This is a genomic window from Pseudogemmobacter faecipullorum (genome assembly GCF_020539525.1).
GTDB classification, from domain to species: domain Bacteria; phylum Pseudomonadota; class Alphaproteobacteria; order Rhodobacterales; family Rhodobacteraceae; genus Pseudogemmobacter; species Pseudogemmobacter faecipullorum.
In genome coordinates this window covers 1-55,778 of record NZ_JACDXX010000018.1, presented here as the reverse complement: position 1 = coordinate 55,778, position 55,778 = coordinate 1, and the positions used below count along the sequence as shown (strand labels likewise).

The 55,778-nt window shown below is 61.0% G+C and carries 57 protein-coding genes and 1 pseudogene (1 of these 58 running past the window's edge); 30 read left to right on the top strand and 28 right to left on the bottom strand.

Annotated elements, in window-relative coordinates; genetic code table 11:
* On the top strand, positions 1-917 hold the 3' portion of the coding sequence (locus H0485_RS16830) for a DUF7146 domain-containing protein (RefSeq protein ID WP_226937109.1). 127 nt of this gene lie to the left of the window's left edge; only the last 917 of its 1,044 coding nucleotides appear in the window; the start codon falls outside the window, past its left edge; it ends in the stop codon at positions 915-917.
* Between the two features lie 317 nt (positions 918-1,234).
* On the top strand, positions 1,235-2,161 hold the full coding sequence (locus H0485_RS16825; RefSeq protein ID WP_226937108.1) for a DUF2493 domain-containing protein: 927 nt from the start codon (positions 1,235-1,237) through the stop codon (positions 2,159-2,161).
* A gap of 158 nt (positions 2,162-2,319) precedes the next feature.
* On the opposite strand, the gene H0485_RS16820 is transcribed toward H0485_RS16825, so the two are convergent.
* Together H0485_RS16820 and H0485_RS16815 are read right to left on the bottom strand one after the other, a co-directional pair.
* Positions 2,320-3,054: a pseudouridine synthase gene (locus tag H0485_RS16820; protein WP_226937107.1), complete on the bottom strand. Its 735-nt coding sequence runs from the start codon at positions 3,052-3,054 to the stop codon at positions 2,320-2,322.
* 46 nt (positions 3,055-3,100) lie between these two features.
* Positions 3,101-3,973, bottom strand: coding sequence for a mechanosensitive ion channel family protein (locus tag H0485_RS16815; protein WP_226937106.1), 873 nt, complete (start codon positions 3,971-3,973; stop codon positions 3,101-3,103).
* A gap of 566 nt (positions 3,974-4,539) precedes the next feature.
* Here H0485_RS16815 and H0485_RS16810 point away from each other — a divergent pair.
* On the top strand, positions 4,540-5,250 hold the full coding sequence (locus H0485_RS16810) for a UPF0149 family protein (RefSeq protein ID WP_226937105.1): 711 nt from the start codon (positions 4,540-4,542) through the stop codon (positions 5,248-5,250).
* 2 nt (positions 5,251-5,252) lie between these two features.
* Here H0485_RS16810 and H0485_RS16805 read toward each other — a convergent pair whose 3' ends face one another.
* Complete coding sequence (locus H0485_RS16805; RefSeq protein ID WP_128490995.1) at positions 5,253-5,552, bottom strand: type II toxin-antitoxin system RelE/ParE family toxin; 300 nt, start codon at positions 5,550-5,552, stop codon at positions 5,253-5,255.
* Positions 5,549-5,806, bottom strand: coding sequence for a type II toxin-antitoxin system ParD family antitoxin (locus tag H0485_RS16800; protein ID WP_128490998.1), 258 nt, complete (start codon positions 5,804-5,806; stop codon positions 5,549-5,551). Before H0485_RS16800 ends, H0485_RS16805 begins: the two co-directional genes overlap by 4 nt.
* 700 nt (positions 5,807-6,506) lie before the next feature.
* Here H0485_RS16800 and H0485_RS16795 point away from each other — a divergent pair.
* Entirely contained in the window at positions 6,507-6,830 is a 324-nt protein-coding gene (locus H0485_RS16795) for a DUF736 domain-containing protein (protein WP_124088753.1), read from the top strand.
* 64 nt (positions 6,831-6,894) lie between these two features.
* Here the strand turns inward: H0485_RS16795 and H0485_RS16790 are convergent, their stop codons facing one another.
* Positions 6,895-7,089, bottom strand: coding sequence for a hypothetical protein (locus H0485_RS16790; RefSeq protein WP_226937104.1), 195 nt, complete (start codon positions 7,087-7,089; stop codon positions 6,895-6,897).
* Between the two features lie 187 nt (positions 7,090-7,276).
* On the opposite strand from H0485_RS16790, the gene H0485_RS16785 reads away from it, so the two are divergent.
* Positions 7,277-7,942: a helix-turn-helix transcriptional regulator gene (locus H0485_RS16785; protein ID WP_198838478.1), complete on the top strand. Its 666-nt coding sequence runs from the start codon at positions 7,277-7,279 to the stop codon at positions 7,940-7,942.
* A gap of 16 nt (positions 7,943-7,958) precedes the next feature.
* Here H0485_RS16785 and H0485_RS16780 read toward each other — a convergent pair whose 3' ends face one another.
* Both H0485_RS16780 and H0485_RS16775 read right to left on the bottom strand, forming a co-directional pair.
* A complete protein-coding gene (locus H0485_RS16780; RefSeq protein WP_226937103.1) occupies positions 7,959-8,516 on the bottom strand; it encodes a hypothetical protein in 558 nt (185 codons plus the stop codon).
* Positions 8,517-8,523: 7 nt separating this feature from the next.
* Entirely contained in the window at positions 8,524-9,276 is a 753-nt protein-coding gene (locus H0485_RS16775) for a nucleotide-binding protein (protein ID WP_226937102.1), read from the bottom strand.
* 404 nt (positions 9,277-9,680) lie between these two features.
* Here H0485_RS16775 and mobC point away from each other — a divergent pair, with 404 nt between their 5' ends.
* Genes mobC through H0485_RS16760 form a run of 3 tightly spaced genes read left to right on the top strand, consistent with a single transcriptional unit; the run spans position 9,681 to position 14,566 of the window.
* Complete coding sequence (gene mobC / locus H0485_RS16770) at positions 9,681-10,268, top strand: plasmid mobilization relaxosome protein MobC (RefSeq protein WP_112312947.1); 588 nt, start codon at positions 9,681-9,683, stop codon at positions 10,266-10,268.
* Complete coding sequence (locus tag H0485_RS16765; protein ID WP_226937101.1) at positions 10,255-12,627, top strand: relaxase/mobilization nuclease domain-containing protein; 2,373 nt, start codon at positions 10,255-10,257, stop codon at positions 12,625-12,627. Before mobC ends, H0485_RS16765 begins: the two co-directional genes overlap by 14 nt.
* The gene (locus tag H0485_RS16760) at positions 12,620-14,566 is read left to right on the top strand and encodes a type IV secretory system conjugative DNA transfer family protein (protein WP_226937100.1); all 1,947 of its coding nucleotides are present in this window, start codon (positions 12,620-12,622) and stop codon (positions 14,564-14,566) included. The genes H0485_RS16765 and H0485_RS16760 overlap by 8 nt, the downstream gene beginning before the upstream one ends.
* A 45-nt stretch (positions 14,567-14,611) precedes the next feature.
* Here H0485_RS16760 and H0485_RS16755 read toward each other — a convergent pair whose 3' ends face one another.
* Positions 14,612-15,058, bottom strand: coding sequence for a hypothetical protein (locus H0485_RS16755; RefSeq protein ID WP_226937099.1), 447 nt, complete (start codon positions 15,056-15,058; stop codon positions 14,612-14,614).
* Between the two features lie 35 nt (positions 15,059-15,093).
* On the opposite strand from H0485_RS16755, the gene H0485_RS16750 reads away from it, so the two are divergent.
* Together H0485_RS16750 and H0485_RS16745 are read left to right on the top strand one after the other, a co-directional pair.
* A complete protein-coding gene (locus H0485_RS16750) occupies positions 15,094-16,122 on the top strand; it encodes an IS110 family RNA-guided transposase (RefSeq protein ID WP_226937098.1) in 1,029 nt (342 codons plus the stop codon).
* A 293-nt stretch (positions 16,123-16,415) separates the two neighbouring features.
* A complete protein-coding gene (locus H0485_RS16745; RefSeq protein ID WP_226937097.1) occupies positions 16,416-16,613 on the top strand; it encodes a hypothetical protein in 198 nt (65 codons plus the stop codon).
* A 72-nt stretch (positions 16,614-16,685) separates the two neighbouring features.
* Here H0485_RS16745 and H0485_RS16740 read toward each other — a convergent pair whose 3' ends face one another.
* Together H0485_RS16740 and H0485_RS16735 are read right to left on the bottom strand one after the other, a co-directional pair.
* Positions 16,686-18,197: a catalase gene (locus H0485_RS16740; RefSeq protein ID WP_226937129.1), complete on the bottom strand. Its 1,512-nt coding sequence runs from the start codon at positions 18,195-18,197 to the stop codon at positions 16,686-16,688.
* A 260-nt stretch (positions 18,198-18,457) separates the two neighbouring features.
* A protein-coding gene (locus H0485_RS16735) for an IS3 family transposase (protein WP_226937096.1) occupies positions 18,458-19,683 on the bottom strand; the annotation gives its coding sequence in 2 pieces (ribosomal slippage) (positions 18,458-19,341 and positions 19,341-19,683; 1,227 coding nt in all).
* A 373-nt stretch (positions 19,684-20,056) separates the two neighbouring features.
* On the opposite strand from H0485_RS16735, the gene H0485_RS16730 reads away from it, so the two are divergent.
* The gene (locus tag H0485_RS16730) at positions 20,057-20,458 is read left to right on the top strand and encodes a DUF2177 family protein (protein WP_226937128.1); all 402 of its coding nucleotides are present in this window, start codon (positions 20,057-20,059) and stop codon (positions 20,456-20,458) included.
* On the opposite strand, the gene H0485_RS16725 is transcribed toward H0485_RS16730, so the two are convergent.
* The 3 genes from H0485_RS16725 to H0485_RS16715 are packed head-to-tail and all read right to left on the bottom strand — an operon-like array spanning position 20,439 to position 22,493.
* A complete protein-coding gene (locus tag H0485_RS16725; protein ID WP_226937095.1) occupies positions 20,439-21,188 on the bottom strand; it encodes an SDR family NAD(P)-dependent oxidoreductase in 750 nt (249 codons plus the stop codon). The two genes, H0485_RS16730 and H0485_RS16725, sit on opposite strands and share 20 nt — an antisense overlap.
* Positions 21,189-21,192: 4 nt before the next feature.
* Positions 21,193-21,828 carry a ChrR family anti-sigma-E factor gene (locus H0485_RS16720; protein WP_226937094.1) on the bottom strand — a complete coding sequence of 212 codons (636 nt, stop codon included), beginning with the start codon at positions 21,826-21,828 and terminating at the stop codon, positions 21,193-21,195.
* Entirely contained in the window at positions 21,825-22,493 is a 669-nt protein-coding gene (locus H0485_RS16715) for a sigma-70 family RNA polymerase sigma factor (protein WP_226937093.1), read from the bottom strand. The genes H0485_RS16720 and H0485_RS16715 overlap by 4 nt, the downstream gene beginning before the upstream one ends.
* Positions 22,494-22,630: 137 nt before the next feature.
* On the opposite strand from H0485_RS16715, the gene H0485_RS16710 reads away from it, so the two are divergent.
* From H0485_RS16710 to H0485_RS16690, 5 genes are read left to right on the top strand one after another with little or no spacing between them, the layout of a single operon-like run.
* Positions 22,631-23,911, top strand: coding sequence for an NAD(P)/FAD-dependent oxidoreductase (locus tag H0485_RS16710; protein WP_226937092.1), 1,281 nt, complete (start codon positions 22,631-22,633; stop codon positions 23,909-23,911).
* Positions 23,912-23,914: 3 nt separating this feature from the next.
* Complete coding sequence (locus H0485_RS16705) at positions 23,915-24,694, top strand: DUF1365 domain-containing protein (RefSeq protein WP_226937091.1); 780 nt, start codon at positions 23,915-23,917, stop codon at positions 24,692-24,694.
* Positions 24,694-25,854, top strand: coding sequence for an SAM-dependent methyltransferase (locus H0485_RS16700; RefSeq protein WP_226937090.1), 1,161 nt, complete (start codon positions 24,694-24,696; stop codon positions 25,852-25,854). Before H0485_RS16705 ends, H0485_RS16700 begins: the two co-directional genes overlap by 1 nt.
* Entirely contained in the window at positions 25,851-27,278 is a 1,428-nt protein-coding gene (locus tag H0485_RS16695; protein WP_226937089.1) for a cryptochrome/photolyase family protein, read from the top strand. The genes H0485_RS16700 and H0485_RS16695 overlap by 4 nt, the downstream gene beginning before the upstream one ends.
* A 4-nt stretch (positions 27,279-27,282) precedes the next feature.
* Positions 27,283-27,993 (top strand): TspO-related membrane protein, encoded by a 711-nt coding sequence (locus tag H0485_RS16690; protein WP_226937088.1) that lies wholly within the window; start codon positions 27,283-27,285, stop codon positions 27,991-27,993.
* Here H0485_RS16690 and H0485_RS16685 read toward each other — a convergent pair.
* The 15 genes from H0485_RS16685 to H0485_RS16615 all read right to left on the bottom strand — a co-directional run bounded on the left by H0485_RS16685 (position 27,986) and on the right by H0485_RS16615 (position 40,327).
* Positions 27,986-28,258, bottom strand: coding sequence for a hypothetical protein (locus H0485_RS16685; protein ID WP_226937087.1), 273 nt, complete (start codon positions 28,256-28,258; stop codon positions 27,986-27,988). The genes H0485_RS16690 and H0485_RS16685 overlap by 8 nt on opposite strands.
* A gap of 433 nt (positions 28,259-28,691) precedes the next feature.
* The gene (locus tag H0485_RS16680; RefSeq protein ID WP_020952590.1) at positions 28,692-29,033 is read right to left on the bottom strand and encodes a single-stranded DNA-binding protein; all 342 of its coding nucleotides are present in this window, start codon (positions 29,031-29,033) and stop codon (positions 28,692-28,694) included.
* Positions 29,034-29,087: 54 nt separating this feature from the next.
* Positions 29,088-30,113: a TrbL/VirB6 family protein gene (locus H0485_RS16675; protein ID WP_226937086.1), complete on the bottom strand. Its 1,026-nt coding sequence runs from the start codon at positions 30,111-30,113 to the stop codon at positions 29,088-29,090.
* On the bottom strand, positions 30,113-30,526 hold the full coding sequence (locus tag H0485_RS16670) for a hypothetical protein (protein ID WP_226937085.1): 414 nt from the start codon (positions 30,524-30,526) through the stop codon (positions 30,113-30,115). Before H0485_RS16670 ends, H0485_RS16675 begins: the two co-directional genes overlap by 1 nt.
* 14 nt (positions 30,527-30,540) lie before the next feature.
* Positions 30,541-31,545: an ATPase, T2SS/T4P/T4SS family gene (locus H0485_RS16665; protein WP_226937084.1), complete on the bottom strand. Its 1,005-nt coding sequence runs from the start codon at positions 31,543-31,545 to the stop codon at positions 30,541-30,543.
* Positions 31,545-32,858 (bottom strand): TraB/TrbI/VirB10 family type IV secretion system protein, encoded by a 1,314-nt coding sequence (locus tag H0485_RS16660; protein ID WP_226937083.1) that lies wholly within the window; start codon positions 32,856-32,858, stop codon positions 31,545-31,547. Before H0485_RS16660 ends, H0485_RS16665 begins: the two co-directional genes overlap by 1 nt.
* Entirely contained in the window at positions 32,855-33,580 is a 726-nt protein-coding gene (locus H0485_RS16655; protein WP_226937082.1) for a TrbG/VirB9 family P-type conjugative transfer protein, read from the bottom strand. The genes H0485_RS16660 and H0485_RS16655 overlap by 4 nt, the downstream gene beginning before the upstream one ends.
* Positions 33,577-34,242, bottom strand: coding sequence for a VirB8 family type IV secretion system protein (locus H0485_RS16650; RefSeq protein WP_226937081.1), 666 nt, complete (start codon positions 34,240-34,242; stop codon positions 33,577-33,579). Before H0485_RS16650 ends, H0485_RS16655 begins: the two co-directional genes overlap by 4 nt.
* Positions 34,239-35,009, bottom strand: a complete 771-nt coding sequence (locus H0485_RS16645) for a type IV secretion system protein (protein ID WP_226937080.1) — start codon at positions 35,007-35,009, stop codon at positions 34,239-34,241. Before H0485_RS16645 ends, H0485_RS16650 begins: the two co-directional genes overlap by 4 nt.
* Positions 35,006-36,151 (bottom strand): lytic transglycosylase domain-containing protein, encoded by a 1,146-nt coding sequence (locus H0485_RS16640; RefSeq protein WP_226937079.1) that lies wholly within the window; start codon positions 36,149-36,151, stop codon positions 35,006-35,008. Before H0485_RS16640 ends, H0485_RS16645 begins: the two co-directional genes overlap by 4 nt.
* 213 nt (positions 36,152-36,364) lie before the next feature.
* A complete protein-coding gene (locus tag H0485_RS16635) occupies positions 36,365-38,761 on the bottom strand; it encodes a VirB4 family type IV secretion/conjugal transfer ATPase (protein WP_435531517.1) in 2,397 nt (798 codons plus the stop codon).
* The gene (locus tag H0485_RS16630; RefSeq protein ID WP_226937078.1) at positions 38,751-39,029 is read right to left on the bottom strand and encodes a VirB3 family type IV secretion system protein; all 279 of its coding nucleotides are present in this window, start codon (positions 39,027-39,029) and stop codon (positions 38,751-38,753) included. Before H0485_RS16630 ends, H0485_RS16635 begins: the two co-directional genes overlap by 11 nt.
* 11 nt (positions 39,030-39,040) lie before the next feature.
* Positions 39,041-39,328 carry a TrbC/VirB2 family protein gene (locus tag H0485_RS16625; protein ID WP_226937077.1) on the bottom strand — a complete coding sequence of 96 codons (288 nt, stop codon included), beginning with the start codon at positions 39,326-39,328 and terminating at the stop codon, positions 39,041-39,043.
* Positions 39,328-39,882 carry a lytic transglycosylase domain-containing protein gene (locus H0485_RS16620; protein ID WP_226937076.1) on the bottom strand — a complete coding sequence of 185 codons (555 nt, stop codon included), beginning with the start codon at positions 39,880-39,882 and terminating at the stop codon, positions 39,328-39,330. Before H0485_RS16620 ends, H0485_RS16625 begins: the two co-directional genes overlap by 1 nt.
* 109 nt (positions 39,883-39,991) lie before the next feature.
* Complete coding sequence (locus H0485_RS16615; RefSeq protein ID WP_226937075.1) at positions 39,992-40,327, bottom strand: hypothetical protein; 336 nt, start codon at positions 40,325-40,327, stop codon at positions 39,992-39,994.
* A 226-nt stretch (positions 40,328-40,553) separates the two neighbouring features.
* Between H0485_RS16615 and H0485_RS16610 the strand changes: the two genes are divergently transcribed.
* The 14 genes and pseudogenes from H0485_RS16610 to H0485_RS16550 form a co-directional block, all read left to right on the top strand.
* Positions 40,554-40,790, top strand: a complete 237-nt coding sequence (locus tag H0485_RS16610; RefSeq protein ID WP_226937126.1) for a hypothetical protein — start codon at positions 40,554-40,556, stop codon at positions 40,788-40,790.
* Positions 40,791-40,892: 102 nt separating this feature from the next.
* Complete coding sequence (locus H0485_RS16605; protein WP_035715006.1) at positions 40,893-41,561, top strand: hypothetical protein; 669 nt, start codon at positions 40,893-40,895, stop codon at positions 41,559-41,561.
* A gap of 228 nt (positions 41,562-41,789) precedes the next feature.
* Positions 41,790-42,626 (top strand): hypothetical protein, encoded by an 837-nt coding sequence (locus H0485_RS16600; protein ID WP_226937074.1) that lies wholly within the window; start codon positions 41,790-41,792, stop codon positions 42,624-42,626.
* Between the two features lie 472 nt (positions 42,627-43,098).
* The gene (locus H0485_RS16595) at positions 43,099-44,907 is read left to right on the top strand and encodes an ATP-dependent nuclease (protein ID WP_226937073.1); all 1,809 of its coding nucleotides are present in this window, start codon (positions 43,099-43,101) and stop codon (positions 44,905-44,907) included.
* The gene (locus tag H0485_RS16590; protein ID WP_226937072.1) at positions 44,904-46,667 is read left to right on the top strand and encodes a UvrD-helicase domain-containing protein; all 1,764 of its coding nucleotides are present in this window, start codon (positions 44,904-44,906) and stop codon (positions 46,665-46,667) included. The genes H0485_RS16595 and H0485_RS16590 overlap by 4 nt, the downstream gene beginning before the upstream one ends.
* 69 nt (positions 46,668-46,736) lie before the next feature.
* Positions 46,737-47,351 carry a competence protein CoiA family protein gene (locus tag H0485_RS22125; RefSeq protein WP_494338140.1) on the top strand — a complete coding sequence of 205 codons (615 nt, stop codon included), beginning with the start codon at positions 46,737-46,739 and terminating at the stop codon, positions 47,349-47,351.
* 99 nt (positions 47,352-47,450) lie between these two features.
* Positions 47,451-47,999, top strand: a complete 549-nt coding sequence (locus H0485_RS16585; protein ID WP_226937071.1) for a hypothetical protein — start codon at positions 47,451-47,453, stop codon at positions 47,997-47,999.
* Between the two features lie 691 nt (positions 48,000-48,690).
* Positions 48,691-49,320, top strand: coding sequence for a tyrosine-type recombinase/integrase (locus H0485_RS16580; protein ID WP_226937070.1), 630 nt, complete (start codon positions 48,691-48,693; stop codon positions 49,318-49,320).
* A gap of 2 nt (positions 49,321-49,322) precedes the next feature.
* The gene (locus H0485_RS16575; protein WP_226937069.1) at positions 49,323-49,574 is read left to right on the top strand and encodes a WGR domain-containing protein; all 252 of its coding nucleotides are present in this window, start codon (positions 49,323-49,325) and stop codon (positions 49,572-49,574) included.
* 46 nt (positions 49,575-49,620) lie between these two features.
* Positions 49,621-49,899, top strand: a complete 279-nt coding sequence (locus H0485_RS16570; RefSeq protein ID WP_226937068.1) for a HigA family addiction module antitoxin — start codon at positions 49,621-49,623, stop codon at positions 49,897-49,899.
* Entirely contained in the window at positions 49,896-52,640 is a 2,745-nt protein-coding gene (locus H0485_RS16565) for a class I SAM-dependent DNA methyltransferase (protein WP_226937067.1), read from the top strand. Before H0485_RS16570 ends, H0485_RS16565 begins: the two co-directional genes overlap by 4 nt.
* Before the next feature lies 1 nt (position 52,641).
* A complete protein-coding gene (locus H0485_RS16560; protein ID WP_226937066.1) occupies positions 52,642-53,055 on the top strand; it encodes a hypothetical protein in 414 nt (137 codons plus the stop codon).
* Positions 53,052-55,094, top strand: coding sequence for a DEAD/DEAH box helicase (locus H0485_RS16555; protein WP_226937065.1), 2,043 nt, complete (start codon positions 53,052-53,054; stop codon positions 55,092-55,094). The genes H0485_RS16560 and H0485_RS16555 overlap by 4 nt, the downstream gene beginning before the upstream one ends.
* Positions 55,087-55,778, top strand: a pseudogene (locus H0485_RS16550) (GIY-YIG nuclease family protein); the annotation flags it as partial. The gene H0485_RS16555 and the pseudogene H0485_RS16550, both read left to right, overlap by 8 nt.

The following is a 55,778-nucleotide window of genomic DNA, read 5'->3' as shown; positions in this document are numbered from 1 at the left end:
AACCGGGGCGGTCGATGTTCGTCCGCCTCACCGGGCCAGCCTCGGGCAAGGGGGCAGCGGGCAAGTGGACTGACGGTCAGAGCGGGGAGCATGGCGATCTGCTCGATGTGATCCGCGAAACCCTTGGCCTCAGCGACTTCGCCGATGTGGCCGAGGAGGCCCGGCGGTTCCTCAGCCTGCCGCAGCTGGAACCGGCACCGGAGCCGAAGAGGCTCAGATCGGCACCGGCACCCTCCGGTTCACCTGACGCTGCAGAACGGCTCTGGCGCATGTCGAGGTCCATCCGGGGCACGCTGGCCGGCACCTATCTGCGCAAACGCGGCCTGACGGATCTGCGCGACACGGACAGCCTCCGCTTCCACCCTGACTGCTATTACCGTCCGGGGGGCGAGGGTCCAACCGAGACCTGGCCCGCGCTGATCGCCAGGATCACCGACCTCGAAGGCAAGCTCACCGGCGTCCACCGCACTTGGCTCACCCGCGATGGCAGCGGGAAAGCGCCTCTCGATCCTCCGCGCAAGGCGATGGGGGACCTGCTCGGCAACGCGGTCAGGTTCGGTCAGGCGCAGGATGTCATGGCGGCAGGGGAGGGCATCGAGACCGTGCTCTCGCTGCGCCAGATCTTACCAAAGATGCCGATGGTCGCGGCTCTCTCGGCGGGACATCTCGCAGCCATCCTGTTCCCGGCAACTCTGCGCAGGCTCTACATCATCCGCGACAATGATCCCGCCGGCGACAGTGCGCGGGACAGCCTGGTCGCCCGGGCACACGAGGCCGGGATCGAACCCATCACGCTCTCGCCCATGCTGGGAGATTTCAACGACGATCTCATGGGACCGGGGCGGGAGGCACTTCGGGCGCAGGTCCGGGGGCAACTCGCCCCCGAGGACGTCAGCCGCTTCATGACCCTTCGCTGATCCGCCGGAACTGGGGGAGGGTGATCGGGCGGGCGCGCTTCTGCCCGGGCAGACAGGGGAAGCAACCCCCTTCGGCAAGAGGACCGCGCCGAGGCCTTCTCAGAGGGCGAGCGGCCCACAAGCGCTCCGGCCCGGCAATGGCGGCGCCCGACTGATTTCCGTCGGCGGGGCAAGCCCCGCCTTTACATCGCGAAGCAAATCAGCCGGGCTTTGCCATCAAGGCCCGCGGGTGCGCGGGCTGCCCGGCCGGATCGCCCGTGGGCTTGTCGTCGCCAGAAGGCCGCGACGGTCGCGGTCCAAGCTGAAGGATGCATCCCATGTATGCCCAGGATCAATTCGAGCTCGATCACACCCTCTCCCCGACCGGCCATATCATCGAAGACATGCAGCTCTATGGCTACCGTCCCGCCGAGGGCGAGGCAGATCCCCGGCCCACCCCCGAAGACCAGGCCATCCAGACCGCGGTTTCCGACATCTTCGACGCCCTCATCTCCACCATGGCCGATACCAGCCTCGATTTCGACCTCGACGAAATCCTTTGGTCGACCGTCAACACTTTCCACCGCGCCGCAGAGCGGATCGAGCGCAAACTGGATGACAACGAGCAGGCGCAGAAACGCCTTCAGCGCGAGCAGGATGGCAGCGAAGTTAAATCCGTCCAGCTCGAGAGCCTGATCGGCATCGGCGGCAATCTGATCGAACGCCGCGAGAGCCTGGAACTCTTCCGCGAAACCGCCGCTGACATCTTCCTGCGCGTGACCGGCACACACTGGGCCCCGCGTTCGGGATCACGCACCAACCATCGCCATCTGACAGCCGCGATGATCGACAGCCGCGATTTCCTCGCCGCCAAAAAGATCGCGGAAACCGAGATGCTGGTGCCGCCGGGGCCGAAGGTTGCCTTCTCGGGTGGGGATACCACCGATCACCGCACGATTTGGGACCGTCTCGATCAGATCCACGCAAAGCATCCGGACATGGTCTTGATGCATGGTGGCAGCCCGAAGGGCGCCGAGCGCATCGCCGCCACCTGGGCCAGCAACCGCAAGGTGCCGCAGGTCGCCTTCAAGCCGGACTGGATCAAACACGCCAAGGCCGCGCCCTTCAAGCGCAATGACCAGATGCTCGACTGCCTGCCGATCGGCGTCATCATCTTCCCCGGCACCGGCATCCAGGAGAACCTCGCCGACAAGGCCCGCAAGATGGGCATCCCGGTTTACCGTATGGCGAAGGGTGGCGCGTAAGCGCCACCCCAACCTGTCCACAATCTCAACACGGTGCGCCAGATTTTTGAAAATTCCGCCGGAAACAGCGGCGACCGTGAACCGGGTCTGTGGAAACCATAAACCTTGTCCAGGTCTCGCTATACCCGCTAGGCAGCAAGTATTTCGCATCCATTTCGCTATAGAAAGATCAATTGCCGCTCTTCTCCCGCAAGCTGTCTCCATGCGCCGGCAATCAGATCCTCGGGCAAGTGTAATTGCCCCAATCTTTCGCGATGTAGCGCCTCAACATGGTTCCCGCAGGCTGCAAACATGCGGCGCACCTGATGGTATCGTCCCTCGGTAATCGTCAGATATGCTTCAGTCGGTGAGACGACCTTCAGCACTGCGGGGTCCAGCGGTTTCGTCTCACCCTTCAGCATCAGGGTACCAGAGGCGAACAGCTCCACCTCATCCCCATTCAGGGGGCGGGAAAGGGTCGCGCGATAGGTCTTGCTGACCTTCCGTTTCGGGCTTGTGACGCGGTGCAGGAACTCGCCGTCGTCGGTCAGCAGCAACAGGCCAGATGTTTCCTTGTCGAGCCTGCCGACCGTCGAAATCGCCGGATCCCGCCGCCGCCAGCGGGTCGGGAGCAGATCGTAAACCAGTGGCCCGGCATCGCTGTGCGAGCATGTCACCCCGGCGGGCTTGTTCAGGAGGATCACCAGTCCTGCAACGGGATCAAGCTGTTCCCCGCCCACGGTCATGCGCCTGGGCAGCTCCGCCGTGACCGTAATACGCCGCGTCACGTCATTGACCTTCTCGCCGTCCAATATGATGCGGCCCGCTTGCGCCAGCCCGCCGATCTCGCGGCGCGATCCATAGCCCATCGAGGACAGCAACTTGTCGATACGGGCGTTTACCGCTTTCGACATGACGCAGCCCTCCGATCTGGTTTGATGGTGCGTGGGATGCGGTTCGTCATGCCGTGCCCTCAACCAATGGCTTCAGGTTTATGCCCTTCTCACGCAGGGCGGCGTCGATCCGGCTGAATACCTCGTTGCGGCAGGCCATCTCGCGGTCATGCTGGGGAACCCAGTATTTCACGCGATAGGTGATGCCCTGAGGCGCGAACATCGCCACCTGTACTTCAGGCGATTTGCCGGTGGCGATGGTCTCCGCGCTGACAAGCGCTTCCGTTATCAGTGTCCGTGCCTCTGCGACTGGAAACGTGGCCGGGAGTGTCAGTTCGGCATGGTCGCGATACTCCGGCCGAGGGGCGCTGTAGTTTGTGATCCTCTGGCGGGAAATCTGGCTGTTGGGCAGGATCACATGGGTGCTGTCGCGGGTAATCAGCCTTGTGCTGCGCCAGCCGATCTCCTGAACCCGCCCCTGCGCCAGCCCATCGATCGCAACCCAGTCGCCGATGCGGAACGGTGCCTCGAGCCCAAGCGCGAGGCCCGAGAATGTGTCGGCGACCACATTGCGAATGGCAAATCCCAGCACCGCCAGCAGAAGGCCGGAGCCGGTCAGGATCCCCGACAGATCCTGGCGGAAGAACAGCGACAGGCTGGCCAGCGTGGCGGCGGCAAAGAGGGCGAGGCGAAGCAGGTCCAGCGCGACTTTCGGCACGGGGCGTCGGCCCTTCCGTCGTCGTGTCAGGCGCGCGGACGAAATGGCATGCAGAAGATGCGCGCCAAGGAACAATACGCCCGAAAGCGCGGTGTTGCGCAACGGCTCCCACCATGCCGCGCCACCCTCGACCATGGCAGGCAGGGCTTCGCCGAAAAGCGCGAACAACAGCAGTGCCAGCAATGCTCCGATCTGATGTTTAGGGATGTCGGGCCAGATCATTCGCCGTCTCGGTGCATCGGCCGCCTGCGCATCTCTGGTTTGGGGCGCGTTCGCGTCTGATCCAGAGGCATGCGCGAAAACGGATTCAGGCAGATCGGGCAGCGGTGTGCTGCGGCGCGTGGGACTTCCTCGCCGCAGGCATGGCACTGGGCGGGCAAGAGATTGCGATACATGGGACTATCCTTTTGGCGGGACATTGAAACAGGGCATCCTCCCCGGTCCCTGTCGCCCGCCGAAAGGCAGGGGCTAACAGGGCCGGGGCGGAACATGCGCCTGTTCGGCGCGCAGGATCGTTGGCATGGGACGTGACCTGTTCATGGAGAAACCTTCATCAGGCGGCACCGCGTGGCAGAGCCTGAGTGTGATATGGATCTTTATAAAAATATTTCAATAGGTTGGCTTCTGTCGTGTCCGCGACGTTCGGCCCTCTTGCCGGAGGGGCTTTTCGGGGCGGAAGATCGAGAGCCAGCAACAACAGCGGATTTCTCCGGCCGCGTTGCCTGTTTCACCGTGATCGGTTTGTCGTAAAAGACGGCAGGATGATTTTTCTCGACAGGGGGCTCAGCATGACGATTGCACTTTGGCATAGCGATGAAGACCTTGATCGCCTCGATGCGGTGCTTTCGGCACTGCCCGAAGACAACGATCCGATGATCCTTGCCGAATTCGATGGCTTTTGTGCGGGTCTCATCACTTGTCCGGAAGTGATTTCGCCGTCTGTCTGGCTTGCCAAGGTCTGGGGGACTGGCGGCCCGCCGGAGTTCGGCAGCGCCGAAGAGCTTCAGGCGGCTCTCGATCTCATCATGGCGCATTACAACCGCGTTGCCGGAATGCTGATGATCCCGGGGGAGTATTTCCCTGTCCTCGACGAGGATCAGCGCAACGGGGACATCATCTGGGAGTTCTGGATGATGGGTTTCGTCGCGGCGATGCAACTGCGGCCTGACGCCTGGGATCTGATTGAGGACAGCAAGGACCGGCGGGCGAAGAAGGCGCTGGATCTCGCAGGCAAACTCTCGCGTATCTCGACCGGGTTCGCCGAAGGGAAAGGCTGGAAGGCTACGAAATTGTCGCGCGAGGCCCATGATCTGATCCCCGATATGGTCGAGGATCTGAACGCCTTCGCCAAGGCGCATACGGCTAAATCCATGCCCGGTCTGCCGCTGGCCGCCAATCTGACTGCTGCGCCCTCAGCTGCATCGAAGCCCGGTCGCAATGATGCGTGCAGCTGCGGTTCAGGGCGCAAGTACAAGAAATGCTGCGGCGCTGTTCACTGATCTCAGCCTTGCGGGAACAGGATCGCGTCAACGTCCATCGCGCCGTTCACGACATGAAGCACTGTCACCTGATCCCCGCGGATCTGGTAGAAGATCAGGTAGCGGCCATGAACGCGGCGCCGGATGCTTTGCGTCTCATAGCGTGGGACAATCGGCCAGGCCTCGGGGAACTCGGCGAGTTCCATGCAGCTTCGGCCGAGTTCACGCACGAAGCTGATAGCGCGTGCGGGATTGTCGCGTGCGATGTAGTCGCCGATGACTTCCAGATCCGCTTCGGCCTCTGCGGTGATCTCGACGATCATTTCGCGGGTTTGCCCATCGCCTGATACTTGGCCTCAAGCCGCGCGAAGACGTCGCCGGCCGGTTTGAACCGCCCGGCATCAGCATCTGCAAGCCCCCTGGCCAGGGCCTGGTCCAGGACAGCAAGGCGGGCTTCTCGCTCCTGGATCAGGCGGATGCCTTCGCGCAGGACCTCGCTCTTGGAATTGTAGCGGCCGGTTTCGACCAGCTTTGTCACAAAGCTCTCCAGCTGTGTTCCCAGATCGGCACTGATCATCGCGGCCTCCGCTATTGCTGGTTTCACAATGCCACGCTTGATAATTGTTATCAATCCTCGTGGCGATCATGGCGCTGCCTTCTTGCCTTTCGTCGGGATTGTTGTCGGATTTTCCCGTCGTCATGGGCGCACAGGGATCAGTCTTTCCCTCATTCCGGCCTCTTTGATCGTTGGGTTCTGCGGATCAGTGGCACGCTCTGATCTCGCTTCGTGCCCTGTCCCTCTTCCCGGTCGAGCACTTGGGCGGCAGGTGCCGATCCGGTGGCCCGCCCAGTATCCGGTCTGATGCGGTGCGGTGCCCGTGGCCCGCAGGTCGGCGGGGAGGGGCGCAAGCCCGCCTGTTTACAGCTGGGGTGACCATCGCCGGTGGTTGCCTTTGGCGCCTTCCTGCCGTTTCCTTCAGAATCGCCGCTGTCTCCTGTCTCTCTGGGGTGACGGGACCGCTCGCATGCGTCCTCTGTGATGGGCTGATCTGGCCGAAGACCAGCGCGCGGGAGCGCGCTTCGACGTCTCGGCGCAACAGCGTCGTTGAACTTTCTTCCCCTGCCGGCGGTGCCGTCATTCCTCGCGGAAGACAAGAAAGCCCTGCCTGTGCTGTCAGGGTCCCGGACGGGACTGCGCCGGCCGTCGTCCCCGGCCTCTAGATCGCCATCGAGGCCGCAATGGAGCGGGCCCGAACACGAGAGAATGGAGACAGACAATGGCGACCATCGGCACCTTCAAGAAGACCGGCAACGAATACACCGGCGAAATCGTTACCCTGAGCGTCCAGGCCAAGGGCGTGCGCATCGTCCCCGACCTGCGGGCCACCGGCGAGAATGCGCCCTCGCACCGGATCCTGGTAGGCCGCGCGGAGATCGGCGCCGCCTGGTCGAAGCGCTCGAACGAGGGGCGGGACTATCTGGGCCTGAAGCTGGACGATCCGAGCTTTGCGCACCCGATCTATGCCAACCTCTTCGACGACGAGGACGGCGAGGGCTCGAGCCTGATCTGGTCGCGCCCCAACAGCCGCCGAGGGGAGTAATCCCCCCAACCAGGGCCCCGGTCGAAAGGCCGGGGCCTTTCATCTTGCCAGCGAGCAATGGCCCTCAGCGCAACTCTTCTGTCACGAAGCTGCGCTCGGCCTTGCCGAACCAGGCCGTCTGCGTCTCGCCCGTGTTCCATTCATAAACCAGGCCAATGACCCTGCCATCGTCCTTGTGGCGAAGCCGGGCGATTGGCCGGGCCTCGATGCGGTTGGTGCGGCATGAGCCGCCGCGATGGTCACTGGTCTGCACGTTCATAATACTTGTCTCGACTGTCACAGAACTTCGCTGGCTGGCGATCGGAACCCTTTTCGCAAGGTCGCTTCACGGTTGATTTGTGCGCGCTTTCATCACAACCTGACACAACGGTGGGGGAGCGGCCATGCCGTTACCCTTTTTGGTATCGCTGTTTGAGGACTGCACATTTTCTCGTGCGGGAGGGGTAATGGTTTGGACTATTGTTCCGGAAATGGCCCATTTGGATGCCCGGCTGCGGGCAATTGCACCGATGGGCTATTCACTCGTCATCCATGTGCGCAGTTTGACGCCAGAGCATTATGTCTCCACCTATCCGGAGCGTTGGGTCGAGATTTACACTGAGCGGCAATATGCGATGTTTGATCCGGTCAATCTCTGGGCCAGGACGCATTCAGGTCGCATCAGATGGAGTGAAGTGCCGGTCGAAAAGCTCTCGCCTGCTGGAACTCTGATCATGGATCACGCGCGCGAGTATGGCCTCAACTATGGTTGCGGCGTTTCTCGCAGTCGCATTGAAGAATATGGCACGCTCAGCTGCCTGTTTTGCGCCCGCGAGGATCGGGAACTGACCGACGGTGAGCTGGACGAGGTTGAGGGCATATTCAAACAGCTGCTCGCCTCTATCGAGGCGGCAAGACCGCTTTCAGAGATGGAGCGTGCTATCCTTTCTGATCTGGCGAACGGTTTGCCCTATAAGGAAGTCGCGCATCGGCAGGGCGTCAGCACCGAGACCATAAAGAAGCGCCTGGAGCGGATAAGGGACCTGCTCGGGGCGCGGAACTCGGTACAGGCAGTGGCAATCGCTACCAAGCGCGGTCTGATCCTGAACCAGCCAGCGTCAGGGCCTGAATAGCCCGTGCCAGCGTGGGTCAGCGGACATCGTCGGAGTCGTCACTGAGCGATGCGAGGAGAGTATCGATTTCCGCCCAGACCAGCGGCTCCAGCTGACCCCGCACCAATGACCACCGGCTGTCGACCCCCAGAGGGTCCTGATCAGCAAGCAGCCGATCAAAGATGGCGGCGGGCACTGCGACGCTGGTCCTGACGGTCCAGCTTGCCTGACTTGCCCGCCTGTCACTGGAAGGGATGGCATATGTTGCTGAGAGCCCCCACTTCTTGACCGCCTTCCGCAGGGCGGCCCGGATCACCTGTCGGGGGGCAATGCCGCAGGCAACCAGCCCTTGTTCCTGGCGCTTCAACGCGTTCACGCGCACGTCGACTTGGATCGAGGCTTTCGAGTCGTCTCTTGAGGCTTGATCCTCCGATGCGATGCTGGCGCTCGGCTGCGCCGGCGCACGGGCCTCGGCCGCGCCGGCTGGTTCGTCTCTGTCTCGCGTCTGTGCCGGGTCGGTCCTGTTTTGTTGGGACAGACTGAACGAATAGGCCTGATCCGGCCGTGTCACGAGGGGGATGCGTTTGCGGACCATGTCACTCTCAGCCGCTGATGATGGTGTTCAAGATGTCGGTGGCTTCTTCCAGCGCCTCGACGAGCGGGCGGGCATGGGGCTTCATCAGCGGGTTGGGATCATTCTGCCGCGCAAGAGCGATGGCATGAAGCAGACCAAGCCGATCCATCTCCTTGAAGGCGTTTCTGTGCATCATCACGGTCTCGATGACCGGGAAGCAGTTGACCGCCTGTGCGATCAGTTCCGCATCGGCCTTGGTCGGTTTCGCGGGGACCATGTTCAGAACCACATGATGCTGGGGCAGGGCGCTCGGGTCGTCCACACGGGTCCGCAGATGGGCAAACCAGTCTGCTGTCTGGATGCCGACCTTGAAGTCGGTCGTGGAGAGCATCACCGGGGTCACGATGTGATCGGCCAGCACAGCGACGCTGTCCGACCAGTCCGCTCCGACACCAGCGGTGTCGATGAAGATCAGATCCGCCAGATCCTCGGCATAGACCCGGTCGATCTCCTGCTCGATGGCGGCAATGCTGAGCGCCCTGGTGCGAGACAGCAGGGGTGAACTGTACCCGGCACCCTCGGCCCGTTCATACCAGGCACCGAGTGCATCGGTCCCGTCGGTGTCCATGAGGGTGACCCGGCGACCGGCGGCGATAGCGGCGCTGATCAGGGCGCGGCTCAGCGTGGTTTTGCCCGACCCGCCTTTGCGGGCCATCGCGGCGATTACGCGCAAGGAGTCATTTGGCATGGCACACCTGCAATAATGGTTATTCGTAAACATAAGAGCTTTCTTGTCGTAGGGCGCTGACCGGGATGCGTCAAGCGGGACGCAAGGCGCAGATCGCAGGAAGCGGCACGCATTGTGCGGCTTCCAGAGGACGTGGCGCAGGCAACGTGATGCAGATCCCATTCCCCTTCCGGCACTTCCCACTCCGCAGGATGCAGGACGCAAAGAGCGCGATGCAGGTGCCAGAAGACATGCTCCAGAGCGCAGATAACGGGAGGCATTTCGCATGGGACGGGATGCAAATCGCAAGGCGCGTGATGCATTCCGCAGACAACAGGAAACCGCCCCTTTGGGTCGGTTTTTCATAATGAGTACAAGCCCGTAGGCCCGACTCCGCTTGTGCTGGGAATCGGCGGGCTTGTACGATCTTGGCAAGAAATAGGAGCGTTAACTTTAATATGGCCAGGTCCCGCCGATTGACCGCCGAAGAGCGTCTCAGCATTGCGCGTGAGCGGGCTGAGGGTGTGTCGGCGGCCGAACTGGCGGATCGCCATGGCATCAGTCTGATGTCGGTCTACAACGCTGTGAGTTATGCTCAGGGCCGCCGGGTCTCGAACGGCAGTCGGCCTCAGGTCGTCGGATTGAGGCTCAGTGCGGCGGAGCTGCGCCGGTTTGATGCTGCGCTCTCGGCGCGAGGGATCGCGCATCGTTCCGATGCGCTGCGCGCTCTGGTCCTCTCCGCCAGTGACCTGCTAACGCCTGATCAGCAGATGACAGAGGAACTGCGCGGCCTTGGCGCGGCGCTGAACCGGGTCGGCAACAACATCAACCAGATCGCCCGGCGCCTGAACGAAGGGCGGGTCAGGGGCGAGCAGGCGGTTCTGACAGGACGGGAGAAGGCCGAGATCCGCGCTTTGGCCGGGCTGGTCTTCACCATCGCCGACCAGGTCCAGGAGATGAGCCGCAACCGGCGGGCCGCCCTCAAACTGGAGGTGGATAAGGCGCTGGCGCCCCTGATCCGGGAGGCTCGTGATGGCGCGCGCTGATGCCGTGAGGGCGGTCAACCCGGCGCTTTTTGATCGTGGCTGGAGCAAGGTTTTGGGTTCGGCTTCCGGGGGTCTTGGCAAACGGGCGCAGATGGTACGGGCGGCCCGCGGTCATTCCCCAGCAATCTTCAAGGCGATCCGGCAAGGCGGGTGTCATACCGGGGCGCAGCTGCGCGCCCAGCTGTCCTACCTCACCACCAAATCGAGCTTTATCCTCGATTCCCGTGGCACCCATGACGGCAAGAAGCTGCTCTCGCCCAGCGAGATCGAGCGCGTGGCGCGGCGCTTCGAGAACCAGTGGAGCGAGCGGCATGCGCCGAAGCTGGGGCATACCGCCCATCTGCTGATGGCCTTCCCCATCGGTACCCGCTCCTCTGAAGCGCAGGAGATCACCCGCGAGATCTGCGAGCGCTTCTTCGAGGGGGACGGCGCGCAGTTCGATTACATCGCGGCGATCCACGAAGATCGCGCTCATCCGCATGCCCATATCGTGCTGAACCGCCGCAGCAAGGACGGCGAGATGTTCTTCCTCAGGCAAGATCATCACTTCAACTATGACGCTTTCCGCGAAGCCATGGTCGAGGCGGCCGAGCGCCACGGGCTGCGCCTTGAAGCCACGCGGCGGTTGGACCGAGGGGTGGTGACCCGTGCCGCCAGAGACGTCGAGATCCGCAAAGCCATGGAAGAGGGCAGGGCGCCGGTCGAGCGCCAGCGCACCGGGGCCGACTTTGACCACGCCATTGCCGAGGTGGCGCGCAATGCCGCGATCTATCGCGGTCTCGCTGCCGAGGCCTCGCGTTCGAACTTCCACGATGTTGCGGAAGCCCTGTCCCGGGCCGGGGATGTGCTTGCCCGGGGTGATCGTATCCAGTCTGACGGAGTGTTGTATATGAGTGATGAAGTTCATGATTTCGACCAACTGATCGATCGGTTCTCGCAGAACATCCGCCAGATCGAAGGGCTGATCGAGCGGGCCTCTGCCACCGAGCGCCCGCTGATCGAGCGTAAACTGACTGATGTGCTGCGCGAGGTCTCGCATCTGCAGCCGTTGGGCGATCGCTCCGACACATTGCATGAGCCAGCATCCCGCGATGGGATCTATGCTGCGCCGAACCTGGTCGAGGCCCACAGAGACCAGCTCGAGGACCCAGGTCTCAAAGCCCGTGTCACCGAAGCCATACAGGGGACAGGGATCGATAGCGATGCGGTTCTGGCCCGGATGCGTGAGGGTGCGGGCAATGCGGCGCTGGAGCAGCAATGGCTTGCGCAGGATCTGCGGTCCATCGCGAAGGAAGAGCAGCTTGATCTGCGTGACACCGCGCAGCGTGATCAGGCGATGGACCGTCTTGAGGCGGTTCATGGCAAGCTGGGAGATGTGCTGACCGAGGCCCGCGTCCTGCGGGTTGTGGAGGATGTGGAGAGGGAAGGGCCGGAAAGGGAAGAGGGGGCGCGGCTGTCGGAGACCTCCGCCCACAAGGTTTCGGCTGATAACGAAACCCTGCGCAGTGAGCCAGATATTTTCAGCCCGGCGGAACGGGAGGAGTTCCGGGCGCTGGTCAAACAGTTCCAGCGGACGGACTTCAGTTATCCCTATTCCGATGATCCGCGTGTCCGGCGCGATGGCGAAAAGCAGGTGGCCGAGGCGAAAGAGGCCTTCGATCGCTTTGCCGAGCGCTCGCCCCAGCATGCCGAAATTGCGACCATGGCCTGGGAAAAGGCCACCGATGTCATCCAGCCCCCGGCGAGTGGCGTTCGGGCGGCACATCGAACCCTCCATGCCGGAGACATGGATCTCGCCCAGCGTGATCCGTCGATCCGCCTCGGCCCGATCACGGAGGAGCTACGTGAGATGGCGCGCTTGCGGGCCGAGACCCCCCAGGAGCAGATCCGCGATGCCGTCAGCCGGGAGATCAACCAGCTCCATGCCGCAGGCGCCTCCCGCGAGCGGATCATCGAGAGGCTGGCCGAGGTTGAGGACGACACCCGTCAGGCCCACGCGGAACGCCGCAATCTGGATGCGACAGCGCCCCAACTGGCCTCCGCCTTGCGACAGGCCGCCGACGGCAAGGTCGATCTGGCCTCGGATGCGGCGCGACACCGCTTCGTCGAGCAGGTCAATGATCGCCTGACGCCAGCCGAAATCAATGATCTGCATCGCGGCGACGCCAAAGTGCTGGACCGGCTCACCCCAAATGCGCTGGAACAGCTGCAGCTGGCGCGGGCCTATCTCGAGGCCATGGAAGTTCATGCCAATGATCCGGCAATGGACCGGGTGCTCGAGCGGATCGTGGAAGAGCGCCACGGCGAGGATCTGCGGCATTCCCTCTCCCATGGTGAGAAGGGGATCACCCATGGATAAGGGTCGCATGCTGTTGGGCGCAGTGGTTCTGACCCTCCTCGGGCTTGCCATCGGCTATGTACTGGCGACGATCTATTTTGCCGTCCAATTTGGATACTCGACGAGCAACTTTGATCTCACCCTGCTGGCGCGGAACTGGCTGGGGCTGAGAACCTCGGCCCCGCAGGATTTCCTCTGGGTGAACGGCATCATCCTCGGGACGGGCCTCGCGGCCCTCCTCCTTACCGCGACCATGCTCGGCGATGCGCTGACCCGCTTCGGCACCACGCATTGGCAAAGTCGGGCCGAGATGACGCGCAACGGCTTCTTCGCCGGGCCAGGTGCCGGGTTCTTGCTCGGCAAGATGGGCTCCCCGAAATCGAAGAGGCCATTTATTGTCTCGCGGACGTTCCCGCATGCGCTGGTCGTGGCCCCGACCGGCAGGGGCAAGGGTGTTGGCTTCGTGATCCCGAACCTCCTGACCTATCGAGGCTCGGCCGTGGTGCTCGACGTCAAGGGCGAGAACTTCCGCGAAACCTCGCGTTTCAGAGCCTCCACCGGAGACAAGGTGTTCCGCTTCGCGCCCACCGATTGGGAGCGACCGACGCATCGCTACAACCCGCTGGCACGCATCGCTGCCCTGAAGAACCCTGATCGCCAGCAGATGGAGTTGAAGCTGACCGCCAAGCTCTTCCTGCAGACCGACAACGAAAAGCTCAGCGGCCTGCTCGCTGGCGGGATCGATCTTTTTGTAGCAGCGGGGCTGCTGGCCTTCGAGCGTGGCAACCCAACCATCGGTGAGATCTACCGCATCACGGCGTCGGGTGGGAACAAGCAGTTGGAGTTCCTGAAGCGGGCAGAGGAGGTGAAGAACCCTTCGGCCAAGCTGATCTTTGAACGCATGGCCTCGACCAACAACGACACCCTGACCTCCTACCTCTCGCTCCTGATGACCTCTGGCCTCGATACCTGGGACAACCGGGCGATTGACGCGGCAACTGCGACCTCTGACTTCTCCTTCCGGGAGATCCGCCGCCAGCCGCATGCGATCTATCTGGTGGTGGAATCAGAAATGGTCGGGCCACTGGCGCCCCTGATCCGGCTGTTCTTCTCGGATCTGATTGCATCGCTGCAGGCTGCGGAACCCCGGGAGGATGAGCCCTGGCCGGTGATGATCATGCTCGATGAATTCGACCGCCTGGGGAAGATGCCGATCGTGGCCGAGAGCATCAAGACGCTGCGCTCCTATGGCGGCAATCTCGCCATCGTCACCCAGACCATCCCGGCATTGGACGAGATCTATGGCGAGAACACCCGCCGCTCGCTGCAGGGTGGAGCAGGGGTGAAGCTTTATTTGACCCCATCCGACCAGAAGACAATCGAAGAGCTGAGCCAGGCGGTCGGCAAGACGACCAAACGGGTGGTCACCCGGTCTCGCTCGGTGGGACGTAACCCTTTCGAGGGGCGGAGCGTGACCGAGCGCACCGAGGAAACACCGCTCCTCAATGAGGATGAGGCGCGGCGGTTGGATCTGGACGAGGTGATCCTCGTCGTCGATGCCCAGATGCCTATTCGAGCAAGACGGATCAAATATTATGAGGATCCCGATCTGAAGGCACTGCATGCCGGGCAGTCGGGGAGCCATCCCTATCCTGATGCCGAGAAACTGCGCTACGAGGCGCGCCTGAAGGAGACCGAGGAAACCGTCGAACGTCTGTCGCGCGAATTGGGCGTGGTTGCCGGCGTTCCGAGTAAGAAGGCCCGGAAACGCATGGTCGAGCCGGCGCCCGCTGCACCGATCCTGCGTGCACCGTTACGCCGTGCGGCTGCCTCTGCCCCGCCCGAGCCAATCCGGGTCGATCTCACGGCGTTTGGCAGCAATGGCGAGGGACGACAGGCCGTCGAGGCCGCCGTGCTGAAAACGGCGTCAATTCTCGCGCAGCATGCGCCCAAAGCGTGAGGGGCAGAGGCACCATGTGTCCCGCGCCGCGCGCCAGATCCCGGGTCACCCCGGTAGCTGGCACTGCTCCAGCGTCTCGTCATCGCCGTCGGAGTTCATGGCATCGGCGATCAGATGCTCGACCGTCTCGTTGAAATAGCTGGTGAGTTCCCGGTGCAGCGTCCGGAACTCTTCGGCAACCAGGCGCTCGAACTCGGCTTGCCGCACCCGGACCATGACCGTGGTGCGGCGCTGGCGTGGATAGCGGTAGGGCTTGACCCCGTGTTTGCGGCACAGCGCCACGAAAATCCGCACCGACCAGATGTCGGGGAAAGTGTATTGCAACTCGGTCTCCGGCGCGCTGGCCGGGGATGACGCCAGTTTCGCCTGCAGACGATCCCGCGCGGCGCCCGCTGCCGCGCGCTCACCCGCCGTCGCGCCGCGCGCGAACAGCGCTTGAATAGTTGGGGTGGTTGCCGTCCGCCCCCTATCCGCAGGCGCCAGCTGTGTCATGCTAGTCCTGCGACACATTCAGTGGAGGACGGTCTATGAAGGATACGATTATAGGCGTGGACTTGGCGAAGCGCGTTTTTCAAGTGCATGGGGCAACTCGTTCGGGCGATGTGCTCTATCGTAAAAAGTTAAGCCGTGAGCAGTTCCGCTCTTTCCTCATTGGCTTACCCCCGTGCCTCGTTGTTTTTGAGGCCTGTGGCAGTGCCAGTTACTGGGCACGGGAGGCCAAATCTTTTGGCCACCAGGCTAAACTCATTGCACCACAATATGTCCGTCCTTTTGTGAAGCGACAGAAAAATGATGCGGCTGACGCGGAGGCGATTGCCATTGCAGCCCGTCAGCCGGAAATGCGTTTCGTCTCCCCAAAATCCGAGGACCAGCAGGCCCGCGCCGCAGTATTTCGAGGGCGCGAGCGGCTGGTCCGCCAGCGCACGGAATTGATGAACGCCCTGCGTGCCAACTTCTATGAATATGGCGTCGTTTTTCCGATCGGCATGAACCAGACGCAGAAAATGGCATCTTGGCTGACCGAACATGGTGACGATCTGCCTAAAATCATGGTTGATGAGTGCACTGATATCCTGGCGTTAATCGGAGAGCTGAGCAGCCGTATCGCGGCAAAAACAAAATTGCTGTCCACATTGGCGGCAGATAGTGACACCGCTCGCCGCTTGCAAACAATGCCGGGCGTGGGGCCCATGACTGCACTGGCGGTTGAAGCCTTTGCTCCTAACCTAAACGAGTTTCGCTCTGGGCGGGACTTTGCCGCTTGGTTGGGATTGGTGCCAAGACAGCATTCGTCGGGTGGCAAAGAGCGTTTGGGGCGAGTTTCGAAGGCTGGCCAAACCGATATACGCCGGTTGCTCATCATTGGCGCGATGTCTCGAGTTATAGGAAGAGGCGCTCGGAACATAGCGGCGCCTAGCTGGCTGGGTAGGCTAATGCACCGCAAGCCGAAGATGTTGGCCGCCATCGCATTGGCAAACAAGATGGCGCGTCAGCTTTGGCCCATGCTGACCAAAAACAAAGATTATCAGGATCCAGATGCATTAGCGGCGGTATGACCGCATCACTAATGTAGCTGGCAAGACGGAGTGAGAAGACGCTGACTATATGGGAAATGATCGAACAGATCAGGATTGGGAAAACCAGTTAGGGGCTACGAGCCCAGCAGCTCGCTGAATAGATTTGGACCCGATCACGCTGATCTCCATATCGGCCCGCGGCCTTCGAGAAAGCCGCAAAGAGAGGCCTGACAGAAGACCGCACTCGATCCGACCCAGACGTCAAAATCTGCTTGCTTCAAGGACGGCAACCACAGAAGACCGTCCTCCACTGAATGTGTCGCAGGACTAGCATGACACAGCTGGCGCCTGCGGATAGGGGGCGGACGGCAACCACCCCATCTATTCAGAGCATGGCCGAGCAAAATGTCTGGCTGCGCTGGTTCGACGGCCCGCGCACCGCAAAAGGGCTGCGGATCAGCATCGGCACTTCGGAGGAAACCGAGGTCCTAATTGCCACGCTGCGCGATCTGGTGCGGGGCGGAAAATGACGGCCGGGCGGAGCTAAGCGAAGGCGGGAACCGGCCGAATGTGGGCGGTTCCCGATTGTATTTAATTGGACGTCACAACTCGATATCGTCGGCTCCAGGCGAATTTTTCGGGCATTCCGGCTCCACCTGCGGAGGCTCGAACAGGCCTCTTGAGGTCAGGGCTAACGCTTTCAGCGAGGCTGCGACACCTGCCCCATATGCGGGATCAGCCTTCGTGCAATTGCCGACATGGCGATCTTTAATGAAATCCGGCGCATCGCCCAACGCGCGCGCGGTATTGTCGAACAGCCGTTGCTTTTGTGCATCGTTCATTGAGCGGAAAAAAGCTCTGGGCTGGCTGAAATAATCGTCATCGTCCTCACGATAGTTCCAGTAATCCGCATCACCACGAATCTTGAGCGGCGGCTCTCGGAACTCGGGCTGTTCCTGCCACTGCCCATAGCTGTTCGGCTCATAATGCGGCAACCCGCCGTAATTTCCGTCGACCCGGCCGATGCCGTCGCGATGGTTACTGTTCACCGGACAGCGAGCCCTGTTCACCGGAATTTGATGGAAGTTGGTGCCCAGTCGATAACGTTGAGCATCAGCATAATTGAACAGGCGCGATTGCAGCATGCGATCAGGTGATGCGCCGATTCCCGGAACGAGATTGCTTGGGGCAAAGGCAGCCTGTTCGACATCGGCAAAGAAGTTGTCTGGGTTTCTGTTCAACTCAAATTCGCCGACTTCGATCATGGGGTAGTCGCTCTTCGGCCAGACCTTGGTAAGGTCGAATGGATGAATACGATAGGTTTCGGCATCGGCTTCGGGCATCACCTGCACAAACATCTTCCACTTGGGAAAATCGCCTTGCGTGATCGCGTCGAACAGGTCGCGCTGGTGACTTTCGCGGTCCTTACCTACAACTACTTCGGCTTGTGCATCGGTCAGATCCTCGATCCCCTGCTGGGTGAGAAAATGAAGCTTGATCCAGAAACGCTCGCCAGCTTCATTCCAGAAGCTGTAAGTGTGCGAACTGTGGCCGTTCATGTGGCGATAGCTGCGGGGAATGCCACGATCGCTCATAACAACGGTGACCTGCATCAGTGTTTCGGGCAGCAGAGACCACCAATCGAAATTATTCCTGGCTGAGCGCATATTGGTGTGAGGGTCGCGCTTCACTGCTTTGTTTAGATCGGGAAACTTGCGGGGGTCGCGAATGAAAAAGACCGGCGTATTATTGCCGACCATATCCCAGTTTCCCTCTTCGGTATAGAATTTAAGCGCGAAGCCTCGAATGTCTCGCTCGGCATCAGCCGCACCGCGTTCGCCAGCAACCGTAGTGAACCGCGCGAACATTTCGGTCTTCTTACCGATTGCACTGAAGATTTTAGCCCGCGTGTACTTAGTGATATCGTTCGTCACTGTGAATGTTCCGAACGCCCCCGAACCCTTTGCGTGCATACGGCGCTCAGGGATCACCTCGCGCACAAAGTTGCCAAGCTTCTCATGTAGCCATACATCTTGAGCGAGCAGTGGCCCGCGCGGCCCGGCGGTCAGGCTGTTCTGGTTATCAACAACCGGTGCACCCGCGTTTGTGGTCATACGCGTTACAGGGCACTCACCGTGCTTCTCTGGGGGAGTCGTTGAAAGCTTCCGCTGCAGCTCAGCGGCTTCCCGGGTTGTGGGTGCGTTCTTGTAATCTTCCGGCTTGGTCATGTCAGACTCCCCATTGTTCAGATTTTCTCATTGCGATTTGAAGTTCGCAAAATCACCTAGATCTTTCCAGCATAAACTCTATCAACTGATTTTCACGCGGAAGCGACGGAAAGACAAGGTGGTCTTGCCCCCGTTTGACCGGACACTCAGGCGGTTGCAGTTTGAGCTGCGATGAATTCGCGGGGCGAGCGCATCTTCAGCCCTGAGTGCGGGTGGTTATCATTGTAATCCCCGATCCATGACCCGATCAATCCAAGGACCGTCTCGGCGTCTGGCAGCGGCGTAACCTGCACGTAGTCACGCTTCAGGGTTTTGACGAAAGCCTCGGACATGCCGTTGCTCTGCGGGCTGCGCACGGGCGTGAAGCAAGGCTTCAGGCCGAGTTGACGCGCGAAGACCTGCGTTTCCTTGGCGATGTAAGGTGAGCCGTTATCGGTGAGAATTTCGATGACCGATGGTGCGCGCAGGGCCGAGAACCGCCGCTCGACGGCTTCGAGCAGCAGATCGCGGATATCGGAGCCGCTGATCCCGGCATTCACCACTGCCCGCCAAGAGATGATCTCGCGATCATGGGCGTCGATGAGGAAGGCCCCACGGATGACGTCGCCGTTCCAGCAAGTGAACTCGAACCCGTCCGAGCACCAACGCAGGTTCGAGCGCATCACGATCATCTTGCCGTCGCGGACATGCTCTGGCCGTTCGGAATATTTACGCGCCAGCAACAGGTTATGGGTCTTCATGATCCGGTAGACGCGCTTGTGGTTTGCTGGCATGGCACCCTCGGACCGCCGTTGTCGGTTCAGGATTGCGGTGATCCGGCGGTAGCCATAGGTCGGCCGCGCGGCAACCATGGCCATGATCTGGGGCACCAGGTCGGCATCCTCGGCCTTGCGATACCCCCGCCGCGGTTTGCTACGGCCATGCAGGCGGTCGATCAGGTTCGACCGCGCCACGCCCAGCGTCTCTGCCACGGCCTTCACTGGAAATCGCCCTTCAGCGGCGACCGCACGAGCAAGGTCGGTTTTTTTACCCGTGACTTGTCCAGCGCCTCGCGCAGGATCTCCGCTTCCATGGTCTTGCGCCCGAGCTGGCGTTCCAGCTCGCGGATCCGCGTTTCCAGCTCGCGCACAACACGATTGCTGGTGACATCGTCATCCTCGGTCACAGCGACGCTTCCCCCTTCGAGCATCAGACGCCGCCAACGATACAGCAGGTTCGGCGCAACGCCATTGCGCCGCGCTACGATCGAGATGCTGGCGGGATCCTCCAGCGTCTCCTCGACAATCCGCAGCTTCTCAGCCGCGCTCCAGCGCCGCCGACGGCAGCCATCGGTGATGATCTCTACCTTAGCCATAAGCATGTCCTCAGGCATAAGCCTAAGCCTTCATGTTCAGGCCTGGGTGTCCGGTCGAAACAGGGGCCAGTTCACGGGGTAGCTAACGAGATCGCCTTCGTCGCTAATCTCTTTCCCCAAGCCGCGTGATAACAGTGATCGCCACTTCAATCCGCAGGCGCAGAGTTAATGCAACAGACCCTTGTGACAGGTGAAGGTGCCGTGAGGTGGCTCATCCTCTGACCTTGCCAGAATTTGTTCATGCTAGGCTGATCCGGCGCGCGGGTTCAGCCGTATAGCACAACAAACACGAGAATCCGATGCGCAAAGGCACCCAAAGCCCCGCCAGCACGAAGCTGCGCATCTGAACCCTGCCCGCGCGATAGAGCCGCAACATTAAAGGTTCCCCATGCTGAATGTGATTTTGCTCTACACGGTCACGGCGACAGTCTTCCTGGGGCTCGATATGCTGGGCATCCGCTACATCGTGCGCCCGGTGTTCGAGCCGCATGTCGGGCATCTCTTCGCCTCCCCCTTGCGGCTGGGACCGGCGGCGGTGTTCTACCTGTTCTATGTCGCCGGGCTTTTGCTGTTCGTCTCCTGGCCCGCGCTGAAGGCGGGGGCGCCGATGCAGGCGCTTTTCTGCGGGGCGCTCCTTGGCGCGATGTGCTATGGCACCTATGAAATGACGAATTACGCCACCCTGGCGGACTGGTCCTGGAAGCAGGTTGTGGTGGACGGGCTTTGGGGCACCTTCCTGAGCGGATTTGCTGCCTGGGCGGGGGTGGCAGCGCTCAGCGGTCGGGTTTCCTGACCGCAAGGCGTGCGGTCAGACGCAGCGAGAGCGCATAGGGCAGCAGCCGCAGGAGCTTTATGGCAAAGGTGAAGCGCTTGGGGAAATGCAGCTCGAAGGCGCGGGTCTGCAATCCGCGGATCACGGCCTGAGCCGCAACCTCCGGGGTGATGATCGCGGGCATGGTGAAGGCGTTCTTGTCCGTAAGCCTCGTGCTGACGAACCCGGGGCAGACCAGCCGCACATCGACGCGGGGGGCCAGCTCGACCCGCAGGCTCTCGGCCAGGTTGTTCACCGCCGCCTTGGTCGCGCTGTAGGGCTGGCCTCCCGGCAATCCCAGATAGCCCGCGACAGATCCGAACAACACCAGCTGGCCGCCATCACGGATCAGCGGCGGGGTCAGGCGCGCGACATCAAAGCTGCCAAGAAGGTTCACTGCCACCAGCCGCGCCGTCGCCTCGGGGTCGAGGTCGGCAATCAGGCCGGGATCGTAAAGCGCGGCAGTGCAGATCACCGCATCGAGGCTGCCCGCAGCGATCCCGGCACAGGCCGCGGCAAGCGCGCCGGGCATCGCAAGGTCCAAAGGCAGAACCCGCGCCCCGCCGCAGTCTGTGGCAAGTGCTTCAAGCGCGGTCGCGTTGCGCGCCGACAGGGTCAGCGTCGCGCCCTCTCGTGCAAAGGCGCGGGCGAGGGCCGCGCCGATCCCTTCGCTGGCCCCGATGATCCAGATGGTTTTGCCGCTGAACCCCATCGGCTCAGATCCGGAACAGCGGTTGCAGCAGGCGCGGGATCATCGCGCGGAACCGCAAAGGCGCATCGGTTGCGGCCAGACAGATGCAGGGGCCTTCCATTCCGGCGACAGGCTGATGATCGACCTCATCGCCGGCGGTTTCGACATCTCCGACGCCAAACCGTCCCTCGCTGTCAGAGAAGCTGCCTTGCAGGACCAGCGTCAGCTCCAGCCCGCCATGACTGTGCTCGGGCACAGCCCGGCCCGCCGGGATGTAAAGGAGGCGCAACGACCCTTCCCGATCCGCCGAGAGGATCTGCTGACGGATGCCGCCGCCCAGCATCCGCCATTTCGGCGGCTGACCGTCCAGCGCCTGCATCACCGGTGCCGGAAAGATGCCGGAGCGTGCGATTGCGGCCGGGGGCGGCGGAGTATCATCCAGCGCTGCCAGCAGCCGGTCTTTTGCCCCTGGGCTCATGGCGCGCGGGTTCACCCGGTCGAGCAGCGCGCCGCCCAGCATCTCGGCGGCTTCAGCACGCGCCCGGCAGGCATCGCAAAGTGACAGATGCGCCGCGACGACAACCGAAAAGGCGTGCGGCAGATTGCCGGTGACATGGGCGTCCAGCAGATCGTCAGAAATGTGATGCGTGATCGTGGTCATGGCTGCCTCAGATCTTTCAGGTCGCGCCGCAGTCGTTCCAGCCCCAGCCGGATCCGGGATTTGATCGTGCCCAGCGGAAGGCCGGTCATCTCGCTGATGCGGCTGTGCGGCAGATCCTCGAAATAGGCCTGTTCCAGCACCTTTGCCTGATCGGGCGACAATGCCTCCAGCGCGCGGCGCAAAAGTGTGGCCTCCTGCCCAAGCGCAAGGATCTGCGGCGCATCGGGCTCGGATCCTTCGGGTTCGGCCAGCGGATCGGGTTCGGGCGGCGGCTTGCGGCGGGCGAGGTCAATACGGCGGTTGCGGGCGATGCGGTAGATCCAGGCGCTGGCCTCGGCGCGGTGCGGGTCGAACTGTGCGGCCTTGTGCCAGACTGTCAGCATGACATCCTGCACGACATCCTCGGCGCTGCCGTCACGCAGGCCGCCCCGGATCAGCATGGCCTTCAGCCTTGGGCCGAAATGCTCAAAAAGCTGCATGAAGGCCGCGCGGTCGCGGCGGTCGCGCACGGCAAGCAGCCAGAGCGTGGGCTGCGTCGGGCTGGTCTTGTCATCGGACAAAAAGCCGTTCTCCTCGGATGCCGGTCGCGCATCGCCATGATGCATTGCGCCCCTGATCTCGGGCGGCGCTATCACAATCTGGCTGCTGCGGTCATCTTGCATCATGGAGCGGATTACGTCGCAGCGCACGGATCAGATCACCGCGTCACATAATTTGCGGGTGCAGGAGTTTTTTACGCCGGGTGATGATCTGTTACCCTGAGGGTTGCGTATTCCTCTCGACAGGACCGAAGGAGATCGCCTTGCCCTTTGACGCATCCCGCGGCGCACCGCAGAGAATCGCCATCATCGGCGGCGGCATTTCCGGCCTGTCCTCCGCCTGGCTATTGTCGCGCCACCATCAGGTCACGCTCTATGAGGCAGCCCCGCGCCTCGGAGGCCATGCCCGTACTGTTATGGCCGGGCGGCGCGGCGATGTGGCGGTCGATACCGGCTTTATCGTCTTCAATTACGCCAATTACCCGCATCTGACGGCGATGTTTCGCGATCTGGATGTGCCGGTGCAGCGCAGCGACATGAGCTTTGGGGTCTCGCTGGATCATGGCCGGGTGGAATATGCGCTGCGCTCTCTGGATGCGGTTTTCGCGCAGCGATCGAACCTGTTGCGGCCCGGCTTTCACCGGATGATCCGCGACATCCTGCACTTTAACGCAGAGGCCGAGGCTGCGACACGGGGCCGTCCCGAACTGACCATCGACCAGTTGATCCGCGAACTGGGCCTCGGCCTACGGTTTCGCGACCAGTATCTCTATCCGATCTGCGGCGCGATCTGGTCGACACCTGCGCGCCAGATCGGTGCCTTCCCGGCAGAGGCACTTTTGCGATTCATGTCCAATCACGCGCTGATGTCGCGTGGCGGTCAGCATCAGTGGTGGACGGTTTCGGGAGGCAGCATCAGCTATGTGACCCTGCTCACGGATCGGCTGGCGGCGGCTGGAGTCAGCCTGCGGCCAGCGACCCCGGTCCGCGCGATCACACGCAGCGATACCGGGGTGGTCGTTCAGACCGACGGCACGGCAGAGAGCTTTGACCACGTGGTTATGGCCTGCCATGCCGATCAGGCGCTGGCTTTGCTGAGCGACCCCTCGGCGGCAGAGGCCGCCGCCCTGGGTGCGGTAAAATTCCAGGACAACCGCGCCGTGCTGCATGCCGATCCGCAAGTGATGCCAACCCGCCGCAAATGCTGGAGCTCCTGGATCTACCGCGATGATGATCCTACCTCGGGTAAGACGGTGGGCGTCACCTATTGGATGAACCGGTTGCAATCGCTGCCTGAAGCAGACCCGCTTTTCGTCTCGCTCAATCCCGGCGCGGCCATCGACCCGGCGCTGATCTATGATGAGACGGTCTTCCGCCACCCGGTCTTTGACCATGCCGCGCTGAACGCCCAGACCGCTTTGCGGGGGATGCAGGGCCAGCGGCAGACCTGGTTTGCCGGTGCCTGGCTGCGCAATGGTTTCCATGAGGACGGATTTGCCAGCGCCATGCGGATCGCCCACCAGCTCTCGCCCGCGACGGTCTAGGGGATGGGTGATCTCGCATCCATCCTGACCGGGGGAAAGGTGCTGCATCTGACGGCAGATGTCAGCCATGCCAGACGCGGGGCGCTGCGCCACGCCTTTCGCTATCGCGTGGATTATCTGCTGCTCTCGCCCGGGGCCGCCCGCCCGCAGGGCCTGTTCCGGCTGGGACGTATGGGACTTTTCAGCTTTCATCAGCCAGATCATGGCGGCAGGCGCAAGGCGGGCGAAGGGGCGGCCTGGGCATGGGCGGCGCTGGAACAGGCGGGGCTGACACGCGATGACACAATGACCCTCGCGCTGATGGCGCAGCCACGTTTTCTCGGCTTCTGGTTCAATCCGGTCAGCTTCTGGATGGTGTTGCGCGGCCCGGATCTTCTGGCAGTGATTGCCGAGGTGAACAATACCTTCGGTCAGCGCCATTCCTATCTGTGCCACCATAACGGTTTCGCGCCAATCCGGCCCGAAGACCGGCTCAACACCGAAAAGCTGTTCCATGTCTCACCTTTTCAGGAGGTTGCGGGCGGCTATGAGTTCCGTTTCACTGTCACCAACGACAAGGTTGCGGTGCTGATCCGGCAGATAAACGGAGCAGAAGGTCTGGTCGCCACCCTGCACGCGACACCCCGGCCCCTGAAACAATCATCGCTCATGGCCGCCGCCTTGCGCCGTCCGGGCGGGGCGCTGCGGATTGTGGCCCTGATCTATTGGCAGGCCCTGCGCCTGCGCCTGAAAGGGGCGGCCTATCGTCGCCTGCCCGCGCCCCCGAATGAGGAAATCAGCTGATGAGCCTGCTTAGAAACCGTTTCTTCGCCTCGCTTGAGGGCATCCGCCACGGGCGTCTTGCCCTGACCACCCCCGAAGGCCATCGCCACCAGTTCGGAACCCAAGGCCCCGAGGCCGTGATCCATATCACCGACTGGGCCATGCTGTCTGCGCTGGCGCAGCGCGGCGATGTCGGATTTGGCGAGAGCCATATCGCCGGTCATTGGGACAGCCCGGATCTGGAGGCGTTGCTGGTGCTCGCGATCCGCAACCTTGACCATCTCGGCGGGCACGGCAGGCAGGGGCTGCTGGCCGGTCTGCGCTTTCGCATGACCGACCGGCTGCGTGCCAATTCGCTGACGGGGTCGTCGCGTAATATCCGCGCGCATTACGATGTCGGGAATGAATTCTATCAGCTCTGGCTCGACCCCGGCATGAGCTATTCCTCGGCGTTGTTTGACGGCACGGATGATCTGGAGACCGCGCAGGCCCGGAAAAACAACCGCATCCTGTCCCGTCTTGCGCCCGGCGAGCGGATCCTGGAAATCGGCTGCGGCTGGGGCGGCTTTGCCGAGGCGGCCGCCAATACCGGCCGCCATGTGACCGGGCTGACGCTCTCGCCGGCGCAAAAGGGCTATGCCGATGCGCGGTTGGACGGGCGCGCCGAGATCCGGTTGCAGGACTATCGCCATGCCAGCGGGCAATACGACAATATCGTCTCGGTCGAGATGATCGAGGCGGTGGGCGAGCGCTACTGGCCCGCCTATTTCGCCACGCTGAAAGCCCGCCTCGCGCCGGGAGGCAGGGCGGTTTTGCAGGCGATCACGGTCCCGGATGCCGAATTCTCGGTCTATCGCAAACGATCCGACTTCATCCGCCAGCATATCTTTCCCGGCGGCATGTTGCCCAGCCCGGCGATCCTCGCGCATCAGGGCGCAAAGGCCGGGCTGGCGCTGCGCCACAGTTTCTCCTTTGGGCAGGACTATGCCCGCACCTGCCGGATCTGGGCCGCCCGCATGGCCGAGGCCGCGCCGCGTATCCACCGTTTTGGCTATGACGCGGCCTTCCTGCGCGGCTGGCGCTATTACCTCGAGGGCTGCGCCGCGACGTTCGCCACCGGGCGGACGGATGTGGTGCAGGTGGAATACAGCCACGCCAATGAGCTGGCGATGGCAGCATGACCATGCCCGCGATCCTCTGGCTTTGCCGCGACTTCCGCTTTGATGACAACGCGGCGCTTTCGGCGGCCTGCGCCGATGGCCCTGTCCTGCCGGTTTTCATCCTCGATGCGGCGACCCGGGCGCAAGGCTCTGCCAGCCGCTGGCGGCTGGGGCGGGCGCTTGCCGCCTTTGATGCCGCCTGGGCGGCGCGGACCGGCGGACATATCACCGTGCTGGAGGGCGAGGCGGCAGATCTGCTGCCAGCCCTCGCTACCCGCCTCGGCGCGACGAGCATTCACCAGAATGACTGGCCCGCGCCTGCGCAGCAAAGGGTGCAGGCGGCTTTGAGTGATGCGCTCGGCGGTGGGCCGGTTCGGCTGCACCTGCATCCTGGGCACCTCCTGATCCATCCCTCCCGGATTCGCACCGGCGCGGGCGGCAGTTACAAGGTCTATACCCCCTTCGCCCGTGCCGTGCGGCAGGCCGGGCCGGATCGCCCGCTGGCGCCTCCCGGGCAATTGACGGCTCTGCCTGCAATCGGGGATCTGCGCGCGGGAACCCTGAACCTCGCGCCGGATATGTATCGCGGTGCGGCCGTGCTGGCAGAACACGCGCTGCCCGCAGGGGAGGCCGCCGCCTTCGGGCGGCTGGAAGATTTCCTTGACTGCGTCCGGGACTACCCCTCCCATCGCGACCGCCCCGATATCGACGCAACCTCGGGCCTTTCCGAGCACCTCGCTCTGGGGGAGATCAGCCCGCGCCGCATCTGGGCCACGGCAAGCCTGAGGGGTGAGGTCGAGCCATCCCTAGCCGCAGGCAGCGAGAAATTCCTCTCTGAGGTATTGTGGCGCGAATTTGCCTGGCATCTGCTGCTGGCCTTCCCGCAGATGCCGGAGGCCCCTTGGCGCCAAGAATGGGCGGCCTTCCCCTGGGCAGGCGAAAGCCCTGCCGCCACTGCCTGGGCCAGGGCAGAGACGGGCATCGCACTGGTCGATGCGGGTCTGCGCGAAATGCGGGTGACCGGGCGGATGCACAACCGCGTGCGGATGGTGGTGGCAAGCTGGCTGACCAAACACCTGCTGACTGACTGGCGCATCGGGCTGCACCATTTCGCGGACAGTCTGACTGACTGGGACCCCGCGGCCAATGCGATGAACTGGCAATGGGTGGCCGGCTGTGGCCCGGATGCCTCGCCGTTTTTCCGCATCTTTAATCCGGAAAAGCAGGCAGCGAGTTTTGACCCGGACAGCCGCTACCGCGACCACTGGCTGCAAGGCGAGGGTGCGCGGGCCTATGTGTCCACCTTGCCCGCGTCCTGGAACAGCCCCGCGAGATGGACAAGCGCAGACACCGCGCCCCTGCTGGCCGAAGGCCGCAACCGCGCCCTCGCTGCGCTGGAGAGGTTCAATCGGGCAGCTGACAGGCTCTCCGCGAAGAAAGGATGATCCGATGCCACAAAGAAAGCTTTCGATCCTCGTTCTGCTGCTGGCGCTGGCCTTTGCCGCCGCGCCGCTGCTGTCCGGGGGGTTCAATGGTTTCAAGCCGGAGCAGTTTCCCGTCACCGATGCCTGGCCCGCGCAACCTGCGGGATGGGCGTTCTCGATCTGGGGGCTGATCTATCTCGCGCTGATCGTTGCCGCAGTGCTCGGCCTGATGCGTGGCGGTCTGGAGTGGGCGCGGGTGGCAGGACCGCTGGGTGTCAGTCTAGGGGTGGGCGTCTTCTGGATTGCGGCGGCCAATCACGCGCCGCTACTGGCTACGGCGATGATCGTCGTCATGGCGGGTTTTGCCATTTCGGCTTGGCTGCGCAGCGGGCCGGTGCTCTGGCAACGCCTGCCGCTTGGCCTCTATGCGGGCTGGCTGACGGCGGCGACCGGGGTCGCGCTCTCGGCGGTGCTGACCGGATATGGCCTCCTGCCCGCCAGGACGGCTGCGGTTCTGATGCTGCTGGCGGTTCTGGCGGTTGCGGTGGTGATCCTCACGCGCCCGCGAAGCGACTGGACCTATGCGCCTGCGCTCCTCTGGGCGCTGATCGGGGTGATCGCGGCGAACCTCGATCCCCTGAGCCCGACTCTGGTCGGCCTTTGTGGCGCAGGGGGGGCGCTTATAGCGGTTCTGGCGATCAGCAGGTCGCGCGCGTCATATCGGAGGGTCAGATGACTTCGAGCCACCCAAAGCCGGGATCATGTGCCGACCGGCCGATGCCATTGTCATTTGTTGGCTGGATGGTCATGTTGTCAAAGCACTGTTCATTTCTGCAATTACCGTGATGGAACTGGATATTGGCGTGCGCCGCATCGAGCGGCGCGACCCGACGCAGGGAGTCATGCTCCGGGCATGGTTCGTAGAACGGGTCCTGCCTGAGTTCCAGGACCGGGTTTTGCCAGTAGATACAAGCGTGGCACTGCGCTGCGTCGGCCTTCATGTCCTGATCCGAGATCAAAACGGGATGCACTCATAGCGGCGACGGGGCTGGTCCATGGTTGCACTGTCGTGACCCGCAACACCGGTGATTTCAAGGACACAGGGGTGATCTTGCTAAACCCTTGGGTCAGAGTGTGACTGACAGCCGGAAGACACTGTTACAGGCCTTTCGGCCAGGCGCAGATCGCTACGGTACCTTTTGAGGGGATGCCTTCTCCCGGTTCGCTGGCGAAAAGCAACCGGGATAGGGATTGGCAGGTCCGTAGCTTACCCCGTTCTCAACGAAGACGCCCAATCGCCCTCGCAGCCACGCCCGGTGCCAGCACGAGCCGGCCAGCAGCGGACGCAGCCAGCGTGGCAAGTCGCGGCCCGAATAGCCAGCGAGATACATCTGGTGCAAAAGGCTGTTGCGATGGCGCGTGGCAGTGCGACCCTTACCCATCCTTCCCGACCGGAACGACCGCAAACCGATCAGCCGTCAGCGAGGTTTCATAGACGGTCTGTCCGTCCTTGGCGTAATTGCTCTCGCCAATCCGCCCCCTCACATGGACGAGATCCCCCGGCTTCAGGTTCTCCTTCAGCCAGGCGAAACCTGCCGTGCTGCGCTCGAAGAGTGTGACGGTGTTCCAATCGGTGCGCTCGCGCAACTCGCCACTGTCCTTGTCCTTCCAGCTGTCGGTTGCGGCGATGCTCACCTTCAGGACCTTGCCGCCACCAAGCTCGGTTCTGCGACCGACATAACCCTGAATCTGGAATTCCGCGAAGGTGTACAGCATCTTATCTCTCCTCGTTACGGTACTAAACTTGAACGGTAGGTTCCTTGCGCTCGACTACTTCCCGAGCCGCCTGGCCCTCTCAGCGACCCGGACGATCTGACCGCCGGCGGCCAGAGCCGCGGATCTCACAGCAGGTGCATTCTGAACGATCTGGCGGCCGACCATTTCGCCGGTGCTGAGATTTCCCATGCGCTCGCGCGCCTGCACGCCGCGCGTGTTCAGCATGCCGCGGGTCATGGCCGCGGTCCCCGCAGCAACGGCCGGCCCCGCCACCACCATGAAGTTCCCCGACAGTCCGCGCACGATCAGCGGCGTGGCTGCGACGAAGCCCTTCGCCAGGAAGATCATGACGAAGAAGGGGATGAGTGAGCCGATATTTGTCGCCGAAGCTGGATCGCCAACTTGGTCCAGCAAAGCATTCGCCATACCGACCACGGTCGAGAACATCGCGGCGATGACGACCGGGTAGAAGGCATAGCTGACAGTGGTCGAGACCCAGCGGTGGAAGAAGTCCTTGGTCGCATCGAACAGCGACAGGGCGATCATCACCGGCGCCAGGCCCAACATCAGCGAGAGCATCATCTTGGCAAAGATCAGCACGATCCCTGTCATGAAGCCGAGGATGCTGAGCAGGATGAGGCCGATGCCGCCCAGGATCGCGCCTGTCATCCAGCCCAGATTATTGCCGATCGCGTTCAGATAGGCCGAAAACTGTTCGATCAGATTATCGAACTCGCCGGCAAAGTGGGTCGCGCCAGCCCCACCGCCCCCAACCGATGCGACCAGGGCCCCAGCGATGTAGTCGAGGCCGCCGATTACCGCGTTCGCGACCGCGTTAAAGCGGGTCCAGTTGAAGGCGAAGAACCCGATGAGGGTCAGCTTCAGCAGGTACCAAAAGAAGGTCGCGCCATCCATGCTGCGATACTGGAACGCCATGTTGATGCAGAGGCCGATCAGGGAGAGCGTGACCATCAGCAGGGTGATCGTGCCGATATTGCTCGCCACGGCCCCGAACTGCGATTCCGCAGCCGAGGCGAGGAAGCTATCGGCTGAACCGACCATCCAGCTGACAACGCCCATTACCAGTTGCCCTGCGCTTCGCAGATCACGCGCACCTGGTCTTCAAGCAACCGCTGAGCCGCCATGAATTCGCTGCGCAAGGCAGTCTGCTCGCCTTGGTTAAGCGGAAAGTACCGCGCTCGGTATTCTTCATCGGCCAGCGCCCAGTCAGGGAAGCGGGTCCCGCATGAACAGTCCTGCCTAGACACTATGTTTTCCCAGGCACGCAGCTCATAAAGGTGTCGCAATGTCAGACCCTTCCATGCCTCCCGGATATGGAGCTCATCCGCCCATGCCGGGCGATCGGGCCTGTCGTTGCAGATCCGGTAGCGCTGCGGCTCGAGGGTCGGCGTCAGGTCGTTGGTTACGGGCGTTTGGCCGATGGCCGGAAGGGCGGCGGTGCAAACGGCAGCGGCGAGAACGAGAACACGCATGGGGTTTCCTTTCGTCATTCAGTGGCAAGGCGTGAGGGTGCCTCATCAAGACCAATGCCGGGCAGATAGAATTCGGTGATGCCTCTGACCCCCTCATGGCGGCCGGCCTGAATGATCACGTCGATCGAGCCTGCGATGTAGGTGATCATGTCGGCATAGGTCATCGGAAGGTCCGTCTTCAGGGCGGCAATGGCAAGACGCCGGACGGCGAGTTGCGGGGTCTCGGCATGAAGCGTGGTCAGAGATCCGCCATGGCCGGTGTTGATCGCTTCAAGGAAGGTCATCGCCTCCTTGCCGCGCACTTCGCCCAGAACAATCCGATCCGGCCGCATCCGAAGGGTCGAGGTCAGAAGGGCATCTGCGCTGCGCGCGTCAGATTCCCGGTCCGAGATCAGCGTCACGACATTTGGCTGTTCAGGCTTGAGCTCAGCAGCTTCCTCAATGGTCAGGATGCGCTCGTTATCCGGGATCAGGGAGATGATCTTGCGGGCCGCGACGGTCTTGCCGGTGGAGGTGCCGCCGGAGACGATCATGTTCAGCTTGTTCTCGACGCAAAAGCGCAGAGCCGCATCGATCTCGCCGGAGGCCACAACAGTCCGAAGTGCGAGGTTGCGTTCCTTGCGCAGGCCCTCGAGGCTGCGCTCGCGGCCGTAGAGGAAACCAAGCCTGATCTGCTCGAGCGGGAGCGTCGAGAAGAACCGCAGCGAAATGGAGTACCCTCCCTCGACCGCCGGCGGCTGGATGACCTGTGCCCGGATCGGTCGATCCCCCCAAAGGATGCTGACCGACACGATAGGCTTGCGGTTGCTGAGCGTCGTGTTCGCCGCCGAGGCAATCTGGTTACCAAGATCGCGGATCTCGATCTGCGTGAGCGGTTGGCCCAGATCGCGCATGAAGTGATCGCCCTGGAACTCGCCCCAGACCCGGCCATCGGGGTTGATGCAGATCTCGATCACATCAGGGCGGCGGATCGGATCCCCCAGCCGTGCCAGCGAGGCTTCGAGATAGCTTGCCGCCATCAGAGGATCTCCAGATCGCGGTCGACCATCACGGTGATGCGCGTTCCCTGCGGCACGCGGATCACCGGACGGATCGAGAGATAGTCCTGCATCACGCTGCGGCTGGCATCGCGCAGGTCCGTCTCCACATCGCTTGCCGCGTCCGAGGTCGTGTCGTCATCGATGCTCGCCGCAGCCGCTGCGGGAACCGCTCCGATCAGGGAGATCAGAGCGGCAGAGCCAAACCGGGTGCCGAAGCGGCTGTCGACATCGCCGGTGACGCCAGAGCGGCCAAGCTCATCACCGCCAAAAGCACTGATCTGGACGGTTTGGTTGTCGGGCAGAATGATCCGGTCCCAGCCGACCATCACCCGGGATTGCGCCAAGGATACCTCGGAGCGGTAGCGTCCGATCAGCTGGGCACCGCGCGGGATCAGAATGCGGATGCCATCGAAGGAATGCACATCTTCCGAAACCACAGCCCGGATCACACCGGGCAAGGCACTGTCCATGGCGGTTTCCAGCACAGCCTGGAGCATGGTGCCCTGCACCACGGTATGACCGGGGTTCACGATGATTTCGGCGCGGGTTATGGGCGCCGCCGCCGCGCCACCCCGCACGAAGGCCTCGTCGGCGCTCAGTCGAGCGGCTTCGACCTCGGATTCCCCGTTCGCTCCCCCACCCACACCGGACCAGGCAAGCATGGGGGAGGTGATGCGGGCCTCGCGCGCGGCTGCCTCGGCGGCCCGCCGGCGTTCGAGTTCGGCAAGCCTTGCATCTTCCTCGCCGGTGCCGGGCGCTCCAAGCCGGGCAATCTCAAGATCCATGCGAATGCGCTCCAGCTCGCGGTCCCGCTCGACGAGCTGCCGCTCAAGAGCGCCGCGGGCTTCCGCGTTCGAGGCGTCCAGTGCCGCCAGTTGTGCTGTCAGATCCGCGATGGCTGCCTGTGCCGCTGGATCGCCCGTCTCTACGGGACGCGCGCGCAATTCGGCCAGTTCGGCTTGCAATCTCCCAAGCGTTTCTCGCAGCTCGAGCTCTGCAGCGCTTGGCCCTTCAGGAACCGGCGCGGGCGCCGGAGCAGGTTCTGGAACCGGAGTCGCGGGGAATTCGCCGAAGCCTGACCCCGCGCTTTGGAACTCCTCTGCCGCCGCAGTGGGTAAACTGGGCTCGGGCTTTGGCTGCAGCAGCATCCAGCCCAGTCCACCAATCATCAGAATGGCAGCGCTGCCGAGCAGGGCCGCAAAGAGAGAGGGGCGGGCGGGCGCTTTACGTTTTCCCGTGGAGGCTTCTATGGCTTTGAGGCGGGTGGCAAGGTCGTCAGGATCAATGCTCATGACGATGCCCCACCGTCGGCACCCGACATGTCCTGGATGCAGATGACCTCCTCGCCGAGACGCAGGACCCACTGGCGGTGCACCCCGGAGACCCGGATCACGCCTTCTTCCTGCGCGACCGAATTCACGGTGCGCTCACGCCCGCCGGTCCAGCGGAAGATCGCGGGCATCGGCGCGTTCCGCGGGAAACGGAAATAGGTGAATGTGCCATCGTCCCAGACCGCTGTCGGTGTGAACTCGGTTTGGCTACTCACGGCATAATTGCTGTTCGGCGCACCGGCAGCGACGGCATTGACTGCAGGCGTGGCAGCATCCGGATAGCGGAACTGCACGACATAATGCGGGGTCTCGCGCGCTTCGACGACATGGAAGTAGTAGGAGCGCCGGTTGGTATAGACGGTGATGTTGGTCGCCACATTTGACGCCACGGGCTTGATGGCAAAAGCCCGGCCGCCTGGCACGCCGTCGAACTGGAATCCGGCTGTGTCCCCCGCGATGATCGAGCGGATGGTCTCGCCTTCTCCGAACTCGATCGAAGTGACACGAGTGAGATTGGTGACTACGCGGTAAACCTGTCCTTCGGTCCAGGTGGCAACACGCACCCGGCGGTCATGTGATCCCGCCCGCGGTGTGGTTTCTGCGAATGCTGGCGTGGCGGCCGTAAGCAAAGCCAAAGCGAGAAGCCGGGCGGGGATGAGATGGCGGGGCAGTGCGAGCTTCATTCCGACCGGTCCGATCTGATGGCATATTGAGTGACGGTGAAGCCGAAGGGGTTCTGCCACACATCGTCGATGCTGCGGGCGCGCTCTGGCCGGAACTCGAACATCAGCGTTGCGGTGAAGAGACCGACCTGTCCGCCTTGTGGACTGGTCAGACGCTTGCGCAGGCGCACCTGGGCGCGGTTTTCACCGATCAGCGTGATGCTGGCGATCTCGACCGCCATCTCGGATGTGGCGCCGTAGCGGGTCGGAGGAAAACTCTCCTGACCGCTGGTCCACATCGCCCGCATGCTGGCCTCGGCCCCGCCGGTGGATTGCGCCAAAACCCGGTTTACCCGCAGATCGTTGTCGAGCTGGTTGTAGGTCTCGCGGTCAAGGATGTAGCGGTAGATCTGGGACTCGATGACCGCCGGCCGCTCGGAAAGCCGCACGGCCTGAACAGTGGCGTTCGGCAAGGCGAGACCGCTTTCCGGGTCGTAGGGGACGACCACGGGCAGGGGCGGCTCAACGAAGATCGCGACGGCCGCCGCGGCAAGGCAGCCCAGAACCCCAAAACCGGCGCCGGACAGGCCGATAATCCGCCATTGGCGTTCCCGGCGGAGCGCGCCATAGACCAGTTCTTCCTCGACGACTTCCCGCACGGCCACGCTCGCACCCGCTGTCATTCGAGGCTCGGCATGGTGAAGTCCATGTAACGCCGCTCCTCGGCGATGGTGGCAGCATCGACCACACCGGCATTGCCCGCGCCGATGGTCTGGATTGCCTCCAGCTCCCACATGCGCGTCATGGCGATCGCGAGTTCCGCCGTGACGCGGGTGTTATGGTCCATCGAGGCCTTGAGATCGTCCATATCGGGGATCATCGCGACCAGTCGCTCGACCCGCGCCAACGACTGCGCCGCTTCCTCGTGACTGTTCTGCGCGGCGGCCGAGAGCACCGCGCCGGTCGTAGCCCGCGTGGCAATACCTTCGGCCCCGGGGTTGCCGCTGGTCGCGATCTCTCGCAGGGAATCTTCGTCGAAACCTGCGCTCGCCAGTGCCTGTTGCATCTGGGTGCGCATCGGCCCGGCGGTGGCCCCGAGCAGATTGCTCCAGTCGCCTTGCTGGATGCCGCGGATCAGGCCGGGAAGGTCTTCGAACTTCGCCTCAAGCAGTTGGTCCAGTTCTCCGCCCATGATGAGCCCGAGGATTTCGCGCGGGCCGGTCAGCGAGGCATACATGCTCTGCAACTGGTCGAACTGCTGCTGAAGCATGTCCAGCTGCTCGAGCGCATTCTCGAAAATGTCGCTCTGGATCCCGAAATCCTCCAGCATCTGCTGCAGCTGACGAATTTCCTGAGCGATGTTCTGGGTATCGACCGTAGGCACTCCCTGGGCCGAGGCGCCGCTGGCGGCACAGAGGCAAAGCGCCGTGCTGATCAGAAACCGTCTCATCGCAAATCCTCCAATCGGAAATCCATGAACCGCCGCTCGGCGGCCTGTGCAGCGGCCAGCGCGATCTGTTCATCACTCAGGGGTTGGGTCTGCGCTGCTTTGAGCCTTGTGCGGATGGCAACAATCCGGGCCAGTTCGGCGCGCGCATAGGTGTTCAGGGCGATGGACGCCTGCAGGTCTTCAGTCGTTCCGATAAGACTAATTATGTTATGTAAACGCTGTGCCGCAGCTTGAACCGACACCATGGAATAATCGCCATAGACACCGGATGCATGCGCCGAGAGGCTGAAACTCGCATTGGCCAGCAGCACGGGATCGATGGTGCCAAGCGCATCGGGACCGCCCACCATGGCGAGATATCGGTTGTACTGCGCCGGGATGACCACGACATAGTTCTGAGTCTCGGCGAAAGGCGGCACGCCGCTGTATTGCTGCACGCGGCCGGGCCCGGCGTTGTAAGCGGCAAGTGCATGGATGATGTTGCCATCGAACATGCCGAGCATCTGCGCGAGATAGCGTGCACCGCCGGTCACCTGCAGATAGGGATCCTCATAATAGGCCGGGTAGATGCCGAGATCGCCGGCGGTGCCGGGCATGATCTGGGTCAGGCCGAAAGCGCCGACGCCGGACTGAGCGCCGATCTGGAAGCGGCTTTCCTGCCAAATCAGCGCCTGAAGGAGGCAGCGCCATTGCACCGGCGTCAGCCCGGCGCGCGATACGCCGGAAAGAGAGTAGGTGTCGCGGGCTCCGCGGATGATCAGCTCTTCGACCGTTTCGCGGGCGTCACCGAACAGGCGGGTGGCGGCGGGGTTGCCGTCTTCGGTCGCAAAGAGCGCCGATGCAGCCGTCTCTCCCCCGTTCCAGGCCTCCAGCGCGGCCACACTCGCACCAACGGACACACTGGCGCCGACAGTCATGGCGCCAAGGATGTTCTCCAATGAGGCCAATTGCTGGCGCTCAATTTCGGCCAGTTCCTCTTCCCGGCTCAGCCGATCCCGCTGCAACGCGATGTCCAGATCCCGCTGTGCGATCGTCGCCGCCGTTCTGGCAAAGCCCTGAGCGTCAAATGTCGGCACGCCCTGCGCGCCCAAGGGCTGCGCAAGCGAAATGCCGATCATAACCTGTGGCAAGATCCGCGCCATGGCGTCAGTTCGCCGCGCCAATCAGGGTGAAGGCGCAGGGATCGGACGCCCGCGAGACCTCTCCGCCCATCGTCGAGACCGTGACGCCGGAGGGACGCTCGGCGAAACTGAAGCAATTGGCTCGTGGGGCCTGCCCACTTGCACAAGCGGCAAGGAGCAGGAGACTGCCGAGGACGGGAAGATAGATAAACCGGGCACCATTTACACGAGACATCACGACTTCTCCTTCCAGAAATCAGGGCGGTCGCGGTAATCCGCCCCCACGAGTTGCTCGCCCTTCTCCATCCCGCCAAGGACGGTCACGAGAGGGCCGAGGGCTGAGAGATCGGCATCGATGACGACCGAGCCACGGTCGTCGCGCACCAGCGCCAGGCGCGATGCGGTCCCCACACCCAGAAGGACATCAAGTTCCTTCTCGCTGAGGCCGAGCATCGCATAGTCGGCCGCGGTGGCCCGGATGTTTGGCAGCAGGATCTGCGTCGGCACCGCTTCGACGATGGTCTTGCCGGTACGGGTGCGCTCGAGCTGGCTCGCGTATTGGGTCATCATCACAACGACCGCGTTCTGTTTGCGGGCGGTGACAAGCCAGTTGCTCAGCCGATCCGCGAAGTAGCCATTGTCAAGCGCTTTCCAGGCCTCATCGATCAGGATCACTGTCGGGCGGCGATCCTCGATCACCCGCTCGACCCGGCGGAAAAGGTAGGAGAGGACGGCCATCCGCTCGCGCTCGCTCTCGGAATCGAGAATGCCGGTCAGATCGAAGCCCGAGACCTCACCGCCGAGCGAAAAGCTGTCTTGCGGGTTTGCACCGAAGATCCAGCCATAGCGGCCGGTCTCGGTCCATTCCTGCATTCGCTCGAAGAGATCGCCGTCATCATCGGTCGAGACCAGCAGCGAGGCGAAGTCCGACCAGTTGCGTAAGGATGCGTGGTCGGCTCCGGCGTTTTGGCGCACGACTTCCTGCAGGCGGTTGGTCTGTACCGGGGTCAGCGGCCGGTCGCGGCGCTCAAGCAGCGTCGCCAGCCAATCGGCCAGCCAGGCTTGGCCGCGATTGTCGATCTCGGTCTGAAGCGGATTCAGTCCGGTGGGCTTGCCCGCACGGACGGTGGCATAGCTGCCGCCAAGGGCGCGGACGGCCATTTCCATGCCTGCGCGGTAGTCGAAGATGAAGAGCCGTGCCTCGGCCCGCCGGGCCATGGTCATCAGGAAGGCAGCGAGTACAGACTTCCCGGAGCCGGGACGGCCGAGGATCAGCGTGTGCCCACCGGTCGGCTCCTTCAGCGGAGAGCCCTGCTCATGGAAGCTGAAGCGGAACCCGCTGCGCTCAGGCGTCGGAAACACAGCAACCGGCACGCCCCAAGGTAGTTCATCGCCGGTCTTGCCGAGCGGGGTGCGATGGAAGGTCGCAAGATCCGCGAAATTGTGGTTAGTGATCGCCGCCTTGCGGCTCCGCGATCCGGTGTTCCCCGGATGCTGCGCCATATAATGCGCGCGTGATCCGAAGCCCTCCGAGATCAGGTTGACGCCGGAACTGGCGGAAATATTGCGGATCTCTGCGCAGATATCGTCGAGATGGGCGCGGCTTCGGGCATAGATCGCCACGGTCATGTGGTGCTCGCCAAAGATCAGGCGCTTCGATTCCAGATCGTCCTGCGCCAGCTCCAGTTCTTGCGCGAGGCTGACCGCGCCATCGTTGGCGGCTTGCATCAGCCGCAGCTGGCGCTTGATCCGGCCGGCCATGATGTTGGAGTTGATCGGTACGAAGGAATGGGTGACCACCATATCGACAGGCAGGTTCAACTCATCGAGCATAAGGCTATCGGTCTTGGCCGGGTAGTTCTTAACGGCGAAGATTGCACCGAACTTCTCGCCCACTGCCCCATCGCTCAGGTGGATCTCTGCGCCGCGGAAGGTCACCCGGGTATTGGCGATATCTTCGGCCAGGATGCCGAGGCGCGAGGCCGGGAAGAGAGGGTGCTCCTCGCCTGTGTTCAGGCTGCCGAGGAAACCGAGCAGTTCGCCGCTCTCGGCCGTCAGCAGGCGTGGCTTCAGATCGGAGAAGCTGGAGAGCATGAAACCCACCACCTCATCGAGCTTGCGCAGCCGCCGCGTGGTGTCGGAGGCGAGCCGCGCGCGGGAGGCCGTGGCGATGAAGGGGATCCGGCTGCCCGGATCGGGGCGCTTCAGGATCGAGAGCGTGAGCGTCTTGTCGCGCAACCCGCTCATCGCAAGCTGCGATTGCCAGCGCGCATCGACTGCCGCTGCGAACCCGTCGCCCGGAATCGGCGGCAGTCGCGTATCCACCGCCTTTGAGACCTTATGCAGATAGAAGGAGAACTCCGTCCCGACCTGCGCCACCACACCCGCAAGCAGCGCCCCGATCCGGTCAAGGTGGCTGTCCTCGGAGGTGGTGCTGTTCACCCCCTCCAGCCGGATGCATTGCATCAGCTCATTGCCCCGGGTGCGGATGGTATTGCCAGCGACAAGGCTGACATAGGGGAGCATATGCGCGAGCCGCCTCTCCTTCCCGGCCCAATCCGGCAGCGCCGTGATCGGATCGAGTTCATGTTCTGCTTCTCTCTGTTCAGCGGTCACGGCATCACGGGGCATAGCTGTCTCCTTCGTGATGCTTGCGATTCCGCGTCGGTGGGGTTTCCTGCAGCGTGATCACCAGCACGTCGAGAAAGTTCGGATCCCAATCCGCCGCCTTCCATAAGAGCGGCCAGGCAATCCCGGCCGCCACGACTATGATCCAGCTCTGGACCCAGAGGAACAGCATCGACGAGCCAAAGAGCCAGACCATGGCATACATGATCGGCAGCCCCATCAGCTTGGGGGGCCGCAAGAGGCCGATGAAGACGCGCGACTGTTCCGCCATGGCCTTAGACCTCAGGTGGTCCAGATCGCGGCAACGATGGTTGGCGCGGCGGCAATGCCGGCAATCGCGACCAGCACCCAGAGCGCCTGGCGGAAGTCGAGAATGCCGAAAAGCCAGGACAGGAAGACCCCGATCAGCGCCAGTGTGCCAATCACGATGCCCAGAGGGCCGGTGATCGCATCAACGATGCCTTGCAGCAGTGTCTGCACCGGCGAGAGGTCGATACTCTGTGCTAGCGCAGGACCTGCGAGCACCACAAAGGCCATCGTCATGACGGCCGTGACGGAAAGGGACTTCATCAACTCGTTCCTTTCAGCCGCGCAAAAACGGCCTGCACTCGGGCCACATGGCCCTGGGTCTCAACGTAAGGGGGGATGCCACCGTGGCGGCTGACGGCCTCGGGTCCGGCGTTATAGGCGGCAAGCGCCAGTTCCGGCGTGCCGAAGGTCTCGAGCATCAGGAGGAGATAACGGGCCGATCCATCGAGATTCTGCCGCCAGTCGTTCGGATCGACCCCGAGAAAGCTGGCGGTATCGGGCATCAGCTGGCCAAGGCCGATTGCACCGGCATGGCTCAGGGCCGCCGGGTTATAGGCGCTCTCGACCTCGATATTTGCCCGATAGAAGAGTGCCCAGTCGGTAACAGACAGCCCCGCCCGCCTCAGCGCGGCATGGCCACCGTAGCGCAGCGCGGTGTCTTCTATGCCTTGCAGGATCTCGGGACTGGCGGAGGCGGGCCGAGGCGCGGCGTCACTGGCACCAGTGTCACCATCATCCCGCGGTGTTGAGAAGAGGAAGAGCCGCTCCGGCGTGTCGGCGCCGAACTGGCGCATGAAGCCAGTATCGGATGACACCGTGGCCAGTTGGCCGTCCAGCGCCACCCGAAAGACAAAGCCCTCTGCATTCGCGCCAGCCGGAGCGAACGCGGCAAGGACGCAGAGGGCCAGAAGAAGGGATGAAGCCTCAGCCCTGCTGCGCGGGCGTGGGCTCTGGCAGTTGGTGGAGAGAACGTCCCCCTTCTTCGAGCGGAATATGCGCCGTGCGCATTCCGATATCCGAAAGGAAGCTGACAAGCCCGGAGACGGTCTTGAACTCGCGCGCCTTGATGTAATTGCGGCTGGTGACGACGATCTTCTCATCGCCGCCCGAAGGGCCGATGGCCCGCACATACCAGGAGCCGTACCAGGCGTTGAGGCGCTTCTCGGCCGCGGTCCGACAGACCACTTCGGCCGAATAGCCCTGGGCGAGCAGCTGTCGCAATCCGTCTTCTGTAACCACATTCGGGGCGTCTTCTAACATGGTCTCCCCGCGGCTCCTCTCCATAGAATGGGTCAGGCCATGGGGAATCAAATCACCATAGCCGTAGCATTACACCATTATTGATGGCAATGATTATTTGATGCCTTGACGGCAGATCATCGCTCCATAAAGGTGGATAGCCCAAGACTGTGGCAAATCAAAGCAATGACGGGGCCTCGTCCGAAACATGGTGAAGCTGCGCCTGATATCCTGCCTTGTCGCGATCATGGTGAGTTGCTCCGCCGCCTTAGCATCATGCGATCCCCCTGAACGGCCATGGTTGCCAAGCGACCCGGCCGATGTACGGGCCTATGCCGATCTGATCCGGGAGGACTTCGAGGGCTACATCTCCGCGGTGCAGGAGTATTTCCGCTGCCTCGATGCCGAGCGTGCCCGGGCCTTCTCCGAGGCACAGGAGGTCAGTCAGGATTACGGGCGTTTCCAGAGCGTGGTGGGACACTGAGCCGAAGATCGGACGCGTCAGCCATGCGATAAGCAATGCAAGAATATTGCATTCAATAGTGGTGTATCGTAGCGATAGGGGGTAACTGAGCGAGTCGCCTCCATGTCCCCTGCCCTTCGAACCACCGTTTTGACAGCCTCTCTGGCCCTGACCGCCGCAGTCTCGAGCCCTTCCTCCGTCCAGGCACAGACCTACCAGATCGACTGCGCCATCCTTCTGTGCCTCGCCGGCGGATGGCCAGCCTCTGTCCCCTGCGCGCGGGCCCGCGCCGAGTTCATTCGCCGCATCACGCCCTGGCCGGTCGAGCCACCGCTGCAGATCTGGCGCTGCCCGATGGGCGCATCCCTCGGTGGCGATGCGCCGCTCAGCCCGATGGAGCGGCTCTATGACATTGCGTTCCGCGAGCCGCTTGAAAGTACCCTGCCCATCCCTATCGACGTGCCGGGTCTGACCCTCGCGCAGGCCCTGGAGCAGGCCGATATCGACATCTCCGGCGATGCTTTCGACTTCGTGCGCAGCATCCGGGTTTATCACATCCAGTTCAGCCAGCATCAAAACCGCGATGGCGACTGCATTCGCAGCGATTCCACCCGTCTCGGCTCCTATGGCACGCAAGGCGACTACGGTTGGGCCAGATCCTCGGTGGCCGCTGTCCCGGAGGCATCTGATCTCGCGGTGCCGGAGCATTGCCGCAGCTATTCCTGGCGCTCGGTCTTCGTGGATTGGCGTGACCATGCCGGGAACTATGGATCGGAAGAGGTCCGCTATTGAAAAGCCGCCGGAGCCTTGCGGCTCCAGCGGCTCTCTGTGTCGGGGACGTTCGATCCCCTTTTTGAAGACGACGCCAGACCAAAGGTCCAACACCAAAACCTCAAAGAACACTCACCTAGCCAGAGTGTTCTAACCCATCCTTTGAGGTTGCGCAACCAATAATGTCATATTGCATGCGATGGTGATGTATTGCTGTGATCCTGGCGCGTCGTATCGGAGACGACGATCATGGAACTCACCACTGGCGCCATCCTTCGCCGCATCACCCACACAAACCTCTCCTGCGCCGCACACAAGCTTGCGACACTGATCCTCGACGGCGTCGCCTGGAAGGAAGGCTACAATGGCCTGCCCCATGGCAGCGCCGCATTCACCCTGAGCGACCTCGCTGAACGGATGGAGGTCTCGCGCCAGCATCTGCACAGCCTGCTGACGGAGCTGGCCACTTCCGGGCTGCGGCTTCTGCGCCATCGCGGCAAGGGCAGGTTCGCGCCCTGGCTCTTCCGGTTCGGGTGCTGCGATGAACCGGATCTCGACGATGACGTGTCAACCACAGCTGACATCTCGCCTTATATAAGAGATTCAAACAAAAATGTATTTCATGGAACAATCATGGTGGATCGTGAAAAGCCGGAAACGGCGGCGCGGTGGCTGGCGCTGATCGGGAAGGCAAAGGCCGCCCTGCCCTGCCGCGCGGCCGACAGTCGACACATCTGGGATCGCTTCCGGGAGTTCAATCGGCGGCGTGGGCGTGAGGTTGTGCCGGCGGGATATCTGCTGGGGTTTATGCGGAAGTGGAAAGGCAGCGGTGCTGAGTTTCGACAGGGGCCGCCTCCGCAAGCTGCCGCGTCAGTCTCGCCAGAAGCCGCTCAGTTGCAGCGACTGATGGCACCAGCCCCGTTCATCAACCGATACTTCCACGAAAGTGACCTGAAACGGACAATCGGCGTGGATCGCTATGAGGAGCGGGTAGACGATCTGCGCAGCAGGTTCGGCTGTTCAGTGTTCCAGGCACAGCTGGCTGTGCACGGAATGGCAGTGGCTAAAGGAGTAATCCAGCGATGAGACAAATCCGCGTCTCGGGTTTCGTCCGCAGTGACCTTCCCGCTGAGATATCAATGTCGCACGTCGGCAGTAACCCCATGTTCCAGACGTTTTGTCAGCAGAGTTCAGCAACTGTGACCGCTAAAAAGGGCGGACACCGGCCTGACGGCGGCGCAGCAAGGCGGTAGCAGCAACCTTATGGAAGCAGACGTTCCGGCGGACCGCAGAGAGATCGCAGCGGGATCTACCGTGAGGGCGCAAAGCAGTGTGATGGCAGTGAGGCAGAACGATCGCGCGAAAGCCTAAGATCGGACGCCCCGCTCATGCCAAATGAGCCTCACATTGTAGTAGATCAAGTTCTTTTGCAGAGTGGGCAGAGTATCTTGGAAGTGTCCCGATTCGTTGGAAATTGGGCAAGTGCCCTTGTCTTGATGGCGCTCTCAGATCAATCACATATCGCAGCATCATCTAGCTGCTCAAAAGTCTGGTGGAGATGATGCGGGTAGCTCGAATCGTGATTCAGAATTTTCGCACGTTCGCGTCACTCGACGTGAATGTCGCAGATGATCTATGCTGCATCATCGGAGAAAATAATACTGGCAAGACTGCAATCCTTCGCGCAATCCAGATCTGCCTGGACAATATGCTGCCATCGACTTTCCGAGCGCTCCTGCGCGAGGATATCCACTCCGCAGTCGACATCTCCAATCCGAGCCAGGTTCTGATCGGCATTGAACTGACCGGCTTCGAGGGGCGGGTGAACGAAGAGGCACTGGTCAGCACATGGAAGACCGCTCCAGATCGAGCACGCATTTTCTATCGCTTCCGGCCGCGCCCGTCCGTCCGGGAGCAGCTCCGCAGTGGTGACATCACCCCCGGTACGTTAACTCTTGAGGACTATCAGTGGGAAATACGCGGTGGTGGAAACCCGGCCATCGACCTAACCGAAATTGCTTGGGATGAGGAAGGAATCGGCGAGTCGGTGCGGTTCGCGGATCTACAATCCTACCTTCTAGTTCACCTGCCTGCACTCCGCGATGTTGAGAATGACTTGCGCAATCCTCGCCAGTCACCGCTCATCCGCTTGATCGAAGCCTTCGAGATCGATGTGACTGAACAGGACGAGTTGATTGCGATCCTCGACGAGGCCAATCAGGCGATCGCGCGCTCGGCGACCATCGCCGAGATTGCTGCAGCGATCGACGCTCGGTTCAAGGATGTGTCCGGCCCCGCCTTCGAGATGGATGCAACGCTTGGTCTTTCCGCCGCCACATTCCGCGCAATCATCCGGAACCTGAAGATCATTCTGTCGGACCTGTCGCTCACCGCCTTTGAACCCGGTCGCAACGGCCTCGGCATGAACAACATCCTCTACATCGCTATCTTGATGGAATATCTCCAAAGGAGGATCGCACTCAACCGCTCGGCCGGACAGTTGATCCTGATCGAGGAGCCAGAAGCGCATCTCCATCCACAGCTACAATTCTCACTGATCGCGGCGTTACGCGCGATTGGTGTGCAGACCATCCTTACCAGTCACAGCACCCAGGTGACGTCGCAGGTGCCGCTGAGTAGCATTGTGTCTCTCACTAAACGCGACGACGCGACCATCGCAGCGGGGAATCTGGCGCTCAACGCGACGTTGACGACGCCAGAGATTGCAGATCTCGAACGCTATCTCGATGCAACCAAGAGTGCATTGCTTTACGCTCGCAAAGTTATGCTGGTCGAAGGCCCGGCCGAGATGTTCCTCGTCCCTGCGTTAATCGAGCAGGTGTATGGCGTGAAGCTCGAGCGGCTAGGAATCTCAGTTATCGCGATCCACGGCGTTCATTTTGACGTATACGCCAAGCTTTTCCGCGCTGGCTCGCTTGAGAAGAAATGCGCCATTGTGGCCGATGCCGACATGAAGCCATCCGATGCCGAGGACTTCGACCCGGAAACCGATGCCCCAGATCTAGTGGCGTTGGAAGGCGAATTCGTGTCGATATTCTTAGGCGCAACTACTTTTGAGCTCGAACTCGTATCGGTGGGGCGTTTACCCATGCTGATCGAAACCGTGCGCGCTCTCGGTGCTCCGCAGATTCTCGCGCAGATGGAGGGCGGCCTTGCCGCTCTCACTCGTGGTGAAATGGACCTGGACGACGAAGTTGCTCTGCGTGTTGAACTTGGCCGCATCACACTCAATACCGCCAAGCGATTTGGCAAAGCCCGCTTCGCGCAGATCGCAGCCCGCTATGCCCACCTCGCTACCGACCTGCCCGTATACATTGAGCACGCCTATGAATGGCTTACCGAATGATCCCATTGACTCCAGAACAGCGCGAAGCGGTCGACCATGACGGTAATCTTCTACTGACTGCCTGTCCTGGTAGTGGCAAGACGCGCGTCATCCTCGCCAAGCTGCTGACCTTGGCGGATCAACTAGTCCGCACGCCACAGTTCATCGGATGCATCACCTATACCAACGCTGCGGTCGACGAGATCGAAGCCCGGCTGCGCACATATGGCAACAACGCGATCACTGATCGCTGCGAAATATCTACGATCCACGCCTTCTGCCTGCAATTCATCCTGCGTCCCTACGGTTGGCTTATTCCCGAGGTGCCGACCCGCTTCCAAGTGCTCTCCCGCGAGAACAGTCTGTTCGAGCAAATCGTCACGGCCGTGGAGGACGCCTTCGGGCGCAAGCCCGCGGGCCAGGTTTTCGATGACTATGAATCACTGCGTATCGATGTGAGTGGCCATCCTTGCGGCCAAGGAATCGAGACTGGGATCGTCACTACCGATTCTGCTCTTCTATATTGGGATAGGGTGCGCGCCCACGGCTATCTCGATTTTGCGATGATCCTCTACTACTCGTGGAAAATCCTCGAGCAGCACCCGTTCGTGGGACGCGGCATAGCGAGCCGCTTCGAGTGGCTGCTAATCGACGAATTTCAGGATACCACTGATATTCAGATTGCCATCTTCGGGGCACTCCAGCGTTTCCTCCAAACCCGCTTCTTCCTTGTGGGCGACCAAAACCAGTCGATCATGCGCTTTGCCGGCGCCCGCCCCGAACTGGCAGAGCAGTTCGGCGACCAGATCAATGCGCACCGCGATATAGCATTGACCGGCAATTTCCGATGCGGGCCGGCGATCGTCACTACTGCAGCGACTCTCATCCCGACTGTTCCGGGGATGCAGTCGGCGGGCAATGCGGCTCAGTTCCCGGCCCAGGTGAACTACGTCAATGTCGGTCGGCCGATCGATGCCATCACAGATCACTTCCTGCCCAGCCTACAGAACGCCGGCATCCCTCTCGGGAAGGCCGCAATCCTCGCGCCATGGTGGACGCATCTCATCCCTGTAGCCCGTGCCCTTCGCGAATTCGATGTGCCGGTGTTTGGTCCGGGCGCCCGACCCTATAGGCGACGCCGACTGCTCGCTGGACTTGCCGAGCAGCTCGGGGCATGCGCCGAGGCTGGCAACTACATCGGACTGCCAGGTGTCGAGCGGGCGCTGTTTCGCCTGATCGGTGACCTCACTGGAAACTCGCGTTACGACATGTTCAGTTATCAGGGGCGCCGGGTCGCGCTTGGTCTGATCTACCTCGCTCGCGAACTCGCCGAGCGCCACCTCGGCGGTGCCGCTTGGCTGCGCGCCATCGCCCGCTCGGCCGGAAATTATCTCGAACGCGAAGAATGGCTGCCTGGTGCCGCCAAACAGTCGTTGATCGATTCGGCGGAGGAGATGCTTTCGGATATGCAGGCCAACAAAGTCGATCTAGCGAACCTACTCATCTCCGATATGGGCCTGTTCGCCAATCCAGAACATGCGCTAAAGCTAATTACGCTACACAATTCCAAGGGGCGGGAATTTGATGGTGTCGCTCTGATTTGCATGAACAACGGCAGTATCCCGCATTTCTCGACATCGACGCAAGAGGCCTATGACGAAGCACGGCGGCTGTTTTATGTTGGGCTAACCCGGGCTAAACGCGTCCTCGTCGTTGCTTCTGATCAGTCTCACTGGAGAAATAAGCCGACCCCCTTCATCGTGGAGGCCGGCCTTGGATAATTACGTAGTCCTTGCAGTAGGCTGAGCTCCTCTGCTGAACTCTCTTATGGCCTTGATGAAGGGAAGAAAATGCCAGTTAGGAAAGCGCGTGTGCTCGGACTTGGCGTTTACGACGAGGTCAGGCAGGCGGGCTTGCAGAGCCAAGACTGGCAAGACATTCGAACCAGGATCAATCACGCCAGGCCCGAGCCTTTGGCATTTTGCCTTGGATGCAATGAACCGGCGCATGTCAAGGCTGCCACATCTACTGAGCGCAGCCCACACTTCGCTCATTACAAGGGAGGTGGTCTGTCCTGCCCATGGGGCGAAGATGGGGGCCGTAATCCGGACGATGTAAGGGCATCAATCTACGCCGGGAATCAGGAATCACCTCTCCACAAGAGCATGTGCAATCAGGTGTTGGAGCTGATCAGCCTAGATCCTCGATATGAGCTAGGATCCGGTGTCGTCGATGGCTACCTTCCTCCTAACGGCGCAGGCAGGGGCAGATGGCCAGATGTGAGGTTCAACCTCGACGGTCTAGGGAAATTTGCTGTCGAGGTGCAGCTCGCACCGAGTTTGGCGACGGAGGTGGTCGCCCGTAGCAAGTATTATCTCTCCCAGGGCATTCACCTTATTTGGTTAGTTCCGTGGTATACCTTCGATCGTGTCGCTCGTGCATTCACCGCTGATATCGCACAATAGGCAGGGGGGGATCTTTTCGTCCTCGACGACAGCGCTGTGGCGGCCTCACTGGAACGCCAAACACTCTGCCTTTGGGCGGCTTGGCAAGCAGACACTGGGATGGAGCGAAGGCTTATTAGCCTCGACGATCTTGAATATCGATCAGACCGCCATCCCCTATTGAAGGACGTGGCAACACCTGCGGTGTTCCGAGAGGCCTCACTGAGGCGAGAAAGCCTGATCGGTGAGCTGATCAGGACCAAGAGCAACTGGTCGTCCGCTATACTTCACCCTGTGACCGGTGAGCGTGACAGCGATTTCGACCGGCTTCTGCGAGTTATGTTCTCGATATGGGCAGAGGCAGACGGCAGATGGGCGAACTTTTTGAACAAGCAGGAGAACATCACGGGACTCTTAAACGCCTACCTGAACTCTCAAGACGGTCAGTGCCGCGCACAGATTATCAATGACATGCTGACGAGAACTCGTGCATTCGGCCAAATACGCGCAACAGTCTGGAATAAAATGAGAGATGCTTTGAGGAATCCCCAGCTCAGTGTCGTAGACCCGACCATTTCAGAAGCGATGTCCTACTTTCCCGAGGTCTACCGAGCAGACCTTCGAGGAGATCCTATACGAACTGACATCCTGCCAGACTGGGCTACGTGAGCCAGCCATTTGATTTCAGCAGGCAGCAGGCAGCCGTTGCCTTTAGGGCTCTGTGGCTGTTTGGGAGCGGCATCTTCGAAATGGGCCGACCTTGCCAAGCTAGGTCCAATTTAAACGAGACCATCGAACGGTCGTTTGTTATGTTACGGCACGCTGCTCGGAATGCTGATCGGACCATGCCCAACTCGACGATTGCTAGCTCGCTTGCGAGGCGGTCGGGGTACCTCGCCGCGCATGGACGAGCCGGTGTTCTGGCTCGGATCCTGGCAGCTTGAGTGCGGGACTAGGGTCGTGCACCAGCCCAGCCGGGCTCACGTCAAAAGCAACTCTTCCGTTCACCGATGACACTCGGCACCCTTAGCGCCGGATCTCTATCCCGTAGAGTATTGATCACGCGCCCGACCAGACCGATCCGCCAGCAGGCGATGCGGGTGCGGATACCGAATGTCCGTTTTAGAGAATGCTGCAATGCAGCATCCGCGGTAGCTGATCGGCTGCTATGGGCCGAATACGTCAACCCCTGCTACTTCGTGCGCGTCATCTTCATGCGAGCTTTTGGATAGAAGCTTGCATGAGGACGGTGGATAGAATCCCAATGGAATAAGGAGAAGTCCTCTAGGCCGAGAGTTTTTCCTTTCCCTGATGCACGCTTTCTCGCCATATTCATCTGATAGCTTGCAAAGGATAGATCGTGTCAGCGACGTCAGAAACCACGTGGAACAAGGGGCGTGTGGTGGGGAAAAAGCCTCCCCTCACGCCGGATCAGGTTGCCCTGATCCGGCTGCTCCTGCGCCAGGAGAAGGCGCTGCGCGATCTGGCAGTGTTCAATACCGCCCTCGACACCAGCTTCCGGGGCTCTGATCTGGTGCGCTTGCGGGTCTCAGACGTCGCCACCTCCGCTGGGGTGCGCGAGATTGTCGAAATCCGGCAGAAAAAAACCGAAAATCGCAACGCCCGCCCGGTCCAGGCGCGGCTCTCCGACAACACGCGGGAGAGTCTGCGCGCCTATCTCGCGGCCACCGAAAAGCCTCTGCACGACTGGCTCTTCACCGGACAGGGGCCCAGATGGTCCCACAACCATCTCAGCGAAAGCCAGCTCTGGCGGCTGTTCAAATCTTGGCTCGAAAAAGCACGTCTCGATCCCAGTCTCTACGGCCTGCACTCCCTGCGCCGGACCTTCCCAACCCATATCTATCAGCAAACCGGCAATCTGCGGGCAGCCCAACTTCTGCTCGGACATGCCAGCATTGAGAGCACCAAGGATTACATCGGCACGGAGCAGGCTGAAGCCCTTGAGATCGCACGGAGGCATCACCTCTGAGCATGCAGACCTATCTCGAAAAGCGCCATCCAGCAAAAAACATCGCCCGGTTTTATCGAATGGCCGTCATGCCCAACCTGTTTGGGGAATGGTCGCTTTATCGGGAATGGGGTCGCATCGGACAGGACGGTCAGGTCCGCTTGGACTGGTTTGAAGAAGAGCACCACGCCATCGCCGCCCTGCTCGCGTTAGAAAAGTCCAAACGACAGCGCGGATATTGGGTCATGCCTCAGCAGCTTTCAATGTTTGATTGATAACTGCCCATTATCACCGTACATCCAGACTAAACGGGGAGATATTATGATCCATCCTGGAATCCTGGTCCGGCGAGAATGCCTTGGCCCCAATGCTCTTTCCGTCACTGAGGCTGCGCAAGTGCTCGGGTGTAACCGGCAGACCCTTAGCAATCTCCTCAATGGACGATCTGGTATTTCTCCGGAGATGGCCCTGCGTTTGGAGAAAGCCTTCGGCACATCCGCCCGCGCTTGGATGGAACGGCAACTGAATTACGAACTGGAAACGGTCATGGCACGTGCCGATGAGATCGAAGTCCAGCCATTTACGAGGCAGACCCCATGAACCCGGTTGAAATTGAACAGGCCATTTCGGACCTCGCCGAAGCGCCCTTCGACGCCACAGAATTCCCCTACGCCTTCCTTGAAGCCTTCGGCCGCAAGGAAACGGAAATTAAGAAGCTGCGCAAAGGCGATTCCAACAAGTCGGACCTCGGCGGCGTTCTGCAACGCAACAACATCCACATCGCGACCTGCGCGCCTGGTGAGGTGTCTCAGACCCTCGCGGCACTCAAGGCCAGCCCCGCCACGGCCAAGCACAAGGCCAAGTTCATCCTCGCAACCGATGGGCAGACCTTCGAAGCGGAAGATCTGATCGGCGGCGACACGGTGGCTTGCGCCTACCCAGATTTTCCGGACAGCTTTGGCGTTTTCCTGCCGCTCGCGGGCATCTCGACCGTCAAGCAAATCAAAGAAAGTGCCTTCGACATCAAGGCAACCGGCCGCCTGAATCGGCTCTATATGGAGTTGCTGAAGGACAACCCGGACTGGGGGAAAATCGATCGGCGGCCCGATATGAACCATTTCATGGCACGACTGATCTTCTGCTTCTTCGCCGAAGACACCGATATCTTTGCCTCATCTCGGCTGTTCACCGGCACGATCGAGCAGATGTCGAACCGTGATGGCACCAACACGCATGAGATCATCAGCGAAATCTTCCGCGCAATGAACGTGCCGCTAGCAGACCGAGCCGATGCCAATCTACCTCGGTGGGCCGATGCCTTCCCCTATGTGAACGGCGGGCTGTTCTCTGGCTCGACTGACGTGCCGCGCTTTTCCAAGATTGCGCAGCGTTATCTCAGCCATATCGGCGGGTTGGATTGGACCAAGATAAACCCCGACATCTTCGGCTCAATGATCCAGGCAGTGGCAGACGAAGATGAGCGCTCTGCACTCGGCATGCACTACACATCCGTCCCGAACATCCTGAAGGTGCTGAACCCACTTTTCCTCGATGATCTCAACGCGGCGCTGGAGGATGCAGGCGACAATTCCCGAAAGCTCTTGAACCTGCGCAACCGCATCGCGAAAATCCGGGTCTTCGACCCGGCCTGCGGCTCGGGCAACTTCCTAGTCATCGCTTACAAGAAGCTGCGCGCGATCGAGGCAGAGATCAATCGCCGCCGAGGGGAGACTGATCGTAAGACGGACATCCCCTTGACCAACTTCCGTGGCATCGAGATCAGGGATTTCTCAGCCGAGATCGCTCGGCTGGCGCTGATCATCGCGGAATACCAGTGTGATGTGACTTATCGCGGTCAGAAGGAGGCGCTGGCCGAGTTCCTGCCGCTAGACAGCCAGAACTGGATCACCTGCGGCAACGCGCTCAGGCTGGATTGGTTGTCCATTTGCCCGCCGACCGGAAAGGGCGTTAAGCTCAAATCAGATGATCTCTTTCAGACGCCGTTTGACCAGGCGCAGATCGATTTTGAGAACGAAGGAGGGGAAACCTACATCTGTGGGAATCCGCCGTACAAAGGCGCGAGAAAACAGGAGCCATACGAGAAAAAAGATCTTGAGGGGGCGTTTAAAGGACATGCCGACTTCAAGGATGCTGACTATGTGGCGGGGTGGTTTCTAAAAGCATTTGATTTCATTTCTGAAACAGAAGCCAATTTCTCATTCGTTGCGACAAGTTCCATCTGTCAGGGAGAACAGGTCCAATTCATATGGCCACGCATGTGGGCGGCAGGCCAAGAGATACACTTTGCGCATACGCCATTCAAATGGCAGAATAATGCGATCGATAACGCTGGTGTTTATGTCGTAGTAGTGGGTGGCCGCAGGAAAGGAGAAGGGCAGAAATTCATCTATGAGGATGATACTCGAAGAGCTGTAGAAAATATTTCACCATATTTGACAGCAGGCGGTAATGTTGTGGTTCGATCAACAGATCGGCCAATATCTCAGCATTTGTCAAAGATGATAATGGGAAATATGGCAAGGGATGACGGCCATCTAATTCTGTCGCCTGACGAAGGGCGTGCACTTCTGGAGGCCAATCCGTCGGCTAAAGAGTTTTTAGCTCCGTTGTTAGGAACCAAGGAACTAGTGGGTGGAACATTCCGATTTGCGCTGCATCTAAACGAGGATACGCAGGCAACTTGGTCGAAAATTCCTGCTATCGTGGAGCGAGTAGAACGGGTGAAGTCATTCAGAAAGTCGTCGAAAGCTAAGACGACCAATGGATACGCCGCAGTTCCGCATCGTTTTGCACAGTACTGCCACAGGAATGAGCCGGCTTTGGCCTTTCCCTCTGTGACACCTGAGGAGCGAAGCTTTACAACACCAGTTTTAATCACCGCCGATACGATGGTTACGAATCTTGCGTATATCATCTATGGATTTTCACTGTTTGAGTTGTCACTTGCGTCTTCCACGATGCATCTGGCTTGGGTGCGTGCGGTGTCCGGACGTCATGGGACAGGTATAAGATATACGCCCTCAATCTCGTTCCATACCTTCCCCGTTCCAAAGCTGACCGAAAAAAACCGCGAAGATTTGACCCGCTGCGCCGAAGACATCCTCCTGGCGCGCGAGGCGCATTTCCCGGCCACTATCGCTGAACTTTACGAAGTAAAGGAAGGCGTCAGCAAGATGCCCGCGAACCTTCGGGCTGCCCATGATCGCAACGACGAGACACTGGAGCGCATCTACATCGGCCGCCGCTTTAAGAACGATACCGAACGCCTCGAAAAACTCTTCGATATGTATACGAAGATGACTACGAAGGTGAACATCTGAAATGTTTGCACGTGTACCATATACTGACCTCAATTCCAGACAGCGCGAGAACTACAATTTTCATAAGTTCGCAGCTCGCATGGCAGACTACGGATTCAATTGCATAAGATTGACGGATGATTGGCAGGGTGCCGATTTCATCGCGATCCACATCGACGGCGAAACGTTCTTGAAGGTCCAGTTGAAAGGGCGGCTCATTATCGACAGGAAATATCTCGGCAAGAAAATCCACATTGGCTTCCTGAGCGGTAACGACGCCTATCTTTATGATCATGATGCTTTTGTCCGACACCTTGAGGTAAATGGACTGATCGGAGATGGCAGTGTTAGCTGGCATGTTCAGGGCTTCCGCAGTTGGCCCAGCCCGCCAGCTTGGGCCATTTCTTATTTGCAAGATTTCAGGATTTCCACATGACCAAATCGGTTCCTTCTGTCTCCGTTTCCTATCCTGCAAATGGAAGGTCCACCAAGTCCAACGAGCTTGGAATGCGCACGATGCAGGAGCGCGCCTATGAAAAGCGCGGCGAGCAATACCTGCTGATCAAGTCACCACCTGCCTCGGGTAAAAGCCGGGCGCTGATGTTCATCGCGCTCGACAAACTGCATAATCAGGGCCTGAAGCAGGCCATTATCGTGGTACCGGAAAAGTCGATCGGCTCCAGCTTCGCTGATGAGCCTCTGTCTAACTTTGGCTTTTACTGGGACTGGGTAGTCGAGCCGCGCTGGAACCTGTGCAACGCTCCGGGAGGAGACAGTGGCAAAGTCGGGGCGCTTGGCAAGTTTTTGGAAGGTGACGATCGTATCCTCGTCTGCACCCATGCAACTTTCCGCTTCGCCGTAGACAAGTTCGGCATCGAAGCATTCGATGACCGCCTTATCGCTGTGGACGAATTCCACCACGTCTCAGCCAACCCAGATAACAAGTTGGGGGCACACCTAGGCGCGCTTATCACACGCGACAAGGCACATGTGGTTGCCATGACCGGATCGTATTTCCGAGGTGATACTGAAGCCGTGCTGTCGCCCGAAGATGAGGCGCGCTTTGAGACTGTTACCTACACCTATTACGAGCAGCTCAGCGGCTACACATGGCTGAAGACCCTCGACATCGGATATTTCTTTTACAGTGGCTCCTACGCCGACGAGCTACTCAAGGTTTTGGACCCGAACGAGAAAACCATCCTTCACATCCCGAATGTCAACTCGCGTGAAAGCACGAAGGACAAGCATCGGGAAGTGGAGCATATCATCGACGCCTTAGGCGACTGGCAAGGCACAGACCCTGCTACAGGTTTTCAGCTGGTGAAGCGTCCTGATGGGAAGGTGCTGCGGATTGCGGACCTCGTGGATGACGATACCGCCAAGCGAGACAAGGTCTCGGCGTCACTGAAAGATCCAGCCCAAAAGAACAACCGTGACCATGTTGACATCATCATCGCGCTTGGCATGGCGAAGGAAGGCTTCGACTGGATTTGGTGTGAACATGCGCTGACCGTGGGCTATCGCTCCAGCCTAACCGAGATCGTTCAGATCATCGGACGTGCCACACGCGACGCCAAAGGCAAAACACGTGCCCGCTTTACCAACTTGATTGCAGAGCCTGACGCGTCTGAAGAGGCGGTGCGTGAGGCCGTCAACGACACCTTGAAGGCTATTGCAGCCAGCCTGCTGATGGAGCAGGTGCTGACACCCAAGTTCGAGTTTAAACCTAAGATGCCTGCAAACACTGCGCAGGATGGCTTCGACTATGGCGAGAACGGCTACGATGACAGCAAGTGCAACGTAGGCTTCAATGAAGAAAAAGGTATCTTCCAGATCGAGATCAAAGGGCTCATCCAGCCCAAGAGCCCAGAAGCAAATCGCATCTGTCAGAATGACCTGAACGAGGTCATCACCACCTTCCTACAGGATAAAACCGCGATCGAGCGTGGGCTTTTTGACGCCGAAATGGTGCCGGAGGAGCTGACCCAGGTGAAGATGGGGAAGATCGTGCGCGACAAGTATCCTGAGCTGGACGAAGTCGACCAGGAGGCCGTTCGTCAGCACGCGATTGCTGCGATGAACTTCACACAACAGACCAAGAAGACTCTTCTTGGTGATGGTACGGACGCACCCTCAAACACAGCTTTTGTCGACGGTGTTCGCCAGTTCGCTATGAGCGTCAAAGAGCTCGATATTGACCTGATCGACCGGATCAACCCGTTCAGCGAAGCCTATGCGATCCTCGCCAAAACCATGAGCGAAGAAAGCCTCAAAGAGGTTGCCGCCGTGATCGAGGCCAAGAAGATCAAACTGTCGCCGGAAGAGGCGCGTGACCTCGTCAAGCGCGCCGTGAAGTTCAAGCAAGAACGCGGGCGGCTTCCGTCTTTGACTTCCGCTGACGCGTGGGAGAAACGCATGGCCGAAGGCGTGGCCTTCCTTGCCCGGATGAAGCAGGAGGCGATGAATGGCTAATACATTCACGGACGAAGATGATGCCCTCTTGTCAGAGCTTGGCATCGAAATCGAGAAAAAGACGCAAGCTTTACGGACCCCACGTGAAGAGCGGATCATCGCTGGATTCGAAGATATCCAGAAGTTCCTATCCGACCATGGACGTGTCCCGCAGCATTCAGAAGATGGAGATATCTTCGAACGGCTTTATGCTGTTCGTTTGCAGCGCCTGCGGGAGCTGCCCGAAGCCGTCGATCTTCTCACGGGGCTGGACACTGGCGGCCTGCTAACGGGAAATAACTTCGCGCCGATCTCTGAAGATCTGGATGATGACGCACTGCTTGCGGCACTCGGTATCACGGTTGAAGCATCGCCCCTCACTCAGCTGAAGCATGTCCGATCGAACGCAGAGAGAAAAGCTGTGGACGACATTGCCAGTCGGCAACGCTGCACAGATTTTGAGACTTTCAAGCCGCTTTTCGAAAAGGTTCAGCGTGAGCTGGATTCCGGCGAGCGTGAAACCCGCCCGTTCGAACTGAAAGCCGAAATTCAAAAAGGCCGCTTCTTCATCGTAGAAGGTCAAAAGGCATATGTCGCCGAGATGGGCGAACAGACCCTGACCGACCAAGGCCGAACTGATGCGCGCTTGCGCGTCATCTTCGACAACGGCACCGAAAGCAACATGCTGATGCGATCGCTTCAGCG

Coding starts and splice junctions, on each gene's coding strand:
- H0485_RS16805 (WP_128490995.1), bottom strand. CDS start 5,552: ATGATCGTCGAGATCACCGCAGAGGCCGAAGCGGATCTGGAAGTCATC.
- H0485_RS16590 (WP_226937072.1), top strand. CDS start 44,904: ATGATCCCATTGACTCCAGAACAGCGCGAAGCGGTCGACCATGACGGT.
- H0485_RS16780 (WP_226937103.1), bottom strand. CDS start 8,516: ATGGTCCGCAAACGCATCCCCCTCGTGACACGGCCGGATCAGGCCTAT.
- H0485_RS16760 (WP_226937100.1), top strand. CDS start 12,620: ATGGATAAGGGTCGCATGCTGTTGGGCGCAGTGGTTCTGACCCTCCTC.
- H0485_RS16575 (WP_226937069.1), top strand. CDS start 49,323: ATGCAGACCTATCTCGAAAAGCGCCATCCAGCAAAAAACATCGCCCGG.
- H0485_RS16690 (WP_226937088.1), top strand. CDS start 27,283: ATGCCACAAAGAAAGCTTTCGATCCTCGTTCTGCTGCTGGCGCTGGCC.
- H0485_RS16720 (WP_226937094.1), bottom strand. CDS start 21,828: ATGACCACGATCACGCATCACATTTCTGACGATCTGCTGGACGCCCAT.
- H0485_RS16715 (WP_226937093.1), bottom strand. CDS start 22,493: ATGATGCAAGATGACCGCAGCAGCCAGATTGTGATAGCGCCGCCCGAG.
- H0485_RS16765 (WP_226937101.1), top strand. CDS start 10,255: ATGGCGCGCGCTGATGCCGTGAGGGCGGTCAACCCGGCGCTTTTTGAT.
- H0485_RS16825 (WP_226937108.1), top strand. CDS start 1,235: ATGTATGCCCAGGATCAATTCGAGCTCGATCACACCCTCTCCCCGACC.
- H0485_RS16585 (WP_226937071.1), top strand. CDS start 47,451: ATGGAGCGAAGGCTTATTAGCCTCGACGATCTTGAATATCGATCAGAC.
- H0485_RS16630 (WP_226937078.1), bottom strand. CDS start 39,029: ATGGCGGAACAGTCGCGCGTCTTCATCGGCCTCTTGCGGCCCCCCAAG.
- mobC (WP_112312947.1), top strand. CDS start 9,681: ATGGCCAGGTCCCGCCGATTGACCGCCGAAGAGCGTCTCAGCATTGCG.
- H0485_RS16750 (WP_226937098.1), top strand. CDS start 15,094: ATGAAGGATACGATTATAGGCGTGGACTTGGCGAAGCGCGTTTTTCAA.
- H0485_RS16815 (WP_226937106.1), bottom strand. CDS start 3,973: ATGATCTGGCCCGACATCCCTAAACATCAGATCGGAGCATTGCTGGCA.
- H0485_RS16740 (WP_226937129.1), bottom strand. CDS start 18,197: ATGACCACAAACGCGGGTGCACCGGTTGTTGATAACCAGAACAGCCTG.
- H0485_RS16655 (WP_226937082.1), bottom strand. CDS start 33,580: ATGAAGCTCGCACTGCCCCGCCATCTCATCCCCGCCCGGCTTCTCGCT.
- H0485_RS16570 (WP_226937068.1), top strand. CDS start 49,621: ATGATCCATCCTGGAATCCTGGTCCGGCGAGAATGCCTTGGCCCCAAT.
- H0485_RS16615 (WP_226937075.1), bottom strand. CDS start 40,327: ATGTTAGAAGACGCCCCGAATGTGGTTACAGAAGACGGATTGCGACAG.
- H0485_RS22125 (WP_494338140.1), top strand. CDS start 46,737: ATGCCAGTTAGGAAAGCGCGTGTGCTCGGACTTGGCGTTTACGACGAG.
- H0485_RS16820 (WP_226937107.1), bottom strand. CDS start 3,054: ATGTCGAAAGCGGTAAACGCCCGTATCGACAAGTTGCTGTCCTCGATG.
- H0485_RS16565 (WP_226937067.1), top strand. CDS start 49,896: ATGAACCCGGTTGAAATTGAACAGGCCATTTCGGACCTCGCCGAAGCG.
- H0485_RS16775 (WP_226937102.1), bottom strand. CDS start 9,276: ATGTTTACGAATAACCATTATTGCAGGTGTGCCATGCCAAATGACTCC.
- H0485_RS16810 (WP_226937105.1), top strand. CDS start 4,540: ATGACGATTGCACTTTGGCATAGCGATGAAGACCTTGATCGCCTCGAT.
- H0485_RS16800 (WP_128490998.1), bottom strand. CDS start 5,806: ATGATCAGTGCCGATCTGGGAACACAGCTGGAGAGCTTTGTGACAAAG.
- H0485_RS16700 (WP_226937090.1), top strand. CDS start 24,694: ATGAGCCTGCTTAGAAACCGTTTCTTCGCCTCGCTTGAGGGCATCCGC.
- H0485_RS16640 (WP_226937079.1), bottom strand. CDS start 36,151: ATGGCGCGGATCTTGCCACAGGTTATGATCGGCATTTCGCTTGCGCAG.
- H0485_RS16645 (WP_226937080.1), bottom strand. CDS start 35,009: ATGAGACGGTTTCTGATCAGCACGGCGCTTTGCCTCTGTGCCGCCAGC.
- H0485_RS16755 (WP_226937099.1), bottom strand. CDS start 15,058: ATGACACAGCTGGCGCCTGCGGATAGGGGGCGGACGGCAACCACCCCA.
- H0485_RS16555 (WP_226937065.1), top strand. CDS start 53,052: ATGACCAAATCGGTTCCTTCTGTCTCCGTTTCCTATCCTGCAAATGGA.
- H0485_RS16665 (WP_226937084.1), bottom strand. CDS start 31,545: ATGGCGGCAAGCTATCTCGAAGCCTCGCTGGCACGGCTGGGGGATCCG.
- H0485_RS16790 (WP_226937104.1), bottom strand. CDS start 7,089: ATGAACGTGCAGACCAGTGACCATCGCGGCGGCTCATGCCGCACCAAC.
- H0485_RS16695 (WP_226937089.1), top strand. CDS start 25,851: ATGACCATGCCCGCGATCCTCTGGCTTTGCCGCGACTTCCGCTTTGAT.
- H0485_RS16605 (WP_035715006.1), top strand. CDS start 40,893: ATGTCCCCTGCCCTTCGAACCACCGTTTTGACAGCCTCTCTGGCCCTG.
- H0485_RS16670 (WP_226937085.1), bottom strand. CDS start 30,526: ATGCGTGTTCTCGTTCTCGCCGCTGCCGTTTGCACCGCCGCCCTTCCG.
- H0485_RS16725 (WP_226937095.1), bottom strand. CDS start 21,188: ATGGGGTTCAGCGGCAAAACCATCTGGATCATCGGGGCCAGCGAAGGG.
- H0485_RS16685 (WP_226937087.1), bottom strand. CDS start 28,258: ATGAAGGCCGACGCAGCGCAGTGCCACGCTTGTATCTACTGGCAAAAC.
- H0485_RS16675 (WP_226937086.1), bottom strand. CDS start 30,113: ATGGGCGTTGTCAGCTGGATGGTCGGTTCAGCCGATAGCTTCCTCGCC.
- H0485_RS16745 (WP_226937097.1), top strand. CDS start 16,416: ATGACACAGCTGGCGCCTGCGGATAGGGGGCGGACGGCAACCACCCCA.
- H0485_RS16785 (WP_198838478.1), top strand. CDS start 7,277: ATGGTTTGGACTATTGTTCCGGAAATGGCCCATTTGGATGCCCGGCTG.
- H0485_RS16595 (WP_226937073.1), top strand. CDS start 43,099: ATGATGCGGGTAGCTCGAATCGTGATTCAGAATTTTCGCACGTTCGCG.
- H0485_RS16660 (WP_226937083.1), bottom strand. CDS start 32,858: ATGAGCATTGATCCTGACGACCTTGCCACCCGCCTCAAAGCCATAGAA.
- H0485_RS16650 (WP_226937081.1), bottom strand. CDS start 34,242: ATGACAGCGGGTGCGAGCGTGGCCGTGCGGGAAGTCGTCGAGGAAGAA.
- H0485_RS16560 (WP_226937066.1), top strand. CDS start 52,642: ATGTTTGCACGTGTACCATATACTGACCTCAATTCCAGACAGCGCGAG.
- H0485_RS16680 (WP_020952590.1), bottom strand. CDS start 29,033: ATGCTGTACACCTTCGCGGAATTCCAGATTCAGGGTTATGTCGGTCGC.
- H0485_RS16705 (WP_226937091.1), top strand. CDS start 23,915: ATGGGTGATCTCGCATCCATCCTGACCGGGGGAAAGGTGCTGCATCTG.
- H0485_RS16635 (WP_435531517.1), bottom strand. CDS start 38,761: ATGCCCCGTGATGCCGTGACCGCTGAACAGAGAGAAGCAGAACATGAA.
- H0485_RS16795 (WP_124088753.1), top strand. CDS start 6,507: ATGGCGACCATCGGCACCTTCAAGAAGACCGGCAACGAATACACCGGC.
- H0485_RS16625 (WP_226937077.1), bottom strand. CDS start 39,328: ATGAAGTCCCTTTCCGTCACGGCCGTCATGACGATGGCCTTTGTGGTG.
- H0485_RS16600 (WP_226937074.1), top strand. CDS start 41,790: ATGGAACTCACCACTGGCGCCATCCTTCGCCGCATCACCCACACAAAC.
- H0485_RS16610 (WP_226937126.1), top strand. CDS start 40,554: ATGGTGAGTTGCTCCGCCGCCTTAGCATCATGCGATCCCCCTGAACGG.